Source organism: Pseudoxanthomonas sp. Soil82 (genome assembly GCF_040446535.1).
In the GTDB taxonomy this organism is placed as follows: Bacteria; Pseudomonadota; Gammaproteobacteria; order Xanthomonadales; family Xanthomonadaceae; genus Pseudoxanthomonas; species Pseudoxanthomonas kaohsiungensis.
The window spans coordinates 673,338-728,788 of sequence record NZ_JBEAAK010000002.1; the positions used below are offsets into that span (position 1 = coordinate 673,338).

Annotated in this window: 54 protein-coding genes (2 of these 54 cut by a window edge); 14 read left to right on the top strand and 40 right to left on the bottom strand. The window is 70.7% G+C overall.

What is annotated here, in order from left to right; all coding sequences use genetic code 11:
* Positions 1 to 15, bottom strand: the 5' end (the start) of a protein-coding gene (rlmH, locus tag ABKA19_RS08555) for a 23S rRNA (pseudouridine(1915)-N(3))-methyltransferase RlmH (RefSeq protein ID WP_162376606.1). The gene continues 456 nt to the left of window position 1, outside the view; only the first 15 of its 471 coding nucleotides appear in the window; its start codon is at positions 13 to 15; the stop codon falls past the left edge of the window.
* Positions 16 to 180: 165 nt separating this feature from the next.
* On the opposite strand from rlmH, the gene ABKA19_RS08560 reads away from it, so the two are divergent.
* Complete coding sequence (locus ABKA19_RS08560; protein WP_353688626.1) at positions 181 to 1,896, top strand: glycoside hydrolase family 43 protein; 1,716 nt, start codon at positions 181 to 183, stop codon at positions 1,894 to 1,896.
* 24 nt (positions 1,897 to 1,920) lie between these two features.
* On the opposite strand, the gene rsfS is transcribed toward ABKA19_RS08560, so the two are convergent.
* The 5 genes from rsfS to leuS form a co-directional block, all read right to left on the bottom strand.
* On the bottom strand, positions 1,921 to 2,319 hold the full coding sequence (gene rsfS, locus ABKA19_RS08565; RefSeq protein WP_162376605.1) for a ribosome silencing factor: 399 nt from the start codon (positions 2,317 to 2,319) through the stop codon (positions 1,921 to 1,923).
* Between the two features lie 69 nt (positions 2,320 to 2,388).
* Complete coding sequence (nadD, locus tag ABKA19_RS08570) at positions 2,389 to 3,030, bottom strand: nicotinate-nucleotide adenylyltransferase (RefSeq protein ID WP_353688541.1); 642 nt, start codon at positions 3,028 to 3,030, stop codon at positions 2,389 to 2,391.
* 17 nt (positions 3,031 to 3,047) lie between these two features.
* A complete protein-coding gene (gene holA, locus ABKA19_RS08575; RefSeq protein WP_353688542.1) occupies positions 3,048 to 4,091 on the bottom strand; it encodes a DNA polymerase III subunit delta in 1,044 nt (347 codons plus the stop codon).
* Between the two features lie 13 nt (positions 4,092 to 4,104).
* Positions 4,105 to 4,821: an LPS-assembly lipoprotein LptE gene (locus ABKA19_RS08580; RefSeq protein WP_162376602.1), complete on the bottom strand. Its 717-nt coding sequence runs from the start codon at positions 4,819 to 4,821 to the stop codon at positions 4,105 to 4,107.
* Positions 4,822 to 5,174: 353 nt separating this feature from the next.
* Positions 5,175 to 7,826, bottom strand: a complete 2,652-nt coding sequence (leuS, locus tag ABKA19_RS08585) for a leucine--tRNA ligase (RefSeq protein ID WP_353688543.1) — start codon at positions 7,824 to 7,826, stop codon at positions 5,175 to 5,177.
* A gap of 241 nt (positions 7,827 to 8,067) precedes the next feature.
* Here leuS and ABKA19_RS08590 point away from each other — a divergent pair, with 241 nt between their 5' ends.
* On the top strand, positions 8,068 to 9,390 hold the full coding sequence (locus ABKA19_RS08590) for a metal-dependent hydrolase family protein (RefSeq protein ID WP_353688544.1): 1,323 nt from the start codon (positions 8,068 to 8,070) through the stop codon (positions 9,388 to 9,390).
* Positions 9,387 to 9,638 (top strand): SemiSWEET transporter, encoded by a 252-nt coding sequence (locus ABKA19_RS08595; RefSeq protein WP_162376599.1) that lies wholly within the window; start codon positions 9,387 to 9,389, stop codon positions 9,636 to 9,638. Before ABKA19_RS08590 ends, ABKA19_RS08595 begins: the two co-directional genes overlap by 4 nt.
* Here the strand turns inward: ABKA19_RS08595 and ABKA19_RS08600 are convergent.
* Both ABKA19_RS08600 and ABKA19_RS08605 read right to left on the bottom strand, forming a co-directional pair.
* Entirely contained in the window at positions 9,619 to 10,233 is a 615-nt protein-coding gene (locus ABKA19_RS08600; RefSeq protein WP_353688545.1) for a DUF998 domain-containing protein, read from the bottom strand. The two genes, ABKA19_RS08595 and ABKA19_RS08600, sit on opposite strands and share 20 nt — an antisense overlap.
* A complete protein-coding gene (locus tag ABKA19_RS08605; RefSeq protein WP_274381858.1) occupies positions 10,230 to 10,445 on the bottom strand; it encodes a helix-turn-helix transcriptional regulator in 216 nt (71 codons plus the stop codon). The genes ABKA19_RS08600 and ABKA19_RS08605 overlap by 4 nt, the downstream gene beginning before the upstream one ends.
* 248 nt (positions 10,446 to 10,693) lie before the next feature.
* On the opposite strand from ABKA19_RS08605, the gene trxA reads away from it, so the two are divergent.
* A complete protein-coding gene (gene trxA, locus ABKA19_RS08610) occupies positions 10,694 to 11,551 on the top strand; it encodes a thioredoxin (RefSeq protein ID WP_353688546.1) in 858 nt (285 codons plus the stop codon).
* A 41-nt stretch (positions 11,552 to 11,592) separates the two neighbouring features.
* Here the strand turns inward: trxA and ABKA19_RS08615 are convergent, their stop codons facing one another.
* From ABKA19_RS08615 to ABKA19_RS08635, 5 genes are all read right to left on the bottom strand, one after another.
* A complete protein-coding gene (locus tag ABKA19_RS08615; protein ID WP_353688547.1) occupies positions 11,593 to 11,796 on the bottom strand; it encodes a hypothetical protein in 204 nt (67 codons plus the stop codon).
* Between the two features lie 43 nt (positions 11,797 to 11,839).
* Positions 11,840 to 12,628 carry a LytR/AlgR family response regulator transcription factor gene (locus ABKA19_RS08620; RefSeq protein WP_353688548.1) on the bottom strand — a complete coding sequence of 263 codons (789 nt, stop codon included), beginning with the start codon at positions 12,626 to 12,628 and terminating at the stop codon, positions 11,840 to 11,842.
* Complete coding sequence (locus tag ABKA19_RS08625; RefSeq protein WP_353688549.1) at positions 12,625 to 13,860, bottom strand: sensor histidine kinase; 1,236 nt, start codon at positions 13,858 to 13,860, stop codon at positions 12,625 to 12,627. The genes ABKA19_RS08620 and ABKA19_RS08625 overlap by 4 nt, the downstream gene beginning before the upstream one ends.
* 129 nt (positions 13,861 to 13,989) lie before the next feature.
* Complete coding sequence (locus ABKA19_RS08630) at positions 13,990 to 15,636, bottom strand: serine hydrolase (protein ID WP_353688550.1); 1,647 nt, start codon at positions 15,634 to 15,636, stop codon at positions 13,990 to 13,992.
* Between the two features lie 125 nt (positions 15,637 to 15,761).
* Positions 15,762 to 17,111 (bottom strand): formimidoylglutamate deiminase, encoded by a 1,350-nt coding sequence (locus tag ABKA19_RS08635; RefSeq protein ID WP_353688551.1) that lies wholly within the window; start codon positions 17,109 to 17,111, stop codon positions 15,762 to 15,764.
* An 84-nt stretch (positions 17,112 to 17,195) separates the two neighbouring features.
* Between ABKA19_RS08635 and hutI the strand changes: the two genes are divergently transcribed.
* Positions 17,196 to 18,425 (top strand): imidazolonepropionase, encoded by a 1,230-nt coding sequence (hutI, locus tag ABKA19_RS08640; protein WP_353688552.1) that lies wholly within the window; start codon positions 17,196 to 17,198, stop codon positions 18,423 to 18,425.
* 75 nt (positions 18,426 to 18,500) lie between these two features.
* Here hutI and ABKA19_RS08645 read toward each other — a convergent pair whose 3' ends face one another.
* Positions 18,501 to 18,683: a 30S ribosomal protein THX gene (locus ABKA19_RS08645; RefSeq protein ID WP_162376589.1), complete on the bottom strand. Its 183-nt coding sequence runs from the start codon at positions 18,681 to 18,683 to the stop codon at positions 18,501 to 18,503.
* 73 nt (positions 18,684 to 18,756) lie between these two features.
* Positions 18,757 to 19,173, bottom strand: a complete 417-nt coding sequence (locus tag ABKA19_RS08650) for a MerC domain-containing protein (protein ID WP_162376588.1) — start codon at positions 19,171 to 19,173, stop codon at positions 18,757 to 18,759.
* A gap of 96 nt (positions 19,174 to 19,269) precedes the next feature.
* Between ABKA19_RS08650 and ABKA19_RS08655 the strand changes: the two genes are divergently transcribed.
* Positions 19,270 to 21,444, top strand: a complete 2,175-nt coding sequence (locus ABKA19_RS08655; protein ID WP_353688553.1) for a TonB-dependent receptor — start codon at positions 19,270 to 19,272, stop codon at positions 21,442 to 21,444.
* 103 nt (positions 21,445 to 21,547) lie between these two features.
* On the opposite strand, the gene ABKA19_RS08660 is transcribed toward ABKA19_RS08655, so the two are convergent.
* Together ABKA19_RS08660 and gltX are read right to left on the bottom strand one after the other, a co-directional pair.
* Positions 21,548 to 22,036: a Fur family transcriptional regulator gene (locus ABKA19_RS08660; RefSeq protein WP_162376586.1), complete on the bottom strand. Its 489-nt coding sequence runs from the start codon at positions 22,034 to 22,036 to the stop codon at positions 21,548 to 21,550.
* A gap of 25 nt (positions 22,037 to 22,061) precedes the next feature.
* Positions 22,062 to 23,465 (bottom strand): glutamate--tRNA ligase, encoded by a 1,404-nt coding sequence (gltX, locus tag ABKA19_RS08665; RefSeq protein ID WP_353688554.1) that lies wholly within the window; start codon positions 23,463 to 23,465, stop codon positions 22,062 to 22,064.
* A gap of 268 nt (positions 23,466 to 23,733) precedes the next feature.
* Here gltX and lpxH point away from each other — a divergent pair, with 268 nt between their 5' ends.
* Positions 23,734 to 24,471 (top strand): UDP-2,3-diacylglucosamine diphosphatase, encoded by a 738-nt coding sequence (lpxH, locus tag ABKA19_RS08670; protein WP_353688555.1) that lies wholly within the window; start codon positions 23,734 to 23,736, stop codon positions 24,469 to 24,471.
* 89 nt (positions 24,472 to 24,560) lie between these two features.
* Here the strand turns inward: lpxH and ABKA19_RS08675 are convergent, their stop codons facing one another.
* From ABKA19_RS08675 to ABKA19_RS08705, 7 genes are all read right to left on the bottom strand, one after another.
* On the bottom strand, positions 24,561 to 25,379 hold the full coding sequence (locus ABKA19_RS08675; RefSeq protein WP_353688556.1) for a ferritin-like domain-containing protein: 819 nt from the start codon (positions 25,377 to 25,379) through the stop codon (positions 24,561 to 24,563).
* Positions 25,380 to 25,502: 123 nt separating this feature from the next.
* A complete protein-coding gene (gene purF, locus ABKA19_RS08680; RefSeq protein WP_353688557.1) occupies positions 25,503 to 26,975 on the bottom strand; it encodes an amidophosphoribosyltransferase in 1,473 nt (490 codons plus the stop codon).
* Positions 26,976 to 26,999: 24 nt separating this feature from the next.
* Positions 27,000 to 27,635, bottom strand: coding sequence for a CvpA family protein (locus ABKA19_RS08685; protein ID WP_353688558.1), 636 nt, complete (start codon positions 27,633 to 27,635; stop codon positions 27,000 to 27,002).
* A 34-nt stretch (positions 27,636 to 27,669) separates the two neighbouring features.
* A complete protein-coding gene (locus ABKA19_RS08690) occupies positions 27,670 to 28,716 on the bottom strand; it encodes an SPOR domain-containing protein (RefSeq protein WP_353688559.1) in 1,047 nt (348 codons plus the stop codon).
* A 62-nt stretch (positions 28,717 to 28,778) separates the two neighbouring features.
* A complete protein-coding gene (folC, locus tag ABKA19_RS08695) occupies positions 28,779 to 30,062 on the bottom strand; it encodes a bifunctional tetrahydrofolate synthase/dihydrofolate synthase (RefSeq protein WP_353688560.1) in 1,284 nt (427 codons plus the stop codon).
* Between the two features lie 24 nt (positions 30,063 to 30,086).
* On the bottom strand, positions 30,087 to 30,731 hold the full coding sequence (locus ABKA19_RS08700) for a histidine phosphatase family protein (RefSeq protein WP_162376578.1): 645 nt from the start codon (positions 30,729 to 30,731) through the stop codon (positions 30,087 to 30,089).
* A gap of 167 nt (positions 30,732 to 30,898) precedes the next feature.
* Positions 30,899 to 33,064 carry a S46 family peptidase gene (locus tag ABKA19_RS08705; RefSeq protein WP_353688561.1) on the bottom strand — a complete coding sequence of 722 codons (2,166 nt, stop codon included), beginning with the start codon at positions 33,062 to 33,064 and terminating at the stop codon, positions 30,899 to 30,901.
* Between the two features lie 214 nt (positions 33,065 to 33,278).
* Here ABKA19_RS08705 and tdh point away from each other — a divergent pair, with 214 nt between their 5' ends.
* Positions 33,279 to 34,313, top strand: a complete 1,035-nt coding sequence (gene tdh / locus ABKA19_RS08710; RefSeq protein ID WP_353688562.1) for an L-threonine 3-dehydrogenase — start codon at positions 33,279 to 33,281, stop codon at positions 34,311 to 34,313.
* Positions 34,314 to 34,394: 81 nt separating this feature from the next.
* Here the strand turns inward: tdh and ABKA19_RS08715 are convergent, their stop codons facing one another.
* The 7 genes from ABKA19_RS08715 to ABKA19_RS08745 all read right to left on the bottom strand — a co-directional run bounded on the left by ABKA19_RS08715 (position 34,395) and on the right by ABKA19_RS08745 (position 40,943).
* On the bottom strand, positions 34,395 to 35,096 hold the full coding sequence (locus tag ABKA19_RS08715; protein ID WP_353688563.1) for a TorF family putative porin: 702 nt from the start codon (positions 35,094 to 35,096) through the stop codon (positions 34,395 to 34,397).
* Positions 35,097 to 35,284: 188 nt separating this feature from the next.
* Complete coding sequence (locus tag ABKA19_RS08720) at positions 35,285 to 36,322, bottom strand: sulfate/molybdate ABC transporter ATP-binding protein (protein WP_353688564.1); 1,038 nt, start codon at positions 36,320 to 36,322, stop codon at positions 35,285 to 35,287.
* A gap of 9 nt (positions 36,323 to 36,331) precedes the next feature.
* Entirely contained in the window at positions 36,332 to 37,297 is a 966-nt protein-coding gene (cysW, locus tag ABKA19_RS08725) for a sulfate ABC transporter permease subunit CysW (RefSeq protein ID WP_502945747.1), read from the bottom strand.
* A 1-nt stretch (position 37,298) separates the two neighbouring features.
* Entirely contained in the window at positions 37,299 to 38,141 is an 843-nt protein-coding gene (cysT, locus tag ABKA19_RS08730; protein WP_502945753.1) for a sulfate ABC transporter permease subunit CysT, read from the bottom strand.
* Between the two features lie 103 nt (positions 38,142 to 38,244).
* A complete protein-coding gene (locus ABKA19_RS08735) occupies positions 38,245 to 39,270 on the bottom strand; it encodes a sulfate ABC transporter substrate-binding protein (RefSeq protein ID WP_353688565.1) in 1,026 nt (341 codons plus the stop codon).
* Positions 39,271 to 39,302: 32 nt separating this feature from the next.
* Positions 39,303 to 40,757 (bottom strand): OprO/OprP family phosphate-selective porin, encoded by a 1,455-nt coding sequence (locus tag ABKA19_RS08740; protein WP_353688566.1) that lies wholly within the window; start codon positions 40,755 to 40,757, stop codon positions 39,303 to 39,305.
* Between the two features lie 57 nt (positions 40,758 to 40,814).
* Positions 40,815 to 40,943: a hypothetical protein gene (locus ABKA19_RS08745; RefSeq protein WP_353688567.1), complete on the bottom strand. Its 129-nt coding sequence runs from the start codon at positions 40,941 to 40,943 to the stop codon at positions 40,815 to 40,817.
* Here ABKA19_RS08745 and kbl point away from each other — a divergent pair.
* Positions 40,942 to 42,138 carry a glycine C-acetyltransferase gene (kbl, locus tag ABKA19_RS08750; protein ID WP_353688568.1) on the top strand — a complete coding sequence of 399 codons (1,197 nt, stop codon included), beginning with the start codon at positions 40,942 to 40,944 and terminating at the stop codon, positions 42,136 to 42,138. The genes ABKA19_RS08745 and kbl overlap by 2 nt on opposite strands.
* 31 nt (positions 42,139 to 42,169) lie before the next feature.
* Here kbl and ABKA19_RS08755 read toward each other — a convergent pair whose 3' ends face one another.
* The 4 genes from ABKA19_RS08755 to ABKA19_RS08770 all read right to left on the bottom strand — a co-directional run bounded on the left by ABKA19_RS08755 (position 42,170) and on the right by ABKA19_RS08770 (position 45,170).
* Positions 42,170 to 42,460, bottom strand: a complete 291-nt coding sequence (locus ABKA19_RS08755) for a hypothetical protein (protein WP_353688569.1) — start codon at positions 42,458 to 42,460, stop codon at positions 42,170 to 42,172.
* A gap of 150 nt (positions 42,461 to 42,610) precedes the next feature.
* Positions 42,611 to 43,354, bottom strand: coding sequence for a pseudouridine synthase (locus ABKA19_RS08760; protein WP_353688570.1), 744 nt, complete (start codon positions 43,352 to 43,354; stop codon positions 42,611 to 42,613).
* Between the two features lie 71 nt (positions 43,355 to 43,425).
* Positions 43,426 to 43,938, bottom strand: coding sequence for a hypothetical protein (locus tag ABKA19_RS08765; protein WP_162376568.1), 513 nt, complete (start codon positions 43,936 to 43,938; stop codon positions 43,426 to 43,428).
* A gap of 149 nt (positions 43,939 to 44,087) precedes the next feature.
* The gene (locus ABKA19_RS08770; RefSeq protein ID WP_162376567.1) at positions 44,088 to 45,170 is read right to left on the bottom strand and encodes an OmpA family protein; all 1,083 of its coding nucleotides are present in this window, start codon (positions 45,168 to 45,170) and stop codon (positions 44,088 to 44,090) included.
* 321 nt (positions 45,171 to 45,491) lie between these two features.
* On the opposite strand from ABKA19_RS08770, the gene ABKA19_RS08775 reads away from it, so the two are divergent.
* From ABKA19_RS08775 to ABKA19_RS08790, 4 genes are all read left to right on the top strand, one after another.
* A complete protein-coding gene (locus tag ABKA19_RS08775) occupies positions 45,492 to 46,511 on the top strand; it encodes a zinc-binding alcohol dehydrogenase family protein (RefSeq protein ID WP_353688571.1) in 1,020 nt (339 codons plus the stop codon).
* 110 nt (positions 46,512 to 46,621) lie between these two features.
* A complete protein-coding gene (locus tag ABKA19_RS08780) occupies positions 46,622 to 48,670 on the top strand; it encodes an oxidoreductase (RefSeq protein ID WP_353688572.1) in 2,049 nt (682 codons plus the stop codon).
* Between the two features lie 516 nt (positions 48,671 to 49,186).
* Complete coding sequence (locus tag ABKA19_RS08785) at positions 49,187 to 49,660, top strand: cell wall hydrolase (RefSeq protein ID WP_353688573.1); 474 nt, start codon at positions 49,187 to 49,189, stop codon at positions 49,658 to 49,660.
* Between the two features lie 111 nt (positions 49,661 to 49,771).
* A complete protein-coding gene (locus tag ABKA19_RS08790) occupies positions 49,772 to 50,383 on the top strand; it encodes a glutathione S-transferase family protein (RefSeq protein WP_162376563.1) in 612 nt (203 codons plus the stop codon).
* Positions 50,384 to 50,483: 100 nt separating this feature from the next.
* On the opposite strand, the gene ABKA19_RS08795 is transcribed toward ABKA19_RS08790, so the two are convergent.
* The 4 genes from ABKA19_RS08795 to prpB are packed head-to-tail and all read right to left on the bottom strand — an operon-like array spanning position 50,484 to position 53,833.
* Positions 50,484 to 51,050: a hypothetical protein gene (locus ABKA19_RS08795; RefSeq protein WP_162376562.1), complete on the bottom strand. Its 567-nt coding sequence runs from the start codon at positions 51,048 to 51,050 to the stop codon at positions 50,484 to 50,486.
* A gap of 38 nt (positions 51,051 to 51,088) precedes the next feature.
* Positions 51,089 to 52,240 (bottom strand): bifunctional 2-methylcitrate synthase/citrate synthase, encoded by a 1,152-nt coding sequence (gene prpC / locus ABKA19_RS08800; protein ID WP_353688574.1) that lies wholly within the window; start codon positions 52,238 to 52,240, stop codon positions 51,089 to 51,091.
* Between the two features lie 38 nt (positions 52,241 to 52,278).
* Entirely contained in the window at positions 52,279 to 52,878 is a 600-nt protein-coding gene (locus tag ABKA19_RS08805; protein WP_353688575.1) for a DUF1003 domain-containing protein, read from the bottom strand.
* A gap of 40 nt (positions 52,879 to 52,918) precedes the next feature.
* Entirely contained in the window at positions 52,919 to 53,833 is a 915-nt protein-coding gene (prpB, locus tag ABKA19_RS08810) for a methylisocitrate lyase (protein WP_353688576.1), read from the bottom strand.
* A gap of 111 nt (positions 53,834 to 53,944) precedes the next feature.
* Between prpB and ABKA19_RS08815 the strand changes: the two genes are divergently transcribed.
* Positions 53,945 to 55,171, top strand: a complete 1,227-nt coding sequence (locus ABKA19_RS08815; RefSeq protein ID WP_353688577.1) for a citrate synthase family protein — start codon at positions 53,945 to 53,947, stop codon at positions 55,169 to 55,171.
* Between the two features lie 98 nt (positions 55,172 to 55,269).
* On the opposite strand, the gene ABKA19_RS08820 is transcribed toward ABKA19_RS08815, so the two are convergent.
* Positions 55,270 to 55,451, bottom strand: partial view of a sensor histidine kinase gene (locus tag ABKA19_RS08820; protein WP_353688578.1) — the 3' end only. 520 nt of this gene lie beyond the right edge of the window; 182 of the gene's 702 nt are visible here — the last part of the coding sequence; its start codon lies off the right edge, out of view; the stop codon is at positions 55,270 to 55,272.

Sequence of the window (55,451 nt, forward strand, 5' to 3'; positions counted from 1 at the left end):
CAGTCGTGCCTTCATGGCCGCCATGATATCGCCGGCGAGTTATTCCGCGGCGTGAGCGCTGATATGCCGCGGCATGCGCGTGCTACGTTCCGCCGCGCCCCGCATCGTGCGGGCGTCATGGAGGGAGTACGCATGGGCCGGACCGGTCACGCCTTGCATGCCGGCATCGCCGCGCTGCTGCTGGCTTCCACGACGGCCGCGGCCGCGCCAGCGCACGCTTCCGCCGGCGACGGGCACGACGCGCCGCTGGAGGCCTCGTTCGACTGGTTCGAGTACGAAGGCAGCGACCCGGCCGACGCCCGTTACGCGCCGGGCCCGGGCCAGTTCCGCAATCCGGTGCTGAAGGGCTTCTATCCCGATCCGAGCGTGGTCCGCGTCGGCGCCGACTACTACCTGGTGAACTCCACCTTCGGCTGGTTCCCGGGGATACCCGTGTTCCACAGCCGCGACCTGGCGAACTGGACCCAGATCGGCAATGCCATCGACCGCGCCGACCAGCTCGACTTCGGCAGGCACGACCTGGTCAACGGCGTGTTCGCACCCGCGATCGAGTACCACGACGGCCTCTTCTACATCACCAACACCTGCTTCCCGGCGTGCGGCGGCAACTTCGTGCTTACCGCGCGCGATCCGGCGGGACCGTGGTCGGACCCGGCCTGGCTGCCGGACCTGGCCGGCGGCATCGACCCGTCGCTGTTCTTCGACGACGACGGCCGCGCGTGGATCGTCAACAACGACCTGCCCGAGGGCGGCAAGGAACGCTATCCCGGCCACCGCGCGATCTGGCTGCAGGAGTTCGACGCCAAGGCGCTGCGCACCATCGGCCCGCGCCGGGTGTTGCTCGACGGCGGCGTGGTGCCCGCGCAGAAGCCGGAGTACGTCGAAGGCCCGCACCTGTTCAAGAAGGACGGCTGGTATTACCTGACCGCCGCCGAGGGCGGCACCGGCGAGATGCACCAGCAGGTGGTCCTGCGCAGCCGCGAGGTGACCGGACCCTACGAGGCGTGGGCCGACAACCCGGTCCTGACCCAGCGCGACCTGCCGCGCGATCGCCCGCTACCGGTCACTTCGGCCGGGCATGCCGACTTCGTGCAGACCCAGGACGGCGACTGGTGGGCGGTGTTCCTGGGCAACCGCCCGTATCCGCCCAACGCCGGTCACTTCGTCAACACCGGACGCGAAACCTTCCTGATGCCGGTGCGATGGGAGGACGGCTGGCCGCGGATCACCGCGCCCGGTAAACGGATTCCCTGGGTGCTGGACGCGCCGGCGCTGCCGGCGGGCAGCGCGCCGGTGCCCACCAGCGGCAGCTTCGCGGTCCGCGTCGGCTTCGAAGGCCGGCAACTGCCGCTGGACTGGATCACGGTGCGCAATCCGCGGCAGCGGTGGTACCGGCTCGATGGCCAGGCCCTGCACCTGCAGGCCCGCACGGTGGGCCTGGGCGAGCGCGACAATCCCTCGTTCCTCGCGCGCCGGCAGCAGCACCAGGAAGCGCTCGCCTCCACCGTGGTCCGCTTCGCGCCACGGCGCGACGGCGACATCGCCGGCCTGGCCGCGTTCCAGAACGAGGACTTCTGGTACCTGCTGGCGGTGACCCGCGAGAACGGCGCGCCGAGGGTGGTGCTGGACCGCCGTGACGGCCGTTGCAAGGACGAAGCCCGGACGGGCACGCGGCTGGCCTCGGTGCCGTTGCCGGCGGCCGCCGCCGGTCAGCCGCTGTACCTGCGCATCCGTGCGCGCGGGGCGGAGTATGACTTCGAGTACGCCACCCGGCAGGGGCAATGGCGGTCGCTCGCAGGCGGCCTGGATGGCACCCTGCTCAGCACGGCGGTGGCCGGCGGCTTCACCGGCGCGGTGTTCGGCCTGCATGCCGCGCGGCGGGAATCGCCGTTGTAGGCGCCGGGCTCCTGCCGAAGAGCGTCAGGCCGGGCCGGCTTCTTCCGGCTCGTCGCCCACCGTCCACAGCCGCTCCAGCGCGTAGAACTCGCGCACGCGCGGCAGCATCACGTGGACGATCACGTCGCCCAGGTCGACCAGCACCCATTCGGCCTCGCGCTCGCCTTCCACGCCCAGCGGCATCGCGCCGAGCTTCTTGGCGAACTTGATCACCTCGTCGGCGATCGACTTCACGTGCCGGGTGGAGGTGCCCGAGACGATCACCAGGTGGTCGGCGACGCTGGTCTTGCCGCGCACGTCGATCTCGACGACATCCTTGGCCTTGATCTCCTCCACCGCGGCGCGCACGTTCGCCAGCAGGACATCGACGGGCGGCGGCGGTTCGGGAAGGCGGGTCTTGATGACGTGGGCTTGGTTGCTCAAGGAGGACTCTGCGGAACGGCGGGGGCGGGACACGCGGCGATTATACCGGCCCGGGTGAGCGGGCCGTGTTCATGGGCGCCGATACAGGCCCTCGGTCCGGATCCAGGCCTCCACCTCCGGCGGCACCTGGTCCGGCCAGGCCGGGTCGCCTTCGGCGATAGCCCGGCGCACCGCGGTGGCCGATTCGGCGCGCAACGGCTGCCGCAGGGCATACACGCGACCGGCGGGGCGGGTGGCCAGCTCGGCCGGATCGTCGGTCCAGCGGCCCTCGACTTCGCCCGCCAGCTCCCTCGACAGCGGCGCGTCCCCGGCCGAGTCGCGGCCGGCCACGATGAAATGGGCCAGTTCTGGCAACTGCCGCCAGTGCTTCCAGGTCGGCAGCGAGCGGAAACTGTCGGCGCCCACCAGCAAGGCCAGCGGCGCCGCCGCGCCGCGCTCCGCACGCAGTTCGCGCAGGGTGTCCACCGTCCACGAAGGGCCGGCGCGCTGGAGTTCGCGCCGGTCCACGCGCAGGCGACGGTCGCCCGCCACGGCCAGGTCGAGCATGTGCGCCCGCTGCGCGGCATCGGCACCGGGCGCGGTGCGGTGCGGCGGATCGGCGGCCGGCACCAGCGTCACCGGCACGCCGAAGGTATCGGCCGCGGCACGGGCGATGGCCAGGTGGCCGTTGTGCACCGGATCGAAGGTGCCGCCGTACCAGATCGCCAGCACGACAGGACAGTGCCCGCTCAGCGACCGGCGCCGGCCAGCAGCCGCGTGGCCGGCGCCTGCTCGGCGATGGCCAGCAACAGCCGTTCCAGCAACTGCCAGGGCTCGCCGGCGCCGCGCCCCTTGGCGGCGCGATCGATGCGCGAGGCGTAGGCGGCGAAGCGGTTCCAGCGCAGCGGGGTGGCGTGGCGCTGCAAGGCGCGCTTGAACGGCGCCTGGCGGGACTCCCACAGGCCCTGCGACTTCATTTCCGCGGCCAGGTTGGCGCCGCGCGCCTGCGCCCGTGCCAGCGTGGCGGCGCGCAGCAGCTCGCGGATCACCATCGGCATCAGGCCGGCGACCTGCTCGCCTTCGGCACGCAGGCCGGCGAGCATGCGCCGCACCTGCGCCGGCTGCCCGGACAGGGCGGATTCGAGCAGGCGGAACACGTCGTAGCGCGCCGCGTCGGCCACCAGCGACTGCATCCGCTCCAGGTCCAGGGTGCCTTCCGGCGCCAGCAGCGCCAGCTTGTCGATTTCCTGCGCGGCGGCAAGCAGGTTGCCCTCCACGCGTTCGGCCAGTCCCTGCACCGCGTCGGGCGCTGCACGCAGGCCGCGCTCGCGCAGGCGCCGATCGATCCAGCCCGGCAGTTCGTGCGGCTTGACCGGCCAGGCGACCGAGACCACGCCCACGCGCGACACCGCGTCGACCCACTTGCCGTGGTGGGCCTTGCTCCAGTCGCCGGCGACGATCAGGAGCGTGACATCGCCGGGCGGATCGGCGCAGAACTCGCCGATCACCTCGGCGCCGGCCTTGCCCGGTTTGCCCGATGGCAGGCGCAGTTCGATTAGGCGGCGGCTGCTGAACAGGCTCGGGGCGTTGAAACTGGCCGACAGCGCGTCCCAGTCCGGCTCGCGGCCGTCGGCGTCGAAGACTTCGCGCTCGATGCCTTCGCTGCGCGCGCGCGCGCGGATCGCATCGGCCGCCTCCAGGACGAGTAGCGTTTCCGATCCGGCGACCAGGTAGACCGGCCGCAGCGGCTGGCCGGCGGCCTGGGCGGCCAGCTGGTCGGGCCGCAGTTCCATCAGCGCACGCCCCTCACGGCGTGGACGTCGGCGCGGCCGCGGGCGCCGGCTCCGCATCCGCATCCACGTCCGCATCTGCCGGCGGTGCCTCCGGCAGCGACGGCATGGCCGGGGATGCGCCCGGCGCAGATGCGGGCTCCACCACGGGCGATGCGTCATCGCCGGGCTCGGCCGCCGCGGCGGCCTCGCGGGCCAGGTTGGCGCGGACCACGCTGTCGATGCGGCGCATGATCGACGCGGCCATCTCGCGACGCAGCTCGTCGGCCAGGATCTCGCGCTCGGTACTGGTGCCGGTGGCATCCTCCGGCGGCGACACGTAGTCGCGCGACAGCTCCACCACCTGCTGCGGCACCAGGACCGTGCCATCGGCTAGGCGGAAGGTGAAGATGGTGGCGTAGCGCAGGCTGAACTCCTGGGCGCGGCCCTGCTCGTCGATAGCGATCGGCAGGTCACCCCAGCGTTCGGACAGCACGTCCAGCCGCGCCATCTTCGGCGCAGGCGTGGTCGAGGCCGGCACGGCGCCGGTCGGTCTGGCCGGCTCGCGCGGCGCGACGGTGGCGCCGGCATTGCGCAGGTTGCGCTCGAGGATGGTCACGAGTTCGCTGTACGGCGTGGTCGAAACCACCTGCACCGGTGGCGTGTCCTCCGGCAGCGCCAACTTGTCGCGCAGGTGGAAGCCGCAGCCGGCCAAGGCCACAACGAGGAAGACGGACAAGGCGGGTCGGATCATGGGCGCAAGTCTGGACGAGCCGGCAGGGAGCGGCAACAGGCACACAGCCTGCCGGACCGCGCGTGAACGGGGTTTGAGAAACCACCCCCCTCCCGCCCAGGCTGTCATTCGGTGCAAAGCCGCGCGACGATCGCCCAAAGGAAAGCATCTCTGCTCCGAGACGACGGGATCGGGACTCAATTGGGACTGCGCGGGTTCCGGCGGAAATGCACCGCCCACGCACGCAATCCAGCGCTCAAGCCCCCCAAGCTGGGGGGCAGCCGTGCGCAGCGCGGCCGGGGGGATGGAGGCTCAAGGCGCGGGGCCCAAAGTTCCGCTTGCGGAACTTTGGGGGGTAGATCGCCGCTGGCGATCTACCCCGCCACGATGTTGACGATCTTGCCCGGCACCACGATCACCTTGCGCACGGCCAGGCCTTCCAGGAACTTGGCGGTGTTCGGCTCGGCCTTGGCCAGCGCCTCGACCTGCTCGCGCGGGGCGTCGGCGGCGACCTCGATGGTGCCGCGCAGCTTGCCGTTGACCTGCACCGCCAAGGTGACCGCGTCGCGGACCAGCGCGGCGGGGTCGGCCTGCGGAAACGGCACGTCCTCCAGCAGCGCCTGCGCATGGCCCAACAGCTGCCACAGCGCATGGCTGGAATGCGGGGTGATCGGGTTGAGCAGCAGCACCGCCGCCTCCAGCGCCTCCTGGCGCACGGCCCGACCGGCGGGACTGGCGTCGTCGAACTTCGCCACGGCGTTCATCAGCTCCATCACCGCGGCGATCGCGGTGTTGAAGCTGTGCCGGCGGCCGTAATCATGACCGACCTTGTCGATGGTCTCGTGGGTCTTGCGGCGCAGCGCCTTCTGCGCGCCGTCCAGCGCCGCCGCGTCCAGCGCCGGGGCCGCGCCGTCGGCCACGTGCTTCTGCACCTGCGTCCACAGCCGGCGCAGGAAGCGCGCCATGCCGTCGACGCCGGCCTCGTTCCATTCCAGCGACTGCTCCGGCGGCGCGGCGAACATCGAGAACAGGCGCACCGTGTCGGCGCCGTACTTGTCGACCATCGCCTGCGGGTCGACGCCGTTGTTCTTCGACTTGGACATCTTCTCGGTGCCGCCCACCAGCACGGGCTGGCCGTCGGCCGCCAGGGTGGCGCCGGTGATGCGGCCGCGCTCGTCGCGCTGGACGTCCACGTCGGCCGGGTTGATCCAGTCCTTCGAGCCGTCCGCATTCTGGCGGTAGTAGGTGTCGGCGATGACCATGCCCTGGGTCAGCAGGTTGGTCGCCGGCTCGTCGCTGTCCACCATGCGCGCGTCGCGCAGGAGCTTGTGGTAGAAGCGGAAGTACATCAGGTGCAGGATCGCGTGCTCGATGCCGCCGATGTACTGGTCGACCGGCAGCCAGTAGTTGCCGCGCTTGTCGACCATGTCGCGGGCCTTGGGCGAGGTGTAGCGCGCGTAGTACCAGCTCGACTCCATGAAGGTGTCGAAGGTATCGGTCTCGCGCTCGGCCGCGCCGCCACAGTCCGGGCAGGTGGTCTTGCGCCACTGCGGGTCGGTCTTGATCGGCGAGCCGGTGCCGCTGAACTCCACGTCCTCGGGCAGCACTACCGGGAGCTGGTCCTCCGGTACCGGCACCGCGCCGCAGCGATCGCAGTAGATCACCGGGATCGGGCAGCCCCAGTAGCGCTGGCGGCTCACGCCCCAGTCGCGCAGCCGGTAGTTGACCCGGCGCTGGCCGCGACCCTGCCGCTCGAAGCGCTCGGCCAGGGCTTCGAACGCGCCCCAGTAGTCCAGGCCGTCGAATTCGCCTGAGTTCACCAGCTCCAGGTCGGCGCGGGCCTTGTCGCCGTACCAGTCGCGCCAGGTGGTCGGATCCCAGGACCGCTCGTCGTCGTTCTTCGGTTCCTTCAACGCGATCACCTGCACGATCGGCAGGGCATAGTTGTTGGCGAACTCGAAGTCGCGCTGGTCGTGGCCGGGCACCGCCATCACCGCGCCGGTGCCGTAGCCCATCAGCACGAAGTTGGCGACCCAGATCGGCACCTGCTCGCCGGTGACCGGATGCACCGCCTTCAGGCCGGTGTCGATGCCGCGCTTCTCCTGGGTCTCCAGCTCGGCCTCGGACACGCCGCCATGCTTGAGTTCCTCCAGGAACGCGGCCAGGGCCGGATTGGTGGCGGCCGCCTTCAGCGCCAGCGGGTGTTCGCCGGCGATGGAGACGAAGGTCACGCCCATCAGCGTGTCCGGGCGGGTGGTGAACACGCGGATCGGCTCCAGCACGTTGCCGGCGCCGTCCAGCACGTCGAACTGGATCTCCAGGCCCTCGGAGCGGCCGATCCAGTTGCGCTGCATGGTCTTGACCGACTCCGGCCAGCCCGGCAGGTTGTCCAGGCCGTCGAGCAGTTCCTGGGCGTAGTCGGTGATGCGCAGGAACCACTGCGGGATCTCGCGCTTCTCCACGAGCGCGCCCGAGCGCCAGCCGCGGCCGTCGATCACCTGCTCGTTGGCCAGCACGGTCTGGTCGACCGGGTCCCAGTTCACCACCGAGTTCTTGCGGTAGGCCAGGCCCTTGCGCATCAGCCGGGTGAACATGCGCTGCTCGTGGACGTAGTAGTCCGGCGAGCAGGTCGCGAACTCGCGCGACCAGTCGATCGCGTAGCCCAGCGACTTGAGCTGGCTGCGCATGTGCGCGATGTTCTGGTAGGTCCACTTCGCCGGCGCGACCCTGTTCTTGATCGCCGCGTTCTCCGCCGGCAGGCCGAACGCGTCCCAGCCCATCGGCTGCAGCACGTTGTGCCCGGTCATGCGCTTGTAGCGGCTGATCACGTCGCCGATGGTGTAGTTGCGCACGTGGCCCATGTGCAGCGCGCCGGACGGGTACGGCAGCATCGACAGGCAGTAGTACTTGGGCTTGTCGGAGGCTTCGTCGACCTCGAAGGCGCGGGTGCCGTCCCAGAAGGCCTGGGCGGCGGCTTCCACCGGCTTGGGATCGTAGGACGGGACGTTTTCGGGAACGGCGGACATTGCGGGTCGCGGCGGCTGCGGCAAAGTCGCCAAGGGTACCGCAGCGCAGCATGGGGCTCCACCTTGCCCCCCTCGACGGCGCCCACGCCCCGCGGCTGCATCCGGCGGGCCGGCGACCCGGCGCCGGTGGCCGCCGCCGAGGCCGACGCCACCAGGGCGCTGGCCATTTCCGCCGGGCAGGCACCGCCCACGGCCACCGTTGCTCCGGCTACCATCGATTCATCTTCCGGAGACCCATCGAATGCGCGCCCTGCTGCTGCCGCTCGCCCTGCTTGCCCCCTGCTCCGCCCTCGCCCAGTCCACGCCGCCGCCGGCCAGCACCGAACTGCACTGCGGCCAGCTGTTCGACGCGCGCAGCGGGCGGCTGGCGGGTCCGCACACGGTGAGCGTGCGCGACGGCCGGATCGCGGCGCTCGCCGCCGGCATCCCCGCCACGTCCAGCAGCGGCGCGGTCGACCTGCGCGGCCACACCTGCATGCCCGGCTGGACCGACCTGCACGTGCACCTGGAGGACCAGTCCAGCCCGCAGAGCTATTCGGAGGGGTTCCGCCTGGACCCGGTCGACTACGCCTTGCGCAGCGTCGGCTACGCCGAGAAGACCCTGCTGGCCGGCTTCACCAGCGTGCGCGACCTGGGCGGCGAAGTCGCCCCGCACCTGCGCGACGCGGTGAACCAGGGCCGGGTGCGCGGCCCGCGCATCTTCGCCGCCGGCAAGTCGATCGCCACCACCGGCGGCCATGCCGACCCCACCAACGGCTACAACTCCACCCTGTCCCACCTGCTCGGCCCGCCCGGCCCGACCGAGGGCGTGATCAATTCGATCGACGACGCCCGCCAGGCGGTGCGCCAGCGCTACAAGGAAGGCAGCGACGTGATCAAGATCACCGCCACCGGCGGCGTGCTCTCGTACGCGAAGTCCGGCGACGCGCCGCAGTTCACCGTCGACGAGGTCAAGGCGGTGGTCGATACCGCCCGCGATTACGGCTACCGGGTCGCCGCCCACGCGCACGGCACCGAAGGCATGAAGCGCGCGGTGCTGGCCGGGGTGGCCAGCATCGAGCACGGCACCTACATGGACGACGAGGTGATGCGGCTGATGAAGCAGCACGGCACCTGGTACGTGCCGACCATCTACGCCGGCCGCTTCGTCGCCGACAAGGCCAGGATCGACGGCTACTTCCCCGACGTCGTGCGGCCGAAGGCGGCGCGGATCGGCGCGCAGATCCAGGACACGTTCGCCCGGGCGTACAAGGCCGGTATCAAGATCGGCTTCGGCACCGACATGGGCGTCGGCCCGCACGGCGACAACGCGCGCGAGTTCATCTACATGGTCGAGGCCGGCATGCCGGCGGCGGTCGCGCTGCAGGCCGCCACGATCCGTGCCGCCGAGGTGCTGGGCGTGGACGACCAGGGCGTGATCGAGGCCGGCAAGCGCGCCGACATCGTCGCCGTGCCCGGCGATCCGCTGGCCGACATCGCGCAGGTGATGAAGGTGGACTTCGTGATGAAGGACGGCACCGTCTACCGGCAGCCGGACGACAACGGTGCCGCGGGTGCGCCATGAGCGGTGAATGGGTCGGCTATGTCGCCGCGACGCTGACCACGGTCGCGTTCGTGCCGCAGGCGCTCAAGACCCTGCGCACGCGCGACACCAAGGGGATCTCGCTGGGCATGTACGTGGTGTTCACCGCCGGCCTGTGCTTCTGGCTGGCCTACGGGATCGTGCTCGGTTCCTGGCCGATGATCTTCTCCAACGTCGTCACCCTGGTGCTGGCGCTGCTGATCCTGGGACTCAAGCTGCGCCACGGTTGAGCGGCGCCAGTGCCGCCAGCACGCCCCAGCCCAGCCATGCGGCGAACGCCACGCGCTGCGCGCCGGCCGCGCCGATCCAGCCGCTGCCGAGGAACCCGCCGGCCACCACCAGGATGCCGGCCAGCGCGGTGAGCGAGGCGAAGCGGCGCCATCCACCCATCCGCCACAGGCCGCCGGCCAGCAACAGCGCGCCCAGCGGGAACGCCAGCGCCCAAAGGACCCAGGCGGTGGCATGCAGGCGGCTGGCGCCTTCGTCGACCGCCTCCAGGTCCAGCGGCAGCACCCCCTGCGCGGCAAAACCCAATGCCGCCAGCAGGGCCAGCTGCGTGCCGATCCGTGCCGCCCAGCCGGCCGCGGCGGGCAGGCGTCCCCGAAGCTCCAGCGCCAGCCAAGCGCCGCCCAGGCCAGGCAGCACGAACGCGAACAGCCCGAACAGCGTACCGGGCACGCCCAGCTGCCGGGCGCCCAGCCAGCCCAGCGGATGGCGCAGCTGCGAGTAGCCCTCGGTGGCCATGCCCGCCAGCAGCGCGGCAATGACGACGCTGGCGATCGCCGCCAGCGCGACCGGCAGCCGGAGTCTCGCCGACAGGCTCATGCATTCCTCCAATGGAAGACGTCTTCCACGCCGACGCCGAACGCGCGGGCGATGCGGAACGCCAGCTCCAGTGACGGAGCATAGCGCCCGGCCTCCAGCGCGATGATGGCCTGGCGGGTCACCCCGCAGGCGTCGGCCAGCGCCTTCTGGGTCATCTCGCCGCGCTCGGAGCGCCAGCGGCGGATGTCGTTGCCGATCGGCGTGCCGGTCACGCGTGCACTCCGCGGTGATGCGTCCGGCGCCCGCCGGGCGAGGCGCTGGCGAGGCGCCCTCGCCGGGCCCGCAAGCAGCAGAACCTGGAGCGGAACGTCACTTCCATCGAAGCCGCCTTTGCCGGAGAGGAGGTAAGCCATACGTTACATTCCGACCGACCGATGTCAACTCGGGTTGACATCGACTTGTAAGCTTGCCCACCCGGCACCATCTCGGCGCCATCCACAGTCCCCACACCGGAAGCCCCATGGCCGACCTGCCCCACGTCGTCGACATCACCACCGATACCTTCGAGACCGAAGTCCTGCAGAAATCGATGCAGACGCCGGTGCTGGTCGACTTCTGGGCGACCTGGTGCGGGCCGTGCAAGTCGCTGACTCCGATCCTGGAGAAGCTGGCCGGCGAGTACGGCGGTGCGTTCGTGCTGGCCAAGGTCGACGTCGACAAGGAACAGCAGATCGCCGCGGCGTTCCAGATCCGTTCGGTGCCGACCGTGTTCCTGCTGATCGGCGGGCAGCCGGTCGATGCCTTCCAGGGCGCGCTGCCGGAAGGCCAGCTGCGCCAGTTCCTGCAGCAGCACGGCGTCGAGCCGCTGGCGTCTGCCGATGCCGAGCCGGCCGAACTGGCACCGCTGGATCCGCACGCCGAGGTGGTCCGCCTGCGCCACGCGGTGGAGTCCGAACCGGACAAGGCCGAGCTGAAGCTCGACCTGGCGCTGGCGCTGCTGAAGACCGGCGCGGCCGGCGAAGCCGAGCAGCTGCTCGACGCGCTGCCCGCCAACCTGTCCACCGACGACCGCGCGATCCGTGCCCGTGCGCGACTTGGGTTCGCCGCCCTGCTCCAGGATGCCCCGCCGGTGCCGGTGCTCGAACAGGCCATCGCCGCCAACGAAGGCGACCTCAGGGCGCGCCACCTGCTGGCCGTGCACCACCTGGTCGGCGGCGATCCGGCCGCCGGGCTTGAGCAGCTGATCGAGATGCTGCGCCGCGACCGCGGCTACGAGGATGGCTTGCCGAAGAAAGCGCTCATCGACGCCTTCCGCATCGTCGAGGACGAGGACCTGGTCGGCCAGTACCGGCGCAGGATGGCGTCGCTGCTGTTCTGAGCCACGGCGCCGGGGCGACATGGCCCGCCGCCCCGGTGACCTCAGCGCGGAATGGCCCGGCGATCACGGCCGAAGATCGCGATCGATGCGCAGAACGCACCGGCCAGCGCCACCGCCACGAAGCCCGGGCCGATACCGGTGGCGCGCGCAAGCGCGGGGAGGCATGCGGCAACGAAGGCCGCCTGCAAGGCGACCAGGATGCGCAGGCCGACCGGGACGTTGTAGAGCGCGCGCAAGTGTTCCATCGCAGTCTCCGGGATCCGCTGGCAACAGGTTTTCCACGCAAGCCTACATCCCGCGGAAGCGGTGCAGGAACGCGCCACTGACCGGCAAACGTTCGGCATGGCCTTTCAGGCTCAGGCTATGCCGGCCCAGTTCGTTCTTCGATACCCGGTCGATCGCCTGCACGCGCACCACCGTGCCGCGATGCACCTGCCAGAAGGCGTCCGGGTCCAGCCCGGCCAGCAGATCCTTCAGCGGCGTGCGGATCACGCCTTCGCCGCTGCCGGCGACCACGCGCACGTACTTCTCCTGCGCCTGGAAGAACAGCACCTCGTCGATGCCGAACATGCGCACGCTGTCGCCGGCGCTGGCGCTGATCCAGCGGATCAGCCGCTCGCCCTGCGGGCGCAGCCGCGACTCCAGGCCATCGATCAGCGCATGCAGGTCCGGGCCATCCGCACCGGCACGACGTTCCTGGAGGCGCTCGCGCAGCCGCGCCACCGCCTGCTCCAGGCGCGCCGGCTGCACCGGTTTGAGCAGGTAGTCGACCGCGCCGGCGTCGAATGCGCGTACCGCGTAATCGTCGTACGCGGTGGTGAACACCACCAGCCCGCCCTGCTCCACCACCGCTCGCGCCACGTCCAGGCCGCTCACCCCGGGCATGCGGATGTCGAGTAAGGCCACGGTGGGACGATGGGTCGTCGCCGCTTCCAGCGCCGAAACGCCGTCCTCGCAGACCGCCACGATTTCCAGTCCGGGCCAGGCCTGCAGCAACTGCTCGTGCAGGGCGCGGCGCTGCGGCGCCTCGTCCTCGGCGATCAGCGCGGTCGCCGGCTGGGGGGAACGGGCGCTCATGCCGCCGCTCCGGTCAACGCATCCAGCGGCAGCTCGATCTGCGCAACGGCTCCGTGCCCGTTCGCCGGCTCCAGGCTCAGGCGCGCCCGTGCGCCGAAGCGATGGGCCAGCTGCTCGCGCACGTTGGCCAGTCCCATGCCACCGCCGATGCCCGGCTGCAGGCCCGCGCCGTCGTCGACGACGCGTACGCGCAGCCGATCGCCTTGGCGCACCGCGGCCACCTCGATCCGCCCCGGTCCCGGCCGCGGCTCGATGCCATGCTTGATCGCGTTCTCCACCAGGGTGATCAACAGCGACGGGGGGAACGGTAGCGCGCGCAGCGCCGCATCGGCGTCGACCGAGTAGGACAGGCGCCCTCCCATGCGCACCTGCATCAACGCCAGGTAGCTGGCGCAGATGTCCAGCTGCTGGCCGAGCGTGGAATGCAGGCCGCTGTCGTCGCGCAGCTTGGGGATGGTCGCGCGCAGGAACGCCACCAGCGCATCGAGCGTGGCCTCGGCCTGGGCCGGATCCTGCCGCACCAGCGCGCGCACCGAGGCCAGGGTGTTGAACAGGAAGTGGGGCTCCACCTGCGCCTGCAGCACGCCCAGGCGCAGGTCGGCCTCGCGCACGCGCCCGGTCATCTCGTCGAGCCTGCGCGCATGGCGGTGCTCGTCCCAGCGACGCCGCTCGCTGAAGTAGGCGCGCAGCGCCAGGCCGCCGCCGAACAGGCCGTAGACCACGATGAGCGCGGCGATATTCAGTGCAAGTCCGAATGCCTTGAGCACCATCCCCGCCTCGGCGGCCTTGGGCGGCACCATGCCCAGCGCAGTCAGCTGCGGGTTGACCAGCGACATCACATAGCCCGAGGCGACCTTGTCGATCCCGTAGCTCAGGACCATACCCGCGAGTACCGCCAGCACCACCGCCTTGCGCTCGCGCGATTCGGGCCAGCGCCGATGGCGGACCACGGTCGCCAGCGCCGGTCCGAGCATCGCCATCAGGCTGAAAGCGACAAGCTGGGCCAACCCCGCCTTCGCACCGATCAGCGGATCCCGGGTCGCCAGCCCGACGCCCGCGCCGGTGAAGGCCGTGACCACGGCCAGGACGCTGCAGAACAAAAGGCTGCGCCCCGCCAGCCAGCGTGCGCTGAACACCGGGTACTGGCGATAGCGGCTCCACACCGCGTTGCCGCCGACCAGAACCTCGGCCGGCAGCACCTGTCGCAGCGGATAGCCTGGTCCTTCACTCATGCCTGATTCCCTAGTCGTCCGTCGACCCGCGCTGCCCGACCGTGGGCACCAGCAGGAGCAGCACCGCCAGCGGCGCCAACAAGTCCATGATCGTGTCCATCCGACCCTCCTTCAATGCCGGCGGCGTGCTTACTGGCGCGCACCGCGCATCACCCGGCCGCCCTGGTGCAGTTCCAGCGACTGCACCTTGCCGGCGCCATCGCGCTGGAAGCGGATCTCGATGCCGTAGGCCGGCGCCTCGAAGGTATCGGCCGCCGTCGCCGAGAGCGGGAATGCGCCCTGCCCGGTCGCCTGCGCCTGCAGCACGCCGCCCTGCTCGCGCACGGCCAGCGAAAACCCCGGCATCAGCGGGTAGTCGCCCGCGTACGCGGCCAGGTCCGCGGGCGACAGTCGCGGCACCGGCGGTGCGTCGCGGTCGACGCGGACCGCCGGGAACACCGCGCCCAGCTGCGTCCAGGTGAAGCCGTAGTTGCCGTCGGCCTTCCGCTGCGGACGCAACACCGCGTCGAGCGCCAGCGGGTAGAAGTCGCCCGCATCGTCGTGGCCCATCTCGTATTCGCCTTGGCCTTCGGCCTGCACGAAGAGCCGGCCGTCGCGCTCGCGCAGGGTCATCTTCATCGCGCCCTGCAGCTGGTACTCGCCGGCCAGCGCCTGCAGCAGCGCCGGGTCGGCGGCGACCGCCTTGCGCGGCTTGCCGAGCGGCAGCGAGTCATCGACCAGGTGCATGCCCAGGCTGCCCAGGCTGCCGATCGAGTGCCAGGCGGTGTCGGAGAGGATCACCACGCCGCGCTGCTGCTTCGGGTCGAGCGAGACGAACGCGGAGAAGCCGCCGGTCCCGCCCTCGTGCATCAGTACGGTGCGGTCCTTCACCGGTACACGCATCCAGTTCATGCCCATCGGCGGCTGTTCCGACACCGCTGCATGGGTGGCTTCCAGCGAGGTGCGGATCGGCGCATCGACCTGGCCCAGGCCGCCCTGCACGTAGCGGACCATGTCGTCGAGCGTGGCGCGCACGCCGCCGACGCCGGCCAGGTCGGTCGAGAAATTCCAGGCGGAGGTGGGCTTTCCGTTCGGCGTGTGGCCGACCGCGGCGCGCACGCCCGCCGGGCGCTCGTTGATGTAGGCGTGGTCCATGCCCAGCGGCGTGAACAGCTCGCGCCGGGCCAGGCTCTCGAAATCGGTGCCCGCCCGTCGCGCGACCGCGTAGGAAAGCAGCATCGAGGCGAAGTTGGAGTACTCGAACTGCGTGCCGGGCGCGGCGCCGAGCTTCGCGTCGCCCAGCGATGCCAGCAGCGCGGCTTCGTCGAGGTTGGCGTAGGGATCGTCCATGCTCTTGGCACCCAGCCGCGACGGCAGCGCCGGCAGGCCCGAGGTGTGGGTGACGACGTGCCGCAGCAGGATCGGCTGGCCCTGGTAGTCGGGCACCTTGGTGCCGGCGGGCAACCAGGAGGCCAGGGTGTCGTCCAGCGAACCCTTGCCCTGGGCGACCATTTGCGCCAGCAGCGCAGCGGTCATGGTCTTGCTGACCGAACCGATCTCGAACGCGGTATCGGCGCCGATACGCGAGGCGTCTGCGTCGCGCGCGCACTGGTACGTCCGCGCGACCCGCTCCGCTTCGACCACCGCCACCGCCATGCAGGCGCCGGTGCGGTCGCCCTGCAGGCGCTGCCGGACCACGTCGGCCAGTTGCGCATCGCTCATGGCCCGGGCTGGCATTGGCAGGGTGGAGAGGGTCGCCGCGACGGCGATGGCGAGTGAGGCGAGCCGGATGGTCATGTGGGCACTCCTGGGTCGGGATGCGGCCATGCTCCGGCGACTGGCGTACGCCCGTCGGTGTTTGCGACGAACGCCCCCGCTTCGGCGACGGACGCGGCGCCGACGGCGACCGGGCGACCGGCGGCTCAGTCGGCCAGCAGCGCCGCGACCGTGCTGCGGTAGCGGGCCGCGATCGCCTCGCGGTCGCGATGGCGACCACCCCTGACCACGGCCTCCCCGGCCACGCGCACCTCGCGCACCAGCGGGCGGTTGCCGGCGAACAGCCAGCGATCGGCTACGTCCGCCGGACGCGCGCCGGCGAACGCCGGCGCCTGCGCGTCCAGCACGATCCAGTCGGCAGCCTGGCCCGGCGCCAGCAGGCCGACCGCCTGGCCGGTCGCCGCAGCGCCGCTGGCCAGGGTTCCGTGCAGCAGGGTCTCGCCGACGCTGCCGTTGTCGGTGCGCACGGCGATGTTGCGGTGGCGCGTCTGCAGGCGCTGGCCGTACTCGAGCCAGCGCAGCTCCTCCACCGGCGACACCGACACGTGCGAGTCCGACCCGATGCCCCAGGCGCCGCCGGCATCGAGGTACTCGCGCAGCGGGAACAGGCCGTCGCCGAGGTTCGCCTCGGTGGTCGGGCAGATCGCCACGGTGGCGCCGCTGGCGGCGACGGCCGCGGTTTCCGGCCCCGTCAGGTGGGTGGCATGGACCAGCGTCCAGCGCGCGTCGACCGGGGCGTGGTCGAGCAGCCACTCCACCGGACGGGCGTTGCGCACGGCCAGGCAGTCCTGCACCTCGCCGATCTGCTCGGCGATGTGGATGTGCAGCGGGAGATCCGGCGGCAGCGCCGCCAGTGCCGCATCCATCGCTTCCGGCGGCACCGCGCGCAGGCTGTGGAAGGCCACGCCGACCCGAAGGGCCTCGTCTTCCAGCGCACGCAGCGATTCAACCAGCCGCAGGAAGGCGTCCAGGTCGTGGCCGAAGCGGCGCTGTCGATCCGACAGCGCGCGCCGGTCGAAGCCGCCGGCCATGTACAGCACCGGCAGCAGGGTCAGCCGGATGCCGGTCTCCCTGGCCGCCGCCACCAGCGCCTTGGACATCGCCGCCGGATCGGCATACGGACGCCCGTCGGGTGCATGGTGCAGGTAGTGGAACTCGCATACGGTCGTGTAACCGGCCTCTAGCATCTCGACATAAAGCTGCGCGGCCACCGCCTGCAGGCTGTCCGGATCGAAGCGCGCGGCGATGCGATACATGGTCTCGCGCCAGGTCCAGAACGAGTCCTGCGCATGGGTCTGGCGCTCGGCCAGGCCGGCCATCACGCGCTGGAACGCATGCGAGTGCAGGTTGGGGATCCCCGGCAGCACCCAGCCGCCGTCCCAGCTCGGTTCGGCATCGAGCACCCGCCTGATCCGGCCGTCCTCGGCTTCCAGTCCCGCATCCCCGCGCCAGCCGGCCGGGGTCCACAGCAACGAGGCATCGCGCAGTTCGTCCATGCGCCCATTCTCGCGCGAACGGCAACGGCTGGCGATTGCCGGCGCGCCCAGCCGGCAACGGCGCCCCCGCTTACAATCCCCGCCATGGAAAACACACACGCCGCCGTTTGGGACGGCCTGGTCGTCAACGCCCGCCTGGCCACCCTGGCGGGCGATGCCGGCTACGGCCTGGTCGAAGACGGCGCACTGGGCTGGAAGGACGGCCGCATTACCTACGCCGGCCCGCGCTCGCGCTTGCCAGAGGCGGCGCGGGCGGCCGAGGTGGTCGACGCGAACGGGCGGCTGCTCACGCCGGGCCTGGTCGACTGCCATACGCACCTGGTGTTCGGCGGCGACCGCGCCGGCGAGTTCGAACAGCGCCTGCAGGGGGCCAGCTACGAACAGATCGCCCGCGCCGGCGGTGGCATCGTCTCCACCGTGCGCGCCACCCGCGCCGCCGACGAGGAAACGCTGCTCGCGCAGTCGTTGCCGCGCGCCCGTGCGCTGCTGGCCGATGGCGTGACCACGGTGGAGATCAAGTCCGGCTATGGCCTGGACCTGGAAGGGGAGCGCCGCATGCTGCGCGTGGCGCGGCGCCTCGGCGAGGTGCTCGGCCTGCAGGTGCGCACCACCTTCCTCGGCGCGCACGCATTGCCGCCGGAATTCGCAGGACGCGCCGATGCCTACATCGACGCGGTCTGCGACTGGTTGCCCCGATTGCACGGCGAAGGACTGGTCGATGCGGTCGACGCGTTCTGCGAACGCATAGGCTTCGACGCTGCGCAGACGCGAAGGGTGTTCGAAGCTGCGCGGGCCCTTGGCCTGCCGGTGAAGTTGCATGCCGACCAGCTCAGCGATGGCGGCGGCGCGGCGCTGGTGGCCGGCTTCGGCGGCCTGTCCGCCGACCATGTCGAGCACACCTCCGCTGCCGGCGTGCGCGCGATGGCCGATGCCGGCACCGTGGCGGTGCTTCTGCCCGGCGCCTTCCACGTGCTCCGTGAAACGATGCTGCCACCGCTGGAAGCGTTCCGCGCGGAGGGCGTGGCGATGGCCGTGGCCACCGACTGCAATCCCGGGACCTCGCCGCTGCAGTCGCTGCGGCTGGCGATGTCGCTGGCCTGTACCCATTTCCGGCTCACGCCGGAGGAGGCCCTGCGCGGGACCACGGTCAATGGCGCCCGCGCCCTCGGACTGGCCGACCGCGGCCGGCTGCAGCCCGGGCTGCGGGCGGACCTGGTGCTCTGGAACGCGGAGCAGCCGGCCGAGCTTGCCTACTGGCTGGGAGGTGGACTTCGGGCCGCGAGCTGGATCGGCGGCCGTCGCGCCGGCGACTGAGCGGCGCAAACAAAAACGCGGCGCCAGGCGCCGCGTTTTGCTTCCAGGCCGGGCATGCGCCCGGACATGGCCGGGTCAGCCCTTGGCGACGGCCTTCTTGGCCACGGCCTTCTTCACCACCGGCTTGGCGACGGCGGTCTTCTTCGCCACCGGCGCAGCGGCGCCCGCGGCGGCCCGGGTACCCCCATGGCGGCGCGCGTTGCCGTAGCTGGCGTTGTAGCGCTTGCCCTTGGCGGTCTTGCGGTCACCCTTGCCCATCTTTCGACTCCTTGATCTGCATGAAATAGCGCCCGCGCCCCGCGCGAGAGACCGGAAAGCCTAGCACGGGCCCTCAGTGGGCGCAGCTGGCGTCATGCACGTGGCCGTGGTTGAGCCGCAGGTTGAGCAGGTGCGCCAGCCCCACCAGGGTGCCGCCGAAGGTCATCACCACGGCATGTGGCACCACTGATTCGTGCAGCGGCGCGTACAGCAACCCCGCCCAAAGCGCGGCCAGGCCCGGCACCAGCAGGCCCAGGGCGCGCAGCGCGCGATGCCGCCGGTAGCTCCAGCCCAGGCTGAGCAGGCCCAGCAGGGTGACGAACGACACCAGCGCGGCCTCGAGGCTGCCATCGAACCAGAGCGACAGCCCCAGCGAGGGCAGCGCCGCCAGCAGCAGCGGCGTAAGCGCGCAATGCAGCGCGCACAGCAGCGAACCGGTGGCGCCGAAGCGGTCGAACAGCGAATGCCGGTGTGGGTGGTGGGGGCTCATCGGGGAGGCATGACGTTTGGGAGGGGTGTCGTCCAGTGTGGATACATTATAACATTCTTGTTCGACTGTCACCTTCGCCTCCCAACCGGTCCCCCGATGCCTACCATGTCCCGCCCGCTCCGCCGCCACGCCCTGTCCGCCGCCCTGTCGCTGGCCTGCACGACCGCCGTCTTTGCCGCCGCCGCGCACGAGCCCTCGGACCTGCCCACCGTCGAGGTGACCGCTTCGCCGCTGGCCGGCGATGCCGAATCGCTCGCCCGCCCGGTCGAGGTGCTGCAGGGCGATGCGCTGGACCGGGCCAAGGCCGCGACCTTGGGCGAAACCGTCTCCAAGCTCCCTGGCGTGCAGAGCACCTATTTCGGCCCCGGCGTCGGCCGGCCGATCCTGCGCGGCCTCGACGGCCCGCGCGTGCAGGTCCTGTCCAGCGGCCTGGGCACCATGGATGCCTCCACCGTCAGCGCCGACCATGCGACCAGCGTGGAGCCGTTCCTGGCCGACCAGGTCGAAGTCCTGAAAGGGCCGGCCACCCTGCTGTTCGGCAGCGGCGCGATCGGCGGCGCGGTCAACGTCGCCGACGGCCGCATCGCCCGCGACCTGCCGGAGGAGCCACTGAGCGGGCGCGCGGAAGTCCGCGGCAATACCGTCAACGACGAGCGCGCCGGCATGTTCCGGCTGGACGGCGTCAACGGGAACTGGGTCATCCATGTCGATGGCCTGGTCCGCAACACCGGCGACTACGAGATCCCGGGCGTGGCCGCGGTCGAGCATGACGACCACGACGGCCACGACGACGACGACCATGAGGGCGAGGACGGGCAGGCGCGCGGCGTGCTTCCCAACAGCTCGATCCGTACCCGGGCCGGCGCGCTCGGCGCGACCTGGCTCGGCGAGGCCGGCTATTTCGGCCTGTCGGCGAGCACCTACCGCACCAACTACGGCATCCCGACCGGCGCGCACGTGCATGCCGACGACGACCACGACCACGACGATGCCGACGACGACCACGCGCACGAGGAGGAAGAGGGCGACGTGCGCATCGACCTGACCCAGAACCGGATCGAGCTGAAGGCCGGGGTCTACGAGCCGCTGTCGTTCCTGGAAAGCGTCGAGCTGCACGGCGCCTACAACGACTACGAGCATGTCGAACTCGAAGGCGGCCAGGTCGGCACCCGCTTCACCAGCGAAGGATATGACGCCCGCCTGCAGGCGGTGCAGCATGAAGCCGCCGGCTGGCGCGGCGCGTTCGGCCTGCAGCTGGGACGGGTCGATTTCGCCGCAGTCGGCGAGGAGGCGTTCGTGCCGGCGACGCTGACCGACAGCTGGGGCCTGTTCGTGGTCCAGGAGAAGAACTTCGATCCGTTCAAGCTCGAGCTCGGCGCGCGCTACGACCGCGTGGACATCGCGCCCGACGACGCGCAGCCGCGCCGGAGCTTCGATGCCGGCAACCTGTCCGCCGCGGCGATCTGGCGCCTGAACGAGGCCTTCGACCTGCGGGTGGGCGTCGACCGCTCCGAGCGCGCGCCGACCCAGGAGGAGCTGTACGCCGGCGGCCTGCACGTGGCCACCGCGTCGATCGAGATCGGCGACAACGCGATGGACACCGAGCGCGCCCTGCGCGGCGAGATCGGCCTACACGCCCACAACGAGCGCGTCGACTTCAAGGTCTCGGTCTATCGCAGCGCGTTCGAGGACTTCATCTACCTGGCCGACACCGGAATCGAGGAGCACGGCACCCCGGTTCGCCTGTGGACCCAGGCCGACGCGACGTTCACCGGCGCCGAGGCCGAGGCGGTGCTGCACCTGGCCGACAGTGCGCACGGCGCCTGGGACCTGCGCGTGTTCGGCGACATGGTCCGCGGCGAACTGGACGGAAGCGGGTCGCGGACCGTCGCGTTCGACGTGCCGCATGGCGACCATGCCCACCACTACACCACCGAACTGGCCAACGGCGGCTACCTGCCCCGGATCGCACCGGGCCGCTTCGGCGCGGACCTGTCGTGGGCACTGGGCGGATGGCGGGCCTCGCTGGGCGCGGTGCGCTACCTGGAGCAGGACCGCGTCGCGCAGAACGAGGAAGCCAGCCCGGCCTACACCCTGGTCGATGCGCACCTGGCGTACCGCTGGGACCGTTCGGCCGGCAACAGCTGGGAGGTCTTCCTCGACGGCAGCAACCTTGGCAACGAGGAAGTACGTCCGCACACCTCGCTGCTGCGCGACTACGCGCCGCTGCCGGGTCGCGCGGTGGCCTTCGGCATCCGCGCCTGGTTCTGAGCCGGCGCTATGTCCACCCCGTCGCGATCCGGTCGTCCGGTCGCGACGGGGGCGCGCCTTCAGGGCAACGACGGACGGACCAGGCCACGCCTGCAGCGTGGCTTCAGCTCGCCGCGCAACGCGCGCACAGGCCGTGCACTTCCAGGGTCTGCGCCTGCGGCTGGAAACCCAGCGCCTTGGCCCGCGCGTCCAGCTGGGCCACGACCTCGCTGTCTTCCAGCTCCACCGCGCTGTGGCAGCGGTCGCAGATCAGGAACGGGACCGAGTGCTGGGCGCTGTTGGGGTGGTGGCAGGCGACGAAGGCATTGACCGACTCGAGCTTGTGCACGAAACCGTTGGCCATCAGGAAGTCCAGCGCGCGGTACACGGTCGGCGGCGCGTCGGCGCCGGCGCCCTTGCCCTCGCGAACCTTCTCCAGCAGCTCGTAGGCCTTGACCGGCTTGCCGGCGTCGGCGATCAGGCGCAGCACGTTGGCGCGGATCGGCGTCAGCCGCAGGCCGCGCTCGTTGCACGCGCGTTCCACCGCATGGACGAACGCATCGGCGCTGTCGACGTGGTGGTGCGGATCGGTGCAGGCATGCCGGGCGGGCATCGGTAACTCCGGTTGCGGTGCGGACTCAGGACTTGCCCACCTTGATAAGCGCTGCGTCGATGCGTTTCAAGGCTTCCTCGCGGCCGGCCAGGTAGACCGTATGGGAAATGTCCGGGCTGACCTGGGTGCCGGTGATGGCCACGCGCAGCGGCTGCGCGACCTTGCCCATGCCCAGCTCCAGCGCCGCGGCCGCGTCGTGCAGGGCCTGGCCGACACCATCGACGTTCCATTCCGGCAGCGCGGCCAGCAGCTCGCGCGCCTTGGCCAGCGGCACGTCGGCGCCGGCCTTGAGGTGCTTGGCCACCGCGGCCTCGTCGTAGCTCTCCAGCGGCACGTACCAGACCACCGCCTTCTCGGCCATTTCCTTCAGCGTCTGCACGCGCTCGCGCAGCGCGACCACCACGTCCACCGGCGCCGGGCCGGCGGCCACGTCCAGGCCCAGCTTCTCCAGCTGGTAGACCAGCTGCGGCGCGATCGTCGCCGGGTCGTCGGTCTTGAGGTAATGCTGGTTGACCCAGCCGAGCTTGGCCATGTCCAGGCGCGCGGCCTTGGAGTTGACGTTGGTGACGTCGAACAGCTCGACCAGTTCCTGGCGGCTGAATATCTCCTGGTCGCCGTGCGACCAGCCCAGCCGCGCCAGGTAGTTCACCAGCGCGTGCGGCAGGTAGCCGGCATCCTTGTACTGCATCACGTCGGCCGCGCCGGTGCGCTTGGACAGCTTGGCGCCCTGCTCGTCCAGGATCATCGGCATGTGCGCGAACTTCGGCACCGGCGCGCCCAGCGCTTCATAGATGTTGATCTGGCGCGGGGTGTTGTTGATGTGGTCGTCGCCGCGGATGACTTCGGTGATGCCCATGTCCCAGTCGTCGACCACCACCGCGAAGTTGTAGGTCGGGTAGCCGTCCGGGCGGAAGATCACCATGTCGTCCAGCTCGCTGTTGGCGATCTCGATGCGGCCCTTGATCAGGTCGTCGAACGCGACCACGCCGTCAAGCGGGTTCTTGAAGCGGATGACGCGGTTGGGATCGTCGCGATGCGGCAGGCCGGCCTCGCGCGCGGCGCCGTTGTAGCGCGGCTTCTCCTGCTTCGCCATCGCCGCCTCGCGCATGGCGTCCAGTTCCTCGCGGGTCTCGTAGGCGTAGTACGCCTTGCCCTGCGCGACCAGCTGCTCGGCCACTTCGCGGTAACGGTCGATGCGCGCGGTCTGGTAGACCGGGCCCTCGTCGTAATCCAGGCCGAGCCAGTCCATCGCCTCCAGGATCGCGTCGATCGCGGCCTGGGTGCTGCGCTCGCGGTCGGTGTCCTCGATGCGCAGGATGAAGTCGCCGCCGCGGTGGCGCGCCTCCAGCCAGCAGTACAGCGCGGTGCGGGCGCCGCCGATGTGCAGGTAGCCGGTGGGACTGGGGGCGAAGCGGGTGCGGCAGGTCATGGTGGGTGGTGTTCCTGGAAGTGCGGCCATTTTACCCGCTCGGGCCAGGCGGCTCCGCCAGTCCTCCGGAGCCCGCGGCCCGGGCCTGGCCTGCAGTGGAAACACGGGCACGGGCAAACGAACGCCTTCCAGGGGGCGATGCGTGCCCACGGGAAGGCAGGACGGTCCCGGCAGACGCAAGCACCGCAGTGCAAGCGCCGCGGACGGGCGTGGCACCCTGCCCGGCGCGGCAGGTTTTTCCGCGGTCTGGCGGCACTACAATCGGCCGATGACCACCTTGTTCGTCTCCGACCTGCACCTGGACCCGGCGCGCCCGCCGGTCACCGAACTGTTCCTGCGCTTCCTCCGGGACGAAGGACGACGGGCCGACGCGCTCTACATCCTGGGCGACCTGTTCGAGGCCTGGATCGGCGACGACGATCCCTCCGAGGCCGGCGAGGCCGTCGCCGCCGGCGTGCGCGCGGTCGCCGATGCCGGCGTGCCGGTGTATTTCATCCACGGCAACCGCGACTTCCTGGTCGGGGCCGACTATGCGCGGCGGGCCGGGATGCGCCTGCTGCCCGATCCGGCGGTGGTGGCGCTGTACGGCGAACCGGTCCTGCTGATGCACGGCGACCTGCTTTGCACCGACGACACCGCCTACCAGGCCTTCCGCGCGCAGACCCGCGACCCCGCCTGGCGGCAGCGCTTCCTCGCGCAGCCGCTGGCCGCGCGGCAGGCGTTCGCGGCACAGGCGCGCGAGGCGAGCATGGCCCGCCAGCGCGAGATGATCGCTGGCGACCGCGGCACGTTCGAGACGGTCACCGACGTCGCACCGGCCACGGTCGAGGCCACCCTCGTCCGTTTCGGCGTATCGACCCTGATCCACGGGCACACCCATCGCCCGGCGATCCACCAGCTGCAGGCGGCAGGCCGGGCGTGCCGGCGGATCGTGCTGGGCGACTGGTACGAGCAGGGCTCGGTGCTGCGGGTGGACGCCGACGGATTGCGCCTGGACGCGCTCTGAGCGACCGCACTACGCGCGCTTCGTAGAGCGGGGCTCGCCCCCTGCCCTCCGCAACGCAGAGCCAGCGGGGCAAGCCCCGCTCTGCGGATTCACGCCTTCGACTGCGTGGCCTCGACGTATTCCAGCGCCGCAAGCTCGTCCTCGTCGAACCCGGCCAGCAACCTGGCTTCGACATTGAACGGACCGTGCAGGTAGCCGCCCGCATACTCCTGCAGCAGCTCGCGGAAGCGCGCACGCGGCTCGACGCCGGCGCGCTCGCAGTACCAGCGGAACCAGCGCGAACCGGCGGCCACGTGCGCCACCTCCTCGCGCAGGATCACCTGCAGGATCTCCACCGTGCGCGTGTCACCCAGCGTGCGCAGGCGCTCGATCATGCCCGGGGTCACGTCCAGCCCGCGCGCCTCCAGCACGCGCGGCACCAGCGCCATCCGCGCCAGGCCGTCGTGCGCGGTCTTCTCGGTCATTTCCCACAAGCCGTTGTGCGCATCGAAGTCGCCGTAGTCGCGACCGAATTCGCGCAGCCGCTGGCGCAGCATCAGGAAGTGGCGGGCTTCGTCGCCGGCCACCTGCACCCAGTCGCGATAGAAGTCGCCGGGCAGCCCGCGGAAGCGGTAGACCGCGTCCCAGGCCAGGTCGATGGCGTTGAGCTCGATGTGGGCGATGGCGTGCAGGAACGCGGCGCGTCCTTCGGCGCTGCCCAGTCCGCGCCGCGGCAATTCGCGCGGATGCACCAGCCGCGGCCGCCCGGGCCGGCCTGGCATGCGGATCGGACCGGGCGGCGGCGCATGGGCAGGCACGTGGCGTTCGCCACGCGCAAACGCCGCCGCATGCAGGTGGGTCAAAGCGACTTTCTCCGCCGGATCGGCGGCGGCCAGGCATTGGACGGCGGCTTCGAACAGTGAGGTCATGGAATCGGCAACGCTACCGGGATCCCTTCCCGGCGACTCGGGCGAGCACGGCCACCCCCGGCTGCCTGCGGATGCGGCACGCACGCCGCACCCGGGCGAACCATGCGATGCCGCAGCGCCCCATCAGGACGCGACGCGGCGCTTCTTCTTGGCCTCGTCCGAGCGCAGCTGCTGGATGCGCTCGAAGTAGCCCGGCTCGATGCCGGTCACATAATCGCCGTCGAAGCACGAGGAGTCGAAGCGCTGCAAGTCCGGATTGCCCTCGCGCACGGCCGCCTCCAGGTCTTCCAGGTCCTGGTAGATCAGCCAGTCGCAGCCGAGCAGCTTCTCGATCTCCTCGATGCTGCGCCCGTGGGCGATCAGCTCGTCCGGCGAAGGCATGTCGATGCCGTAGATGTTGGGATGGCGCACCGGCGGCGCGGCGCTGGCCAGGTACACCTTGCGCGCGCCGGCGTCGCGCGCCATCTGCACGATCTGCTGGCTGGTGGTGCCGCGCACGATCGAGTCGTCGACCAGCAGCACCACGCGGTTGCGGAATTCCAGGTTGATCGGGTTGAGCTTGCGCCGCACCGACTTCACCCGCTCGCCCTGCCCCGGCATGATGAAGGTGCGGCCCACGTAGCGGTTCTTGATGAACCCCTCGCGGTACTTCACGCCGAGCACGTTGGAGATCTCCAGCGCCGCGTCGCGCGAGGTGTCCGGGATCGGGATGATGGTGTCGATGTCGTGGTCCGGGCGCAGGCGCAGGATCTTCTCGCCCAGCTTGACGCCCATGCGCATGCGCGCCTTGTGCACCGAGACGTTGTCGATCATCGAATCCGGGCGGGCGAAATACACGTACTCGAAGATGCACGGCGCCTGCGGCGCGGGCTCGGCCACCACCTCGCTGAACAGCTCGCCGCGCGCGGTGATCACCAGGGCTTCCCCCGGCTGCACGTCGCGCACGCGGACGAAGCCAAGGATGTCCAGGACCGCGGACTCGGACGCAACGACGTACTCCGTGCCCTCGTTGTGCTCGCGCTTGCCCAGCACCAGCGGGCGGATGCCGTGCGGGTCGCGGAACGCCACCAGGCCCAGGCCCAGCACCACGCTGACCACCGCGTAGCCGCCCTTCACCCGCTTGTTGACCCCGGCCACGGCGCGGATCGCCGCTTCCGGCGACAGCGTGCGCTGGGTATCCAGCTCGTGGGCGAACACGTTCAGCAGCACCTCGCTGTCCGAATCTGTATTGATGTTGCGCCGGTCCTGGGCGAACACCTGCTGGCGCAGGTGGTCGGTGTTGATCAGGTTGCCGTTGTGCGCCAGGGCGATGCCGTAGGGGGAATTGACGTAGAACGGCTGCGCCTCGTCCATGCCCTCCGAACCGGCGGTCGGATAGCGGCAGTGGGCAATGCCCACCCGCCCCTCCAGCACGCTCATCGCCTTGGCGTTGAACACGTCGCGCACTAGGCCGTTGTCCTTGTGCACGCGCAGGCGGGTGCCGTCGGCGGTCGCGATACCCGCCGCGTCCTGGCCGCGATGCTGGAGGACGGTCAACCCGTCATAGAGCTGACCGGCAACGTTCTGGTTGCCGACGATTCCGACGATGCCGCACATGTTCCGGGGGTCTCCGCAACGGTCCTACTGACCGGGGGTGGACGGGGGTGGCGGCTCCGCGCCGGATGGGGTTCCGTTCTCTTCGACCGGGACGGGCAGCGCCCCGGTGATCGTTTCGACCACGGCACCTGCGTGTTCGAGGAGCGCATTATCGCCGCTCGCCCGGCCATTGCCAAAATCCAGCTCCTGAACGGCCCAGTCAGGCAGCCAGCGCGCCATCCACTGCGCGCCCGGCGTCAGCACGGCCACCGCCCGCGACTGCGGCCAGGCCGGCTCCTGCGGCAGGCTGCTGAAGGCCAGCAGCAGCACCAGCATGCAGGCGACCAGCAGGCCGCGGGCCAGGCCCAGGCCCAGGCCAAGGACGCGGTCCACGCCGGTCAACCCGACCGATTGCAGCAGCTTGCGCGCCACCCAGCCGACGATGCCGACCAGCAGCAGCACGCCGATGAAGGCCATCGCGTAGCCCGCCAGCAGCTCGGTGGCGCCGGGCTGGCCATCATCGGCGAACCAGAACGCCAGTTCGGCGCCGTAATGGAACGCGCACCAGCCTGCGCCGATCCAGGCCACCAGCGAAGCGATGGTGCCGACGAAGCCACGAAACAACCCCAGCAATGCCGAGGCGAGCAGGACGCACAGCAGGACCAGGTCGATCGTGTTCATGCGTCGCAGCTTCCGCCTGCGGCGGCGTCCACGGTCACGGGTGCGGGACCACCATGCCGGCACCGAATCCCGAGGCCAGCCGCGCCTTCAGCTGGTCGGCCTCGGCACGGGTGGACACCGGCCCGACGCGGACCCGGTTGAGCGTGCCCTTGTCGGTCCGCACCGGCTGGACGATGGCGCTGAACCCGGCCGCGCGCAGCCGGTCGCGCAACGCATTGGCCTCGGCCGTGCTGGCGAACGCACCCATCTGCACCGCGAAGCCGACACCCGATGCGGCCGGCGCCGGCGCGGCGGGCTCGGCCTTGGCGGCGGCGGCGGGCGCAGCGGCGGCCGGTGCCGCCGGCTTCGGCGCCGGCGTGGCGGGCGTGGCGGGCGTGGCGGCGGCGGGCCGCGGCGTCGGCGCATCGGCCGGCAGGCTCTCGGTACGCGTGGCCGCGGGCGATGCGGCCGCGGTCGCCTGGCTGGCGGCCGGCGCGGCGGCGGCAGGCGCGGGGCTGGCGGCCGGCTCGGCGGCGGCAGGCGCGCTGGCAGCGGCGTCCTTGCCCGCATCGAGCGCGATGACCTGAGCGTTCACGTCGCTGCGGATCCGGACCGCCTGCAGGCGCCCGGCTTCGGCCAGCGCCCGGTCCGCATAGGGGCCCACGCGTACGCGCCAGGCCTGGCGGCCGTTGATGCTGGCCTCCTCGCGGAAACCCTCCAGCCCGGCCTGGCGCAGGCGCTGCAGCACGGCATCGGCGTCGCGGGCACTGGCATAGGCGCCGAAGCTCACCGCCCACTGGCCGGCGGCGATGGCCGGATCGGGCGATGCGGCGGGACCGGCAGGCGACGCCGCTGCGGCCGCGGTGGTCGCCGGCGCCGTAGCGGGCAGCGCCTTCGGCCCGGCGGGCGTGGCCGCCGCGGGCCCGGCGAGCGGCAGTTCGCGGGTCTCGAATCCCTCGGCCGGCGCGTCGGTGACGCGCGTGGACACATTGGCCACGCCGCTGTCGGGCGCAGGCCCCTGCACGAGCATGGGCAGGAAGATGACTGCCAGTGCGACCAGCACGGCGCCGCCGATCAGGCGTTGTTTGAGCTGGGTATCCACTCGGACTCGGGGGAAGCGTCGGGAGTGCGGGGATTATAGGCCGGCGGGTCGGGGTCGCGCCGTCAGGCCGCTGAATGCCGTGCCGCCAGCGCGGCGGCCGCGGTATGGAACGAACCGAACACCAGCACCCGGTCGCCCGGCGCCGCGGCGGCCAGCGCACGCGCCAGGGCATCGGCCACCCGTGCATCACGGCTGGCCGTGGCCGCGGCGGTCGACGACAGCCGCGCCGCGAACGCCTCCACGTCCTGGCCGCGCGCCACGCCGTCCAGGCCGGCCAGGTGCCAGCCCGCCACGGAGCCGGCGAGCGCGTCCACCATCGCCGCCGCGTCCTTGTCGGCCAGAGCCGCGAACACCGCCCGCGTCGTGCGCGCACCTGGCTGTGCCAGCAGCCAGGCCGCCAGCCCGCGCGCGGCCTGTGCGTTGTGGGCGACATCGACCACCACCTCGACGCCATCACGTTCGAAGCGTTGCAGGCGCCCGGCCAGGCGTGCGCCGGCCACGCCCTCGGCCCAGGCATGCGACGACAGCGCGCGCGGCAATGCGCGCAGCGCGGCGATCGCGGTGGCGGCGTTGGCCCGTTGTGCCGGTGCGTCCAGGCGCGGATGGGGAAGAACCAGTTCGGCGCCGACTTCGCGCCAGCGCCAGTGCGCGGCGTCGACCGGCTCGTGGAAGAAATCGCTGCCCAGCCGGATCGCGTTGGCGCCGATCGCGTAGGCATGGCGCAGCACGCTGGACGGCGGATCGACCTCGCCCAGTACCAGCGGCTTCCATGCGCGGGCGATACCGGCCTTTTCCCGGCCGATCGCCTCGCGGTCGCTGCCGAGCCAGTCGGTGTGGTCGATATCGACGGTGGTGACCACGGCCACGTCCGCATCGACGATGTTGACCGCGTCCAGCCGCCCGCCCAGGCCGACCTCCAGCACCGCCAGGTCCAGCGCGGAGCGGCCGAACAGCCACAGCGCCGCCAGCGTGCCGTACTCGAAATAGGTCAGCGGGGTGTCGCCGCGCGACGCCTCGACCGCGGCGAAGGCCGCGACCAGCGACTGGTCGGATGCTTCTTCGCCATCGATCCGCACGCGCTCGTTGTAGCGCAGCAGGTGCGGCGAGGTGTAGGCCCCGACCTTCCAGCCGCCGGCGCGAGCGATGGCCTCGACGAACGCGACCGTCGAGCCCTTGCCGTTGGTGCCGGCGACGGTGACCACCTGCGCGGCGGGACGGCCGAGCGCCATGCGCGTCGCGACTTCCCGCACGCGCTCCAGCCCCAGCTCGATGGAGCGCGGATGCCGTGATTCGATGTAGGCGAGCCAGGCGTCCAGGCCCGCTGCGGTCGTCGGCGCGTCAACCATGGCCGGGGCTCCGCGTGCCTGCGCTCACAGCGCCCGGTGCTTGGCCTCGCCGAAGAACGGGGTGTGGTGCGCGCAGTCGTTCAGGCGCACCACTTCCAGGCTCTCCAGGTCGGGACCTTCGAGCAGGTTGAGCGTGGTCGGGGCCTGGCGGAAGGTCCACAGCTTGCCGATCGGCAGGCCCAGGATCCGGCACAGCACGACCCGGTTGACCGCGTCGTGCGCGACCACCAGCAGGGTGTCGTCGTCGGCCAGGCCCTCGGTGGCGCGGGCCAGGCCGCGCCAGGAACGGTCCAGCACCTGGCGCAGCGATTCGCCGCCGGGCATCAGCACGGTATCCGGCTCCTCGCGCCAGGCGCGCAGGCGCGCCGGATCCTTCTCGCCGATCTCGCTGGCCAGCAGGCCTTCCCACTCGCCGTGGGCGATTTCCTGCACCTCCGGCTCCAGCTGCAGCATCGACGCGCGCTGCTCGCCCAGCGCCAGTTCGGCGGTGCGCCGCGCCCGCGACAGCGGCGAGGCCACCGCACGGGTGATCGGAACCTCGCGCAGGCGCTCGCCCAGGGCGCGTGCCTGCGCCTCGCCCACCGGCGAAAGCGGAATGTCGATCTGGCCCTGGTAACGGCCTTCGGCGTTCCACGGCGTCTCTCCGTGACGGGCAAGCAGGATTCGCATGGGGTCCCCGGTGTGGCGGTCTCCCGCGCCGGGCGGCGCGGGGGTGCGAATGATAACCCGCCGGCGGCCGGCCGGACCGCCATCGCACATGCATCCGCGCGTCCGTTCCCGATAACGGAAAAGGCGCCGGCAACGGCCGGCGCCCTCCCATGGATCCCGCGGCGCGATCAGCGCGGCGCGACGTTCATTTCCTCCAGCAGCTGCGGCGCCGGGAAGACCTCCTGCATGATCCAGCGCATGTAGCGCTGGTCGACCGAGATCATGCGCGTCATCGTCGGGTCGAACACCCAGTTCGACGCCACCGACTCCCAGTTGCCATCGAACGCCAGGCCGACCAGGCGCCCGTGCGCGTCGAGCACCGGCGAACCGGAGTTGCCGCCGGTGATGTCCAGGTCGGAAAGGAAGTTCACGGGCACCGAGCCCAGGCGCTCGTCGGCGAGCCCGCCATGGCGCCCGGCGGCCACCGCGTCGAGCAGTGCCTTGGGCGAGTCGAACGGATCGGCCCCGGTCTCCTTGGCGACCACGCCCTCCAGCGTGGTGAACGGCGTGTACTTGACGCCGTCGCGCGGCACGTAGCCCTTCACGTTGCCGAAGGTGATGCGCAGCGACAGGTTGGCGTCCGGATACACGAACTCGCCCTGACTCTTCTTGTAGTCGGCCAGCGCCTGCAGGTAGACCGGACGCGCGGCCAGGTTCTCGCCGGCGCGAGTCTTGCGCTCCTGCTCAAGCTTGAGCAGCGTGGGCATCACCGCCACCGCGTACTGGATCGCCGGATCGGTGCTGGCCTCGAACGCGGCGCGGTCGGCGCCGAACCACTTCAGGCGCTCCCCGGTGCCGCCCAGCTTGGTGCCGGCCAGGCGATCGAGCGCGCGCTTTACCGCCGCCGCGTCGTTGCCGCCCAGCCACTGGTCCACCGCGGCCACGCGCTGGCCGGCAGGCAGCTTGAGGTACTCGTTGAGCCAGTACTCCTGCAGCTGGCGGTCCATCGCCGGCACGTAGCGGCGCTCGAGCTGCTTGAGCCCACCCTCGATCGCGGCCAGGTCGCGATCCTGGTAGCCCGATTCGCGTTCGGCATCGGGCTTCTGCCGCTCGATCGACAGCCGGTACAGCTGGGTGGCAGCGCCGAGCATGGCGGTGTTGTTGAACATGGCCAGGGTCAGGTCGCGTTCGCGCGTGGCCTTGGCCTGCTCCAGCAGCGCGATCAGCTGTGCGTGCGCGTCGAGCGCCGCGGAGCCCTTGGCCCCCTGCCCCTTCAGCCACGCCAGCACCGCCGCTTCCTCGGCGCGCTTCTGCCCGGCCGCGTCGATGCGCTTGAAGCCTTCCAGCTGGCCCTCGTAGTTCTTGCTGGTGTTGTTCCAGCTGGCCATGGTGTTGGCGTAGCGGACCTGGACCTCCGGATCCTTCTTGCCGGCCGCCTCGACCAGGGCGATCTGGTTCTTGTAGTGGCGGGCGATGGTCGGGTAGGTCCATTGCGCGGTGTTGTCGAACTCGGCCGCCAGCGCGTAGCGGTTGGTCGAACCCGGGTAGCCGGCGACCATGACGAAGTCGCCCTCGCCCAGCGGCTTGTCGGCGATCTTCAGCCAGCGCTTGGGCTTGAACGGGACGTTGTCGGGCGAGTACGCAGCCGGCTTGCCGTCCTTGCCGACGTAGGCGCGGTAGAAGGCGAAATCGCCGGTGTGGCGCGGCCACATCCAGTTGTCGATGTCGCCGCCGAACTTGCCGACGCTGCCCGGGGGCGCATAGGCCAGGCGCACGTCGCGGATCTCCAGGTTCTTGAACAGCCGGTAGGCGTTGCCGCCGGAGAAGCTGTACAGCCGGCAGCGGAAGCCGGCGTCGGCTTCGCAATCGGCGATGAGCTTCTTCTCGAAGGCTTCCAGAGCCTTCGTCCGGCCCAGCGCGTCGTCGCCGGCCGCCGCGATCGCCGCCTGCGCCTCGCGGGTCACGTCGGTGATCTCGTCGAGCACGAACACGCGCGCATTCGGCCCGGCGCTGACTTCGTCAGCGGGGGTCGGGGCATTGAAGCCGTTGCGGATCAGGTTGTTCGCGGGCGTCGAATTCAGCTGGATCGCGCCATAGGCGCAGTGGTGGTTGGTCACCACCAGGCCCTCGGGGGAAACGAAGCTGGCAGTGCAGCCGCCCAGCGCCACCACCGCGCCCATGGGATCGCCGGTCAGGTCGGCCAGCTGCTGCGGGGACAGCTTCAGCCCGGCATCCTTCAGCGGCCCGGCGATCTCCGGCAACTGCTGCGGGACCCACATGCCCTCGCCCGCCAGGGCGGCAGGGGCGGCGGCGAGCGCGGCCAGGACGGAAGCGGTGAGCAGGCGAAGGCGCATCTGGACGGTTCCACTTGAAAGGATTCCCGATTCTAGCGGCGGCGCCCGCCGCGCCGGTCCATGACCTTCGGCAGGGGGCGGAAGGGGTCAGAGTGCCTTTTCCCGCGGAAGGAGTCAGGCTTCAGGTCATGCGGGGGAAAAGGCACTCGGACCCCGGGCGGTGGTTTCCCCCGCAACCTATAATGTCGCTCTTTCCCTGCCGAGGTTCCCGACGATGGCCCGTACCATGAAGGCGCTGGTCAAGCGCGAAGCCGCCAAGGGCATCTGGCTGGAAGAAGTGCCGGTCCCGGCACCCGGCCCGAACGAGGTCCTGATCAAGGTCGAGAAGACCGCCATCTGCGGCACCGACCTGCACATCTACCTGTGGGACGAATGGAGCCAGCGCACGATCAAGCCGGGCCTGGTGATCGGCCACGAGTTCGTCGGCCGCGTCGCCGAGCTGGGACCGGGCGTGTCCGGCTACAAGGTCGGCCAGCGCGTGTCGGCAGAAGGCCACATCGTCTGCGGCCACTGCCGCAACTGCCGCGGCGGCCGCCCGCACCTGTGCCCGAAGACCGTGGGCATCGGCGTCAACCGCGACGGCGCCTTCGCCGAGTACATCGTGATGCCGGCCTCCAACCTGTGGCCGATCCCCGACCCGATCCCGTCGGAGCTGGCCGCGTTCTTCGACCCCTACGGCAACGCCGCGCACTGCGCGCTGGAGTTCGACGTGGTCGGCGAGGACGTGCTGATCACCGGCGCCGGCCCGATCGGGATCATCGCCGCGGGCATCTGCAAGCACATCGGCGCCCGCAACGTGGTCGTCACCGACGTCAACGATTTCCGCCTGAAGCTGGCCGCCGACATGGGCGCCACCCGCGTGGTCAACGTCGCCAACCAGTCGCTCAAGGACGTGATGAACGACCTGCATATGGAGGGCTTCGACGTCGGCCTGGAGATGAGCGGCAACCCGCGCGCGTTCAACGACATGCTCGACTGCATGTACCACGGCGGCAAGATCGCCATGCTCGGGATCATGCCCAAGGGCGCCGGCTGCGACTGGGACAAGATCATCTTCAAGGGCCTCACCGTGCAGGGCATCTACGGCCGCAAGATGTACGAGACCTGGTACAAGATGACCCAGCTGGTGCTGTCCGGCTTCCCGCTGGGCAAGGTACTCACCCACCAGCTGTCGATCGACGAATTCCAGCAGGGCTTCGACCTGATGGAACAGGGCAAGGCCGGCAAGGTCGTGCTGAGCTGGAACTGACCTGCCCCCTGCGCTGCAGGCAAAGAAAAAGGCGCCCTCCGGCGCCTTTTTCTTCATCCGGACTACCGCTCCGGCGATCGCTCAGTTGCCTACCGTAAGGGTCAGCACGACGCGGTCGTCGGCAAGGTCGCCGAACAGGTCGGTCCCGCTGCCATCGGTGCCCACGTACGACAGGCCAGCGGTGAACAGGCCCCAGCTGCGGCTGACGCCGATGTTCCAGTCGAGGTAGTCGTCGCCCAGCGCGTCATCGGTCATGTTGTAGCCGACGCCCGCGCTGAGGCCGAACTCGTGCGGCAACTCCCAGCTGCCACCGGCGTTGAAGTACCACGCGTCCTCGTCGGTGCCGCCGAAGTCGTCGCTGTAGGCGACCAGCAGGCTATAGGTGTCGATGAAGGTGAATTTGGTGATCAGCTCGTTGAAGTTCAGGCCGCCGGCATCGGGGTACATGTAGCGGTTGATCATCACGTCGAAATTGACCGAATCGCTGAAGTCGGTGTTGTAGCCGACGAAGCCGTCGACCTCGACGCTCGGGTCGCCCGGGCCGAAGTCCACGCCCGAACCCCAGACACCGGCATAGAACCCGGAGTCGTGCGAATAGGTCAGGCCGGCCTGGGCAGTGGGATCTTCGTTGGTCTGCGAGACGCCGCGCCAGACGTAATCGGAGACCGCGGAAACAGACCAGGTGAACGGCGAGGATTCTTCCTCGGCGTCCTGCGCGAACGAAGCGAACGGTACGGCGGACAGCACAACGGCGAGCGAAGCGGCGAGCTTGGACGGCTTCATCCTGGATCTCCTGTCGGTGGGGGCTGCTGCGGCGGGCGGGACCGTGTGCGTTTCCGCGAACGTGCGCACGGCTTCACAAATAATTAACCGGCCCGATATTGCGATGCAACATTACCGACGTCAAGTCCCGGAACGCATGCGTCCTTCGCTGTCCGGAATGGACATCGCAGGACAGGGAATCAGACAGCTCACGCCGCTGGAAACGCGCCGTACCGCGCCGGCAGCAAGCCAACCCGGCTGCCCGGCGGATGCGCGGCGGCCGCGTCCACCGGCAGCTCCAGCTCCACTTGTTCGTCCACGCCATGCAGTTGCGCGCGCAACCGTACCCGCGGGCCGCTGCGCTGGCTGCCCACGACGGTCGCTTCCCAGCCGCCCTCGCCCACGCGGAGGTCTTCCGGCCGCACGTAGAGGTCCAGCTCGCCGTCGCCGGATGAACCTGCGGTCGCCGGCAACGCAAGGCCCGCCACTTCAATCCGGTCACCGCTGCGGCGACCGCGCAGGCGGTTGACCGCGCCGACGAACGAATACACGAACGGCGTGGCCGGCAGGTCGTAGGCATCGGCCGGGGTGGCCAGCTGTTCGATGCGCCCGCCGTTGAGGATGGCGACCCGGTCGGCCAGTTCCAGCGCCTCCTCCTGGTCGTGGGTGACGAACACGGTGGTCAGGCCGGTCTGCTCGTGCAGCTGGCGCAACCAGCCACGCAGGTCGCGCCGCACCTGCGCGTCCAGCGCACCGAACGGCTCGTCCAGCAGCAGCACGCGCGGCTCGATGGCCAACGCGCGCGCCAGCGCCACGCGCTGGCGCTGCCCGCCCGACAGCTGCGCCGGATAGCGCCCAGCGAGGCCCTGCAGCTGGACCAGCGACAGCAGCTCTTCGACGCGGCCGGCGATCTTCGATGCAGGCCAGCGATTGCGGCCTCGACGCACCTTCAGCCCGAAGGCGATGTTGTCGGCGACGGTGAGGTGGCGGAACAGCGCGTAGTGCTGGAATACGAAGCCGACCCGGCGCTCCTGCACGCTCAGCTGCGTGGCGTCCTCGCCCCCGAACAGCACCCGGCCCCGGTCGGCGTGCTCCAACCCGGCGATGACGCGCAGCAAGGTGGTCTTGCCCGAGCCGGACGGACCGAGCAGCGCCAGCAACTCGCCCTCGCGGATGTCCAGGCTGATGTCGTCCAGCGCAGCGAACGCGCCGAATTTCTTTTCCAGGTGTTCGATCCTGATGCCCATGTCGGTTCCTCAGTGGCGGTGGTTGGCGGCCAGCGACTCGCCGTGGCGCCATTCCAGCCAGGTCTTCAGCACCAGCGTGACCAGTGCGCTCAACGCCAGCAGCGAGGCGGCGGCGAACGCGGCGCTGTAGGCGTATTCGTTGTAGAGGATCTCCACGTGCAGCGGCAGCGTGTTGGTGCGCCCGCGGATGTGCCCCGACACCACCGATACCGCGCCGAACTCGCCCATCGCCCGCGCCCCGCACAGCAGCACGCCGTACAGCAGCGCCCAGCGGATGTTGGGCAGGGTGACCCGCCAGAACGTCTGCCAGCCGCTGGCTCCCAGGCTCAGCGCCGCCAGCTCCTCGTCGGCGCCCTGCTGCTCCATCAACGGCATCAGTTCGCGGGCGATGAACGGGAATGTGACGAAGATCGTCGCCAGTACGATGCCGGGGAGCCCGAAGATGATCTTCGGCAGCTGCAGGTGGACCTCGCCCCACAGCGGCACGGTGAAGCGCCAGCCTTCATCGATCAGCGGATAGGCCCAGCCCTGGGCGCCAAAGATCAGCACGAACACCAGGCCGGCCACCACCGGCGACACCGCGAACGGCAGGTCGATCAGCGTGACCAGCCAGCGCTTGCCGGGGAACTCGTGCTTGGAGACCAGCCACGCCGCGGCCACGCCGAACACCAGGTTGAGCGGCAGCACGATCGCGGTGACCAGCAAGGTCAGTTTGATCGCCGCCAGTGCATCGGGCTCGGTGACCGCCTGGACGAAGGCGTGCGCGCCCCCGCGCAGCGCTTCGGCGAACACCAGCACCAGCGGCAGCAGCAGGAACGAGAGCAGGAACAGCAGCGCACCGGCGATCAGCACCCACTGCACCCAGCGAGGCTCGGTGGTCGGGGAGGCCGAACGGGACCGACTGCGTTCGCGCGCGCGCTGCGCCACCGACCCAGCTGCATCCACGGCAAGGCCTGCACCCGATGTATCACCCATGTCAGCCGCCTCCCCTGCGCTCGCCGCGCGCCAGCCGCGACTGCAGGCTGTTGATCACCAGCAGCAGCGCGAACGACAGCAGCAGCATCGCCGCGGCGATCGCGGTGGCGCCGGCATAGTCGAACTCCTCCAGCTTGATCGTGATCAGCAGCGGCGCGATCTCCGACACCTGCGGGATGTTGCCGGCGATGAAGATCACCGAGCCGTACTCGCCCACGCCGCGCGCGAAGGCCAGCGCGAACCCGGCCAGCACCGCCGGCCACAGCGCCGGCAGCACCACCCGGCGCACGATCTGCCAGCGGGCGGCGCCGAGCGTGGCGGCCGCTTCCTCCAGCTCGCGCTCGACCTCGGCCAGCACCGGCTGCACCACCCGCACCACGAACGGCAGGCCGATGAACACCAGGGCCACGGTGATGCCCAGCGGCGTGTAGGCGACCTGGATGCCGATAGCTTCCAGCCAGCGCCCGAGCCAGCCGTTGGGCCCGTAGAGCGCGGTCAGGGCGATGCCGGCCACCGCGGTCGGCAAGGCGAACGGCAGGTCGATCATCGCGTCGAACAGGCGCCGGCCCGGGAAGCGGTAGCGCACGAACACCCAGGCGACCAGCGTGCCCATCACCGCGTTGAACGCCGCCGCCGCCAGCGCGGTGCCGAAGCTGATCCGCAACGCGGCCAGCACGCGCGGCTCGGTCCAGATCCGCCACAGCCCGTCCAGCCCCAGCTGCGCCGAATGCACGAACAGGCCCACCAGGGGAACCAGCACGATCAGGCCCAGCCAGGCCATCGTGTAGCCCAGGCTCAGGCCGAAACCGGGGATCACCCGGCGCCTGCGTCCGCCCACGGACACGCCGCGCGCAGGCGGCGTGGATGGCGACGACACACCGGCTCGTATCGCGGGCATCACCGCGCGCCCCGGTCGGTCACGTCGGTGCGGGGCTCGATCGGCTGGATCACTTCTTGGCCTGGATCTGGTCGAATTCGCCACCGTCGGCGAAGTGCTTCTTCTGCGCGGCGGCCCACGAGCCGAACACGCCTTCGATCGTCACCAGCTCGACCTTGGGGAAGCGTGCGACGTCGGCCGGATCGGCGTGCTGCGGATGGCGCGGGCGGTAGTAGTGCCTGGCCGCGATGCGCTGGCCCTCGGGCGAATACAAGTGCTGCAGGTAGGCCTGGGCGACCTCGCGGGTGCCATGCTTGTCCACGTTCCTGTCGACCAGCGCCACCGGCGGCTCGGCCAGGATCGAAAGCGAGGGGACCACGATGTCGAACTTGTCCGGACCCAGTTCCTCGATCGACAGGAACGCCTCGTTCTCCCAGGCCAGCAGCACGTCGCCGATACCGCGCTGGACGAAGGTGGTGGTGGAACCGCGCGCACCGGTGTCGAGCACGGGCACGTTGCGGAACAGCGCGGCCACGAAGTTGCGGGTCTTGGCCTCGTCGCCCCTGAAGATCTTCAGCCCGTACGCCCAGGCAGCCAGGTAGTTCCAGCGCGCGCCACCGGAGGTCTTCGGGTTCGGCGTGATCACCGACACGCCGGACTTGAGCAGGTCGGGCCAATCGCGGATGCCCTTCGGGTTGCCCTTGCGCACCAGGAACACGATCGTGGAGGTGTACGGCGCGCTGTTGTCGGGCAGGCGCTTCTGCCAGTTGGCCGGGAACAGCCTGGCGCGCTCGGCGATCGAGTCGATGTCATAGGCCAGCGCCAGCGTGACCACGTCGGCCTCCAGGCCGTCGATCACCGCGCGTGCCTGCTTGCCCGAGCCGCCGTGCGAGGTCTCGATGGCGACCTTCTGGCCCTTGGACGCCTGCCAGTGCCTGGCGAAGGCGTCGTTGAAGTCGCGGTACAGCTCGCGGGTGGGATCGTAGGAGACGTTGAGCAGCTGCGCATCCTTGGCCGCCGCGCCCATCGCCAGCACCAGCCCGAAGGCGGCCGCGGCCAGGCGCAGCCCGGTCCTGCGGCGGTTTTGAGTCTTCATGTGCATCGCTCCGGTTGTCGTGGGGGTGCAGGTCAGAACGCGACCTGCAGCCGGGTGAACACCGCCTTCTCATCCTCGCGGTCGGCGCCGGCGGCGGCACCGCCATCGAAGCGGGTCTGCAGGTAGTTGGCGATCAGCTTCAGGTTGCTGGTGAGGTACCAGTTGACGCCCACCGTCCAGGACTGCGCGCTGCGCGCGGCCACGGCCGGGTCGGCGAACAGCGGGAAGGCACCCTCATCCACGTCCAGCTCGCCGTAGCGACCGACCAGTTCCCAGGCGCCCCAGCCGCCCTTGCCCGGGCTGAAGGGACTGGAAGGCTTGGCCACGCCGCGGTAGCTGGCGTCCTCGCCGGTCAGCACCCAGCTGACGGTGGCCTGCCAGGCGTTGTTTTCCAGCTCGGCCCGGGTGGCGCCCACGCGCAGCTCCTGCGTCGTCTCGATGTACTCGGCCAGCAGGCCGAAGGCGTTGCGGTAGAAGTAGCCCTGCGGCGACCAGCGGGTGCGGCGGCCATCGGCAGCCACCGCGGCGTGGTAGTTGAAGAACTGCACCTGGCCCGGCGTGCGGTAGCGCGGCAGGAAGTTGTTGCCGGTGCCCTCGGTATCACCGACGCTGCCGCCGATACCGAAGCCCAGGCCCGACCAGAAGCTGGCGTCGTTCTTGAACGGTTCGAAGAACAGGCGGCCGGCGTATTCGAACTCGTTGTCCGGGTTGCTGGTGATCGCATCGCGCCCATCCACGGTGCCGTTGAACACGCCGATGCCGTAACTCAGCTTGCCCTTGGCCACCTCGCCCTGCAGCTGCACGCCGATGTCGCGGTTGGGCGCCAGTTCGCTGGGCAGCGCGCGCTCGATCGCCGACAGCGCCGAAGAGGACTCCAGCCGCTCCAGTCCGACCGGCGAGGTGAACTTGCCGACCCGCACCGTGGCCGCCGGCGAGAACTTCAGGTCCGCATAGACATCGACGATGCTCGCGCTGTCTCCGGCGAACTCCGGGGTGAACCGGTAGCCGATCCACTTGCCCAGCGTGCCTTCGATGGTCGGCCGCGCGGTGCGCAGCAGGAAGGTGTCGTAGGTGCCGGCCGGCTCGCCGCCGGTGAAGAAGCGCCCGTCGCCCTGGATCAGGCCGCGGATCTTGACCTCGTAGTCGCCATTGGCCGACTTGAACGAGGCGCCCCTGTCGTTGACCGCCACCACCGCGGCCTCCTTCTCCCTGGCCACGCGCGCTTCTTCCTGCAGTTCCAGATTGCGCTCCAGCACGCGCAGGCGCTGGTCGAGTGCCGCCACGTCCAAGACCTGGCCATCGGCGGTGGTCTGCTCGGCGGCGCCGTAGCGCTGCTCCAGCGCCTCCAGGCGCTTCTGCAGCTCCTCCACCGTCGGCTTGTGCTGGGCCAGCGCAGGCGCGGCCAGCGAACAGGCCAGCGCCCCGGTCAGCCAGAATCCCGGCCTCCCGCCGGCACCACGCCTGTCGCCCGCTTGTCGCTGCTGCATGAGCTGTCCCCGTCGTCATGGCCGGCTGGCCGGTGGGGAGATAGTCCCTATTCAGGTTCAATGCGGGAAATGAATAAGGAGGTCGTCGATATAGCCGATGCGCATGAGCCGGCCGGCCTCGCGGCGGCCGGGTAAAATGCCGCGCCTGCTCCGCCCGACCCTTGCCAGAAAAAGGATTTGCGCCATGTCCGACGCCGCCCTCGCCCGCTACGCCAGCCAGCTGGAGGGCCTGCGCGAACAGGGCCTGTTCAAGTCCGAGCGGATCATCACCAGCCCGCAGTCGGCGGAGATTGAACTGGCCGATGGTCGCAAGGTGCTGAACTTCTGCGCCAACAACTACCTGGGCCTGGCCGACCACCCGGAGGTGATCGCCGCCGCCAAGGACGCGCTGGACAGCCACGGCTTCGGCATGGCGTCGGTGCGCTTCATCTGCGGTACCCAGGACCTGCACAAGCAGCTCGAACAGACCATCGCCGGGTTCTTCGGCACCCAGGACACGATCCTGTACGCGGCCTGCTTCGATGCCAACGGCGGCCTGTTCGAACCGCTGCTGGACGAGCACGACGCGATCATCTCCGACGCGCTCAACCATGCCTCGATCATCGACGGCGTGCGCCTGTGCAAGGCCAGGCGCTACCGCTACGCCAACTGCGACATGGCCGACCTGGAGAAGCAGCTGCAGCAGGCCCGCGCCGATGGCGCGCGCACGATCCTGGTCACCACCGACGGCGTGTTCTCGATGGACGGCTTCATCGCCCCGCTCGACCAGATCACCGCGCTGGCGAAGAAGTACGACGCCCTGGTCCATATCGACGAGTGCCACGCCACCGGCTTCCTCGGCGCGACCGGCCGCGGCTCGGCCGAGGTCAAGGGCGTGATGGACCGGATCGACATCTTCACCGGCACCCTCGGCAAGGCGATGGGCGGCGCGCTGGGCGGCTTCACCACCGCGCGGGCGGAGGTCATCGAACTGCTGCGCCAGCGCTCGCGCCCGTACCTGTTCTCCAACTCGCTGCCGCCGCACGTGGTCGCCGCGGGCATCAAGGCCTTCGACATGCTGGCTTCGGCCGGCGACCTGCGCGTCCGCCTGCAGGAGAACACCACCTACTTCCGCGAGCGCATGGCGGCGGCCGGCTTCGACATCAAGCCCGGCACCCACCCGATCTGCCCGGTGATGCTTTACGACGCGCCGCTGGCGCAGAGGTTCGCCCAGCGGCTGCTGGAAGAAGGCATCTACGCGATCGGGTTCTTCTTCCCGGTGGTGCCGCAGGGCCAGGCCCGGATCCGCACGCAGATGAGCGCGGCCCACACCCGCCGGCACCTGGACCAGGCGATCGACGCGTTCACCCGCATCGGCCGCGAACTGGGCGTCATCCGCTGAGGCTAGCCCCCGGCGGACGCGGCGGGCGCCGTCAGTCGCGCTTGCGCTTGTCCTTGGACTTGGACTTGGCGCCCTTGGCGTCCGGGCCCTTGGCGATGCGCAAGCCATTGGCCTTCATCCACGCGTCGAAATCGTCGGCGCTCATCTTCTTGCCGCGCTGGGTCATGTCGAAGCGATAGGCCTTGGCATCGGTACCCTTGACCACCACCGCCGGCGACCCGGCCTCCGCCCTGGCCTGCTGCCGGGAACCGGAGCAGGCCGACAACAGCAACGCGCCGGCGAACAGGCACGCGAAAGGAAGCAGGCGCAGCGAAGTCGTCATGGAATCCCCCGGGGCAATGGTCGCGCGCAGTGTAGGCAGGGCCCTGCCGCGCAAACCGTGTCGCAGTGCGTAAATGGCGCACGCGGTGCGGGCGACGCTTCCCCCCACCCGCGCTTCCGGCACCGTCCGCCATGCGCGCCCGGAGCCAGCTCATCGCTGTCCACGTGACGGCACGCCGGGCGTGGCCCGCGCGAGCGCGTCGCGCTCGTGCGCGTCCAGCGCGCGCCACTGGCCCTTGCCCAGCGTGCCCAGCGGCACCCCGCCGATGGCCACGCGGACCAGGCGCAGCACCCCGACGTCGAAGGCCTCCAGCAACCGCCGGATCTGCCGGTTGCGGCCTTCGTCCAGCACGATCTCCAGCCACGCGTTGCGCCCGCCGCTACGCAAGGGGACGACGGACTTCGCGCGCAGCCATTCGCCGCCGTCGCCGGCGCCGTGGCGCAAGGCCGATAGCAGCGCCTCGTCGGGCAGCCGGTCGACCTGCACGTGGTAGGTCTTGTCCGGACCGCTGGCCGGATCCAGGATCGCCGCGGCCCACTGCGGGTCGTTGCTGAACAGCAGCAGGCCCTCGCTGGCCTTGTCGAGGCGGCCGACCGGCGCCAGCCAGGGCAGGCCCGCGCCATCGAGGCATCGGTACACGGTGTCGCGACCGCGCTCGTCGCGCGCGGTGGTGACGAGGCCGCGCGGCTTGTTGAGCATCAGGTAATGCCGCTGCGGTGGTGACGGATCCAGGCCATCGATACTGACCCGGCGCATGCCATCGTGGATCGGATACTCGGGATCGCGGACGATGCGCCCATCCACGCGCACGCGGCCATCGCGTATCCAGGCCGTCGCATCGGTGCGCGAACACAGCCCGGCCTTGGACAGTACCCGTGCCAGGCCATGGCGCACGGAGCCGGTCGGAACGGCGGTGCGCGTCGGCGGAGCCGGCGGACGGGATGGCCTCCCGCCCATGCCTGGGATCAGTCCTTCTTAGGCGGCGTCGCCGGGGGCGTGGCCGCGGCCGGCTGCGCCGCGCCGTTGGGCTTGGGCTTGCCCGTGGCCACGCGCGCACCACGCGCCTTCATCCAGGCATCGAACTCGTCGGCGGTCATGCGCTTGCCGCCCTGGGTCATGTCGAAGCGCCAAGGGGTGTTGTCGAACTCGGTCTTGGGCTTGTAGGCGGCCGGATCGTTCGGGTTGGCCGCGGCCGGGGTGGCCGGCAACGCCTTGGCGACATTGCGGCAGCCCTCGATGCGCAGGCGCAGCAGGACGCGGTCCAGCGACTGGGCGCTGTCGCCGCCGGGGGCGAGCACGCCACTGGGCATGCCCAGCTGCGAAGTGCGCGAGCCGAGTTCGGCGGCGACGGGAGCGACGGCCGTGGCCGGCAGGGGCAGCGGCGGTTGCACCGTGGGACCGGTGCAGTTGGCGGCGGCGATCGCGGCAGCCGGGACGGAAGCAAGGCCGAACAGGCCGGCAGCGACGAACGCGCGCATCGGAAGACTCCCTCGTAACAGTGCGCACGAGTGTAGGCAGCGCGTCCCGGCGATTCAAGGACGGGTCGCCCGCAAATCCCTCGACGCGCGCACAAAAAACAAGGCCCGGCATCGCGCCGGGCCTTGTGGTGTTACCGCTTCGCGTCCGGTCAGTTCTGGACGTTCAGCTCGGTGCGGCGGTTACGCTCGTTCTTGCAGCCCGGCAGCGTCTGCGCGGTCGGCTCCAGCGGACGGCTCTCGCCGTAGCCCACCGGACCGGCCAGGCGCGAGGACTCGATGCCATTGCTGGTCAGGTAGTCGTACACGGCCTGGGCACGACGCTCGGACAGCTTCTGGTTGTAGTCCTCGGCACCGCACAGGTCGGTGTGGCCAGCCACTTCGACGCGGATCTGCGGGTAGCGACGCAGAATCTCGGTCGCCTCGCCGAGCACGGCCAGGGCGTCCGGACGCAGGTTCGCCTTGTCGAAGTCGAAGTTCACGCCCTTCAGGTCGATCGACACCGGCACCGGGCAGCCATCCGGACCGACGACGGTACCGGCCTGGGTGTCGGGGCACTTGTCGTCGCAGTTGTTGACGCCGTCGCCGTCGTCATCCAGGTCGGCGCAGCTCGGTGCGACCGGAGCCGGCGGAGCCGGGGCGACCGGCGGCGGGCCCAGCGGGATCACCACGCCGATCGAGGCGAGGATGTCGCCGAACCAGTCTTCGGTCGGGGCATTGACGCTGCGGTCGTCGAAGTCGGCGCGGTAGGCGACTTCGGCGCGCACGGCCACGCGCTGGTCGAAGGTGGTCTGCAGACCCAGGCCGACCTTGGCGGCCAGGTTGCCGTCTTCGCGCTGCTGCGGCGAATCCGGGTTCGGGAACGCATCCCACTCTTCCTCGGCCTGCTGGTAGCCGACGCCGAACAGGAAGTACGGGTTGTAGTCACGGCCGTCCTGGATCCAGAAGCGGCGGAAGTCCAGCGACACGCCGTACTGGCTCCAGTTCAGGTGGCGGTTGCTGTTCAGACCGGGGTTCTGGTAGTTCAGCTCGCCGTCGATCGACCAGTTGGGGCTGACGAACTTGCCCAGGCCCAGGCCCAGGAAGGGGACGTCTTCGGTGCCGCGATCGCTATCCTGGAAGTTGAAGCCCGCCGAACCGGTCAGGTACCAGCGGTCGTCGAACTCCTGCGCGGAGGCAGCCTGTGCCATGGCGAGGCCGCCAAGCAGTGCTGCGGTCAGAAGTTTCTTGTTCATCTCATCTAGCTCCTTGCTGATTCGGGGGTGAAGAAACCTTGTTGCCTCAGGTCACACCAGATGCCCACGTGTTCAATTTTTTCGGCGGACATCCCTGACGGCCGTTCTGCACGTCGTCCCGCGAAAGCCTAGGCGGGACCAGGTGAAGACGGTGTTAACAGTACCATAACATGTGAAAACCGTCGATCCGGTTGCACTTTTACCCATTCCTTAATGCTCCGCAAGCGGTTTTGTGGTTGGCAACCGACCCCTCCGACCAAAGGACCGGGACCCGGATCGGGGGCGGCGGCATACTGGACAGGCACCCACCGGGATGACTGCATGAAAGCCGTAGCCCTGACCCGCTACCTGCCCATCGAAGACCCCGCCTCCCTGGAGGACGTCACCCTGCCCGACCCGACGCCCAGCCCGCGCGACCTGCTGGTGCGGGTCGAGGCGGTGTCGGTGAACCCCGTGGACGCCAAGCTGCGCGCCCCGCGTCCCCAGGTCGAGGCGATGCCGCGCGTACTCGGCTATGACGCGGCGGGGGTGGTGGAGGCCGTGGGCAGCGAGGTGACCCTGTTCCAGCCCGGCGACGAGGTCTACTACGCCGGCGATGTCACCCGCCCGGGCTGCAACGCGCAGTACCACCTCGTCGACGAACGCCTGGCCGGACCCAAGCCCACCACGCTCGACTTCGCCGAGGCCGCCGCCCTGCCGCTGACCACCATCACCGCCTGGGAGCTGCTGTTCGAACGCATGCCGTTCGACTTCGACAGCGAGGACAACCGCCGCAGCCTGCTGGTCATCGGCGGCGCCGGCGGGGTCGGTTCGATCGCGATCCAGCTGGCCCGGCACGCCGGCTTCCGCGTGGTCGCCACCGCCTCGCGGCCGGAAACGGTCGACTGGTGCCGCCGGCTCGGGGCCCACGACGTGATCGACCACCGGCAGCCGCTCGCGCCGCAATTGCAGGCGCTGGGACTGGCCAACGTCGACGCGGCGGTCAACCTGGCCGACACCGACCGTTACTGGGAGGTGCTGGGCGAGGTCCTGGCGCCGCAGGGCCACCTGGGCCTGATCGTCGAACCCGCCGGCGCCCTGCGCATCGGCGATCCCTACAAGGCCAAGTGCATTGGCATGCACTGGGAATTCATGTTCGCCCGGCCGCGCTTCCGCACCGACGACATGATCCGCCACCACCAGATCCTGTCGCGGGTCGGCAGCCTGGTGGAAGCGGGCGAGCTGCGGACCACCCTTACCGAGGTACTGGGCCCGATCAACGCCGCCAACCTGCGCGAGGCGCACCGGCGCATGGAATCGGGCAGCACCATCGGCAAGCTGGCGCTGGCTGGCTGGGACTGACGCCCCGCCCCGGGACCGGCCGGTCCGGCTCGACCGCCGACCGGGCGCAAGGCTTGCCGCGATCCGCGTTTGGCGGGAGGATGCGACATCCGTACGCCAGCGTATCCGCAATGACGCCGACCGCCCACGCCGCCACCGCCACGCCCTATCCGCACCTGTTCGCACCGCTGGACCTGGGCTTCACCACCCTGCGCAACCGGGTGCTGATGGGCTCGATGCACACCGGCCTGGAGGACCGCGCCCGCGACTTCCCGCGGCTGGCAGCGTACTTCGCCGAGCGCGCCGCCGGCGGCGCCGGCCTGATCGTCACCGGCGGCTTCGCACCGAACACGGTCGGCTGGCTCAAGCCGTTCGGCGGCAAGCTGTCGTGGCCGTGGGAGGTGGCACCGCACCGCCAGGTCACCCGGGCGGTGCACGAACACGGCGCGAAGATCTGCCTGCAGCTGCTGCACGCCGGCCGCTACGGCTACCACCCGCTGTCGGTGGCGCCCTCGAAGCTGAAGGCGCCGATCAATCCCTTCACCCCGCGCGCCCTGTCCGCGCGCGGCGTCGAGCGCCAGGTGGCGGCCTTCGCCAGCGCCGCCGCGCGCGCGCGCGAGGCCGGCTACGACGGCGTGGAGGTGATGGGCTCGGAGGGCTACCTGATCAACCAATTCACCGCACCGCGCACCAACCGCCGCGAAGACGCCTGGGGCGGGGACGCGGAGCGGCGCATGCGCTTCGCGGTGGAGATCGTGCGCCGGGTCCGCGAGGCCTGCGGCCCGGACTTCATCCTCGTCTACCGGCTCTCGCTGCTGGACCTGGTCGAGGACGGCAACGCCTGGGACGAGATCGTGGCCCAGGCCCGGGCGGTCGAGGCGGCCGGTGCGACGATCATCAACTCGGGCATCGGCTGGCACGAGGCGCGGGTGCCGACCATCGCCACCTCGGTGCCGCGCGGCGCCTTCGCCGGGATCACCGCGCGCCTGAAGCCGCACGTGTCGCTGCCGCTGGTGGCGGTCAACCGGATCAACATGCCGCAGGTGGCCGAGGACATCCTCGCCGCCGGCCAGGCCGACATGGTGTCGCTGGCCCGGCCGTTGCTGGCCGACCCGCAGTGGCCGGAGAAGGCACGCACCGGCCGCGCCCATGCGATCAATACCTGCATCGCCTGCAACCAGGCCTGCCTGGACCACGTGTTCGAGAACAAGGTCGCCAGTTGCCTGGTCAACCCGCGCGCCGGCCATGAGACCGAGCTGAACTACCTGCCGGCCGCTGCGAGGAAGCGCATCGCCGTGGTCGGTGCCGGCCCGGCCGGGCTGGCCTGCTCGACCGTGGCCGCCCAGCGCGGCCACGCGGTCACCCTGTTCGACGCGGCCGGCGAGACCGGCGGCCAGTTCAACCTGGCCAAGCGCATCCCGGGCAAGGAAGAGTTCCATGAGACGCTGCGCTACTTCCGCCACCGGCTCGAGGAGACCGGAGTCGACGTCCGCCTCGGCACCCGCGTCGCTGCCGCCGACCTGGCCGGCTTCGACGAGATCGTGCTGGCCACCGGCATCGTCCCGCGCCGGGTGGACTTCCCCGGCGCCGACCATCCAATGGTGGTCAGCTACGTCGACGTGCTCGCCGGCCGGGTGGCGGTCGCCGGCCGGGTGGCGATCATCGGCGCCGGCGGCATCGGCTTCGACGTCGGCGAGTTCCTGGTCCAGGAAGGTCCCTCCCCGAGCCTGGACCCGGCCCGCTGGCGGGCCGAATGGGGCGTGGACCTCGACAGCGATGGCCGCGGCGGCCTGGCGCGGCCGCAGCCGGAACCCCCCGCGCGCGAAGTGTGGCTGCTGCAGCGCAGCCCCGGCCGCCCGGGCGCCCGCCTGGGCAAGACCACCGGCTGGATCCATCGCGCCACGCTCAAGGCCAAGGGCGTGAAGATGCTCGGCGGGGTCGAGTACCTGGGCGTGGACGACGAGGGCCTGCATATCCGCATCGACGGCGGCGAGCAGCTGCTGCCGGTCGGCAACGTGGTGGTCTGCGCCGGCCAGGAGCCGCAGCGCGAGCTGCAGGCGGCCCTGCAGGCGGCCGGCGTGTCCACGCCGGTGCACCTGATCGGCGGCGCCGACGTGGCTGCCGAACTGGATGCCAAGCGCGCCATCGACCAGGGCAGCCGGCTGGCAGCCCGCCTCTGAGAGCCGGGAGGGAGCGCCGGCGAGCCGTGCGCCAGGCTCCGCCGGGATCGTCGCGCTCTTCCCGCCCCCTGGCGGCTGGCCCGACTGCTTAGCGCGTCGGCCCGGCGCACCGCAGCTGTACCGCCCGCTAGCGACGCGCATTGCCTACGAAACCGGGCGCCCGGCCTGCATCGACACTCCGCGGGCTTTCGTTGCGGGCCGGCAAAAGCGCGCCAGCGCCCGCAGCTCACGCTGCTTAATACGCCAGAAAACCGTGCGCCGGTCACTGTTTCACACCCCGTGCCAAGCCCTGGTGTCAAGCGAGGCCGTTCAGTTTCGGTTGGCAAACCGCCACCTATCTTGCGCGCCACTTCCCCGGCCCGCCCTCTTCGGCGAGCCCGCCGGCCTCCAGATTCGCCGGCAACCCGGGCGGCCCGTGGTCACCAAGGCCGCCTCCCCATGACGCCCCGCGGCGCAGCGCCCGTCCGTATCCACGGTCGCGGCACGACCCCGCGCAGACGGAGCAAGGAGAAACAGATGAAACTGGCATGGATCCTCTGGCTGTCGCAGCTGATGCCGCAGCCGGCCGCCGATTCGCTCTGCCTCAGCACCACCGTGTACCTGGAAGCCCGCGACCAGAGCCTGCGCGGCCAGGAGGCGGTCGCCGAGGTGGCCCTGCGCCGGCTGGACAGCGGGCTGTGGGGCGACTCGATGTGCGACGTGGTCACCGCGCGCAAGCAATTCGCCCCGACCATCGTCTCGCCCAACACCCAGCTGGCCAACATGAAGGCCTGGGACCGCTCGATCGACGTGGCCCTGCGCGCCGAGCGCAACTGGGCCCTGCCGGTCGGCCAGCGCCGGGAGATCGTGCCGGGCGCCAGCCACTTCGCCGCCCACGCGATCGCCAGCCCGAGCTGGAGCAACTCCTACCAGGTGGCCACCATCGGCGACCACACCTTCTACCGGGTGCAGAAGCTCAAGCCGCGCGCGCTGGCCGCCACCGGCACCTGAGCCGGCAAGCCCGGCTGCCACGACGGTCCGTTGCGGGACCGGCACGCACCAGCAACGGAAGGCCCGCGATAATCGCGGGCCTTTCCTTTTTCCGCCCCCCAAGGAACCCGCATGAAGCTCTATACCAAGCCCGGCGCCTGCTCCACCGCGGTCCACATCGACCTGGCCTGGACCGGCCAGCCGTTCGAAGTCGAAGTGATGGACGCCGAGTCGATGAAGGCGCCCGCCTTCCGCGCCCTGAACCCGGCCGGCTCGGTGCCGGTGCTGGTGGACGGCGACTTCGTGCTGACCCAGAACGCAGCCATCGTCGGCTACATCGCCGACACCTTCCCGCAGGCCGGCCTGGGTGGCGACGGCAGCGCGCGCCAGCGCGCCGAAGCGACCCGCTGGCTGGCCTTCGTCAATTCCGACCTGCACCCGGCATTCAAGCCGCTGTTCGGCCCGGCCGCCTTCATCGAGGACCCGGCGCAGTTCGATTCGGTCAAGGCCGCCGCGCGGCGGCGCGTGCGCGGGCTGTTCGAGAGCGCCGACCGGCAGTTGACGGGCCGGCAATGGCTGGCCGGCTTCCGCAGCTTCGCCGACCCCTATCTGTACGTGACCCTGCGCTGGGCCGGGCGCTGCGGCATCGACCTGTCCGACCTGCAGGCGCTGGCCGCGTTCCAGGCGCGCATGGAAGCCGATCCGGGCGTGCGGCACGTGCTCAAGGCCGAAGGCCTGGCCTGACACAAGGCCCGGCGCGGCCACAGGGCCGCGCCCGGACCGGCATGACGGAGGGCGGGCGCGCAGCGTTCCCGGCCGACCGGCCGGGCCCCGCGCATGCCGGTCAGGCCGGCACCTCCAGCGTGCGTTCCCAGTCGCTGGCGAAGCTCTCGCCCTTGGCCTTGGCCACGGCGGCGCGCAGCTCGGGCAGCAGGGCCTGCAGGCTCGCGATGTCGGTGCAGCGCTCGACCTTGAGCTGCAGGAAGTAGCCGCGAAGCCCCAGGTGGGCGCGCACGGCCTCGCTCATGCGCTCGTAGAGGTACAGGTAGGCACCCGAGCCCGTGTCCGCCGCGGCGGCTGACCCGGCCACCGGCGCCGGCGCCGCGGCATTGGCGGCTGCCTCGGCCAGCACCACGCTCGGCGGCCGGCTGGCCGCCCGCGGCCCGATCGCGCCCATCAGGCCGGCCGGGTCGAAGCCGCTGGGCACCGCTTCGATCAGCCCGTCGGCCAGCAGCGCCTCGAGCGCGTCGGCGGGCGCCTTCATGCCGGCCATCACCTCGCGCAGCTGGGCCAGCGTGCGCTGGCCGTCCACCATCAGCAGGACCGTGCGCAGCGGCGGCGACAGCCGCCGGCCGCGATCACGTATCTCGTCCCGTCCCGCATCGGTCTTGCGGTAGATCCCCTCGCGCATCGCTCCCCCCGAGCATCAGCGTGGCCTGGTTGTATCCCCTACCCGCGCCGGTCGATCGGGACGAACTCCAGGTTCTCCGGACCGGTGTAATTGGCGCTGGGACGGATGATCTTGCCATCGATCCGCTGCTCGATCACGTGGGCGCTCCAGCCGGACGTGCGCGCGATCACGAAAAGCGGGGTGAACATGGCCGTGGGCACCCCCATCATGTGGTAGCTGACCGCACTGAACCAGTCCAGGTTGGGGAACATCTTCTTGATGTCCCACATCACCGTCTCCAGCCGCTCGGCGATGTCGTACATCTTCATGCTCGACTGCTCGGCCGACAGGTCGCGGGCCACCTGCTTGATCACCTGGTTGCGCGGATCGCCGACGGTATAGACCGGGTGGCCGAAGCCGATCACCACCTCCTTGCGCTCGACCCGGGCCCGGATGTCGGCCTCGGCGTCCTCGGGGCTGTCGTAGCGCTTCTGCACCTCGAACGCGACCTCGTTGGCGCCGCCGTGCTTGGGCCCGCGCAGCGCGCCGATCGCCCCGGCGATGCACGAGTGCATGTCGCTGCCGGTGCCGGCGATCACGCGCGCGGTGAAGGTCGAGGCGTTGAACTCGTGCTCGGCGTACAGGATCAGCGAGGTGTGCATCGCCCGCACCCACGACTCGCGCGGCGGCACGCCGTGCAGCAGGTGCAGGAAGTGGCCGCCGATGGAGTCGTCGTCGGTTTCCACGTCGATCGCGCGGCCGTTGTGCGACCAGTGGTACCAGTACAGCAGCATCGAACCCAAGCAGGCCATCAGCTTGTCGGCGATGTCGCGCGCGCCCGGGTGGTTGTGGTCGTCCTTCTCCGGCGACACGCAGCCGAGCACCGACACGCCGGTGCGCATCACGTCCATCGGGTGGGCCGAAGGAGGCAGCTCCTCCAGCGCGGCCTTGACCGCGGCCGGGATGCCGCGCAGCGACTTCAGCTTGGCCTTGTAGCCGGCCAGCTCGGCCGCGTTGGGAAGCTTGCCGTGGACCAGCAGGTGGGCGATCTCCTCGAACTCGCTGGTGGTGGCCAGGTCGAGGATGTCGTAGCCGCGGTAGTGCAGGTCGTTGCCGCTGCGGCCGACCGTGCACAGGGCGGTGTTGCCGGCGGCAGTGCCGCTGAGGGCGACCGATTTCTTCGGCTTGAAGGTGGTGGCGGTGTCGTTCATGCGATGCCTCCCGGGCGTTGCTGTATCGGGTGTTCGTATCAGGGTTGCGCCGGACGCGGTCCGGCGCCCGCGGCCTGTTGCAGCAGCTGCTGCAGCATTTCGATCTGGCGGTTCTGCAGCTCGACCAGGGCGGCCCAGTCGCGCTCGCGCAGCTCGTTGAGCTTCTCGTGCACCTGCAGGATCTCCAGTTCGGACTTGATGTTGACCTCGTAGTCGTTCTGCGCCTGCATGCGGTCCGCCTCGGCCTGGCGGTTCTGGCTCATCATGATCACCGGCGCCTGCAGCGCGGCCAGGCACGACAGCACCAGGTTGAGCAGGATGAAGGGATAGGGATCGAATGCCCTGCCCATCGCGCTGTTCAGCGCCATCCACGCCAGCAGGAACACGCCGAAGGCGATGATGAAGCGCCAGCTGCCGCCGACCCGCGCCACGCGGTCGGCCACGCGCTGGCCCAGGGTGAGCGAGGCCGGGAACTCCCGGCCGATGTTGCGCGCCACCCGGCGCCTGGCGATGAAGCGCTCGACCACCTCGCGCTCGTCCGGCGGCAGTTTTTCGATCTCGACCTGCAACAACAGGCGCGCGGTGTCGCGGCGGTCGAGGGGGCGGCGCGCATGCGGATGGGCGGCGGTCGTGCTCATGGCTCGGGTCCGGGCAGGAGGTCTCCCCAGTGTGCGCCGCTCAGCCGCCCTTGCGCGCGAACAGCGCGTCGAGCTTCTGCTCGAAGGCGTGGTAGCCGATGCGGTCGTACAGCTCCTCGCGGGTCTGCATCGTGTCGAGCACGGCCTGCTGGCCGCCGTCGCGGCGGATGGCCTGGTAGACGTTCTCGGCGGCCTTGTTGGCGGCCCGGAACGCCGACAGCGGGAACAGCTGGATCGCCACGCCCACCGAGGCCAGCTCCTGGCGGGTGAACAGCGGGGTCTTGCCGAACTCGGTGATGTTGGCCAGCACCGGCACCTTCACCGCGTCGACAAAGCGCTTGTAGGTCGGCAGGTCGTAGGCGGCCTCGGCGAAGATGCCGTCGGCACCGGCCTCCACGCAGGCGATGGCGCGCTCGATCGCCGCGTCCACGCCGTCGACCGCGATCGCGTCGGTGCGCGCGATCAGGAAGAAGTCCGGGTCGGTCCTGGCGTCGGCGGCGGCCTTGACCCGGTCGGCCATCTCGCCGGCCGGCACGATCTCCTTGCCCGGGCGGTGGCCGCAGCGCTTGGCGCCGACCTGGTCCTCGATGTGGCAGGCGGCCGCGCCGGCCTTGATCAGGGACTTGATCGTGCGCTCGATGTTGAACGCGCTCGGGCCGAAGCCGGTGTCGATGTCGACCAGCAACGGCAGGTCGCACACGTCGGTGATGCGGCGGGTGTCGACCAGCACGTCGTCGAGCGTGTTGATGCCCAGGTCCGGCAGGCCGAGCGAGCCGGCGGCCACGCCGCCGCCGGACAGGTAGATCGCCCGGTAGCCGGCGCGTTGCGCGAGCAGGGCGTGGTTGGCGTTGATCGCGCCGATCACCTGCAAGGGCGACTCGGCTGCCAGGGCGGCGCGGAACTTCGCACCGGCCGAGTGGCCGGCGGCAGCGCCTGCGTTGGCGGGAGTGGACATGGTTCGGTTCCTCGGCCTGGCGACGGTGGGCGCGGGCAGCCCCGCGGCAGCGGCAATGTGTCACCCTGCCATCGGTTGATCAATCTTGATCGTATCGATCAATATTTCCCGATGGATCGCGACCTCATCCCCGCCGCGGAAGCCTGCCGGATCCTCGGCATCAGCGCCGCCACCCTGTACGCCTACGTCAGCCGCGGCCTGCTCGAGTCGCGTCCGGGCGCGGACCACCGCAGCCGCGTCTACCGCCGCCAGGACGTGGAGCGGCTGGCGCAGCGCAAGCGCCTGGGACGCGGGCCGGCCCGCGGCGCCGCGCAGAGCCTGGACCGTGGCCTGCCGGTGCTGGAGACCCGGATCTCGCTGATCCGCCCCGATGGCCCCTACTACCGGGGCCGCTCGGCGGTCGCCGCCGCCGAGGCCGGCGCCACCCTGGAGGACATCGCCCGGCTGTTGTGGGATTGCGGCAGCCAGGATCCGTTCGCCGACCCGCCCGGCGACTGGCCGGCTCGGATCAAGCCGCTGGCCACGGATGCCGCCCTGCCGCCGCTGAGCCGGGCGATGGCGGCAATCCCGCTGCTGGCCCTGCACGTTCCGCACTCGTTCCAGGCCGACCAGCCCACCCGCCGCGCGGTGGCCGCCACCCTCCTGCGCCAGAACGCCGCGCTGCTGGTCGCCCGGCGGCCGGCCGGGCCGGTCCACCGCCTGCTCGCCGACGCCTGGCGTCCGGGCGATGCGGGCTTCGCCGGGCTGGTCCGCGCCGCGCTGGTGTTGTGCGCCGACCACGAACTCAATGTGTCCGCGTTCGCGGCGCGCGTGGTGGCCTCGACCGGCGCGCACCTGCATGCGACCGTCTGCGCCGGCCTGGCGGCGTTGTCCGGCCCACGCCATGGCGGGGCCACCGCCCGCGCCTACGCGCTGGTCGAAAGCGCGCGCGACTCGACCGACATCGACCGATTCATCGCCAGGCGCTGGCAGCGTGGCGAAGACCTGCCCGGTTTCGGCCACGCGCTCTACCCCGACGGCGACCCGCGCGCGGCCACGCTGCTGGCGATGCTGCGCGCCGCCCCGGTCGACGCCGGCACGATGCGCACCCTGGAAGCGGTGATCGCCGCCGCCGAAGCGGCCAGCGGCCGCCGCCCGAACGTCGACTTCACCTTGGCCGCGATCTGCCTCGCGCACGGTCTTCCGGCTGCGCCAGCGCTGTCGATGTTCGCCGCCGGACGGCTCGCCGGGTGGCTGGCGCATGCGCTGGAACAGCAAGCCCAGGGCCAGCTGATCCGGCCGCGCGCCAGCTATACCGGCCTGCAGCCCGAAGCCGACGCGGATGTGGCGCACGACTAGCGCCGCTTTGCCGGCATTGTCGGCATCGCCGTGGCGCAGGCACGGCCACGACGTACGGCCGCCCGGGGCCACCGCCGCGCAGGCATCCCGCCGGCGCGCTAGGGGCGGTCCCCGGCCGTCCTGCCGCCGAACGCGCGCCTGCTGCGCCGCATGCGCGCGCTCGCGCCGCGCGGGACCATCAGTTCCACTTCCGTGCCGTTGCCCGGCTCGCTCCAGATGCGCAGCTCCGCGCCGATGCCCGCCGCGCGCTCGCGCATGCCGGACAGGCCCCAGTGGCCGG

Coding starts and splice junctions, on each gene's coding strand:
- holA (WP_353688542.1), bottom strand. CDS start 4,091: ATGGAACTGCGGCCCGACCAGCTGGCCGCCCAGGCCGCCGGCCAGCCG.
- ABKA19_RS08580 (WP_162376602.1), bottom strand. CDS start 4,821: ATGATCCGACCCGCCTTGTCCGTCTTCCTCGTTGTGGCCTTGGCCGGC.
- leuS (WP_353688543.1), bottom strand. CDS start 7,826: ATGTCCGCCGTTCCCGAAAACGTCCCGTCCTACGATCCCAAGCCGGTG.
- ABKA19_RS08590 (WP_353688544.1), top strand. CDS start 8,068: ATGCGCGCCCTGCTGCTGCCGCTCGCCCTGCTTGCCCCCTGCTCCGCC.
- ABKA19_RS08595 (WP_162376599.1), top strand. CDS start 9,387: ATGAGCGGTGAATGGGTCGGCTATGTCGCCGCGACGCTGACCACGGTC.
- ABKA19_RS08600 (WP_353688545.1), bottom strand. CDS start 10,233: ATGAGCCTGTCGGCGAGACTCCGGCTGCCGGTCGCGCTGGCGGCGATC.
- trxA (WP_353688546.1), top strand. CDS start 10,694: ATGGCCGACCTGCCCCACGTCGTCGACATCACCACCGATACCTTCGAG.
- ABKA19_RS08615 (WP_353688547.1), bottom strand. CDS start 11,796: ATGGAACACTTGCGCGCGCTCTACAACGTCCCGGTCGGCCTGCGCATC.
- ABKA19_RS08620 (WP_353688548.1), bottom strand. CDS start 12,628: ATGAGCGCCCGTTCCCCCCAGCCGGCGACCGCGCTGATCGCCGAGGAC.
- ABKA19_RS08625 (WP_353688549.1), bottom strand. CDS start 13,860: ATGAGTGAAGGACCAGGCTATCCGCTGCGACAGGTGCTGCCGGCCGAG.
- ABKA19_RS08630 (WP_353688550.1), bottom strand. CDS start 15,636: ATGACCATCCGGCTCGCCTCACTCGCCATCGCCGTCGCGGCGACCCTC.
- ABKA19_RS08635 (WP_353688551.1), bottom strand. CDS start 17,111: ATGGACGAACTGCGCGATGCCTCGTTGCTGTGGACCCCGGCCGGCTGG.
- hutI (WP_353688552.1), top strand. CDS start 17,196: ATGGAAAACACACACGCCGCCGTTTGGGACGGCCTGGTCGTCAACGCC.
- ABKA19_RS08645 (WP_162376589.1), bottom strand. CDS start 18,683: ATGGGCAAGGGTGACCGCAAGACCGCCAAGGGCAAGCGCTACAACGCC.
- ABKA19_RS08650 (WP_162376588.1), bottom strand. CDS start 19,173: ATGAGCCCCCACCACCCACACCGGCATTCGCTGTTCGACCGCTTCGGC.
- ABKA19_RS08655 (WP_353688553.1), top strand. CDS start 19,270: ATGCCTACCATGTCCCGCCCGCTCCGCCGCCACGCCCTGTCCGCCGCC.
- ABKA19_RS08660 (WP_162376586.1), bottom strand. CDS start 22,036: ATGCCCGCCCGGCATGCCTGCACCGATCCGCACCACCACGTCGACAGC.
- gltX (WP_353688554.1), bottom strand. CDS start 23,465: ATGACCTGCCGCACCCGCTTCGCCCCCAGTCCCACCGGCTACCTGCAC.
- lpxH (WP_353688555.1), top strand. CDS start 23,734: ATGACCACCTTGTTCGTCTCCGACCTGCACCTGGACCCGGCGCGCCCG.
- ABKA19_RS08675 (WP_353688556.1), bottom strand. CDS start 25,379: ATGACCTCACTGTTCGAAGCCGCCGTCCAATGCCTGGCCGCCGCCGAT.
- purF (WP_353688557.1), bottom strand. CDS start 26,975: ATGTGCGGCATCGTCGGAATCGTCGGCAACCAGAACGTTGCCGGTCAG.
- ABKA19_RS08685 (WP_353688558.1), bottom strand. CDS start 27,635: ATGAACACGATCGACCTGGTCCTGCTGTGCGTCCTGCTCGCCTCGGCA.
- folC (WP_353688560.1), bottom strand. CDS start 30,062: ATGGTTGACGCGCCGACGACCGCAGCGGGCCTGGACGCCTGGCTCGCC.
- ABKA19_RS08700 (WP_162376578.1), bottom strand. CDS start 30,731: ATGCGAATCCTGCTTGCCCGTCACGGAGAGACGCCGTGGAACGCCGAA.
- ABKA19_RS08705 (WP_353688561.1), bottom strand. CDS start 33,064: ATGCGCCTTCGCCTGCTCACCGCTTCCGTCCTGGCCGCGCTCGCCGCC.
- tdh (WP_353688562.1), top strand. CDS start 33,279: ATGGCCCGTACCATGAAGGCGCTGGTCAAGCGCGAAGCCGCCAAGGGC.
- ABKA19_RS08715 (WP_353688563.1), bottom strand. CDS start 35,096: ATGAAGCCGTCCAAGCTCGCCGCTTCGCTCGCCGTTGTGCTGTCCGCC.
- ABKA19_RS08720 (WP_353688564.1), bottom strand. CDS start 36,322: ATGGGCATCAGGATCGAACACCTGGAAAAGAAATTCGGCGCGTTCGCT.
- cysW (WP_502945747.1), bottom strand. CDS start 37,297: ATGGGTGATACATCGGGTGCAGGCCTTGCCGTGGATGCAGCTGGGTCG.
- ABKA19_RS08735 (WP_353688565.1), bottom strand. CDS start 39,270: ATGAAGACTCAAAACCGCCGCAGGACCGGGCTGCGCCTGGCCGCGGCC.
- ABKA19_RS08740 (WP_353688566.1), bottom strand. CDS start 40,757: ATGCAGCAGCGACAAGCGGGCGACAGGCGTGGTGCCGGCGGGAGGCCG.
- kbl (WP_353688568.1), top strand. CDS start 40,942: ATGTCCGACGCCGCCCTCGCCCGCTACGCCAGCCAGCTGGAGGGCCTG.
- ABKA19_RS08745 (WP_353688567.1), bottom strand. CDS start 40,943: ATGGCGCAAATCCTTTTTCTGGCAAGGGTCGGGCGGAGCAGGCGCGGC.
- ABKA19_RS08755 (WP_353688569.1), bottom strand. CDS start 42,460: ATGACGACTTCGCTGCGCCTGCTTCCTTTCGCGTGCCTGTTCGCCGGC.
- ABKA19_RS08765 (WP_162376568.1), bottom strand. CDS start 43,938: ATGCGCGCGTTCGTCGCTGCCGGCCTGTTCGGCCTTGCTTCCGTCCCG.
- ABKA19_RS08770 (WP_162376567.1), bottom strand. CDS start 45,170: ATGAACAAGAAACTTCTGACCGCAGCACTGCTTGGCGGCCTCGCCATG.
- ABKA19_RS08775 (WP_353688571.1), top strand. CDS start 45,492: ATGAAAGCCGTAGCCCTGACCCGCTACCTGCCCATCGAAGACCCCGCC.
- ABKA19_RS08780 (WP_353688572.1), top strand. CDS start 46,622: ATGACGCCGACCGCCCACGCCGCCACCGCCACGCCCTATCCGCACCTG.
- ABKA19_RS08785 (WP_353688573.1), top strand. CDS start 49,187: ATGAAACTGGCATGGATCCTCTGGCTGTCGCAGCTGATGCCGCAGCCG.
- ABKA19_RS08790 (WP_162376563.1), top strand. CDS start 49,772: ATGAAGCTCTATACCAAGCCCGGCGCCTGCTCCACCGCGGTCCACATC.
- ABKA19_RS08795 (WP_162376562.1), bottom strand. CDS start 51,050: ATGCGCGAGGGGATCTACCGCAAGACCGATGCGGGACGGGACGAGATA.
- prpC (WP_353688574.1), bottom strand. CDS start 52,240: ATGAACGACACCGCCACCACCTTCAAGCCGAAGAAATCGGTCGCCCTC.
- ABKA19_RS08805 (WP_353688575.1), bottom strand. CDS start 52,878: ATGAGCACGACCGCCGCCCATCCGCATGCGCGCCGCCCCCTCGACCGC.
- prpB (WP_353688576.1), bottom strand. CDS start 53,833: ATGTCCACTCCCGCCAACGCAGGCGCTGCCGCCGGCCACTCGGCCGGT.
- ABKA19_RS08815 (WP_353688577.1), top strand. CDS start 53,945: ATGGATCGCGACCTCATCCCCGCCGCGGAAGCCTGCCGGATCCTCGGC.